This is a genomic window from Nonomuraea sp. NPDC049152, assembly GCF_040648355.1.
Classification (GTDB): Bacteria; Actinomycetota; Actinomycetes; order Streptosporangiales; family Streptosporangiaceae; genus Nonomuraea.
The window spans coordinates 115,344-168,468 of the sequence record NZ_JBEZDO010000025.1; the positions used below are offsets into that span (position 1 = coordinate 115,344).

45 protein-coding genes and 1 pseudogene (1 of these 46 running past the window's edge) are annotated in these 53,125 nt (G+C 70.4%); 24 read left to right on the forward strand and 22 right to left on the reverse strand.

All coding sequences use genetic code 11. From position 1 onward, the window contains the following. The 8 genes from AB0B45_RS36150 to AB0B45_RS36185 form a co-directional block, all read right to left on the reverse strand. Positions 1–957: the 5' portion of a carboxylesterase family protein gene (locus AB0B45_RS36150; protein ID WP_358140067.1), read on the reverse strand. Its footprint begins 492 nt before the window's first position; the window shows 957 of its 1,449 coding nt (coding positions 1–957); it begins with the start codon at positions 955–957; the stop codon falls past the left edge of the window. 148 nt (positions 958–1,105) lie between these two features. After that, positions 1,106–2,386 (reverse strand): bifunctional GNAT family N-acetyltransferase/ATP-binding protein, encoded by a 1,281-nt coding sequence (locus AB0B45_RS36155; protein ID WP_358140070.1) that lies wholly within the window; start codon positions 2,384–2,386, stop codon positions 1,106–1,108. Positions 2,387–2,598: 212 nt separating this feature from the next. Continuing rightward, positions 2,599–3,570, reverse strand: a complete 972-nt coding sequence (locus AB0B45_RS36160; RefSeq protein WP_358140073.1) for a hypothetical protein — start codon at positions 3,568–3,570, stop codon at positions 2,599–2,601. A gap of 57 nt (positions 3,571–3,627) precedes the next feature. Further along, positions 3,628–4,197: a Pr6Pr family membrane protein gene (locus AB0B45_RS36165; RefSeq protein WP_358140076.1), complete on the reverse strand. Its 570-nt coding sequence runs from the start codon at positions 4,195–4,197 to the stop codon at positions 3,628–3,630. Positions 4,198–4,242: 45 nt separating this feature from the next. Beyond that, complete coding sequence (locus AB0B45_RS36170) at positions 4,243–6,264, reverse strand: ABC transporter ATP-binding protein (RefSeq protein WP_358140079.1); 2,022 nt, start codon at positions 6,262–6,264, stop codon at positions 4,243–4,245. A gap of 13 nt (positions 6,265–6,277) precedes the next feature. After that, positions 6,278–7,189 carry an ABC transporter permease gene (locus AB0B45_RS36175; protein ID WP_358140082.1) on the reverse strand — a complete coding sequence of 304 codons (912 nt, stop codon included), beginning with the start codon at positions 7,187–7,189 and terminating at the stop codon, positions 6,278–6,280. Then, complete coding sequence (locus AB0B45_RS36180) at positions 7,186–8,145, reverse strand: ABC transporter permease (RefSeq protein ID WP_358140085.1); 960 nt, start codon at positions 8,143–8,145, stop codon at positions 7,186–7,188. The genes AB0B45_RS36175 and AB0B45_RS36180 overlap by 4 nt, the downstream gene beginning before the upstream one ends. A 72-nt stretch (positions 8,146–8,217) precedes the next feature. Further along, a complete protein-coding gene (locus AB0B45_RS36185) occupies positions 8,218–10,032 on the reverse strand; it encodes a peptide ABC transporter substrate-binding protein (protein WP_358140088.1) in 1,815 nt (604 codons plus the stop codon). Positions 10,033–10,246: 214 nt separating this feature from the next. Between AB0B45_RS36185 and AB0B45_RS36190 the strand changes: the two genes are divergently transcribed. Together AB0B45_RS36190 and AB0B45_RS36195 are read left to right on the forward strand one after the other, a co-directional pair. Next, positions 10,247–11,395 carry an ROK family transcriptional regulator gene (locus AB0B45_RS36190; RefSeq protein WP_358140090.1) on the forward strand — a complete coding sequence of 383 codons (1,149 nt, stop codon included), beginning with the start codon at positions 10,247–10,249 and terminating at the stop codon, positions 11,393–11,395. A gap of 12 nt (positions 11,396–11,407) precedes the next feature. Next, entirely contained in the window at positions 11,408–12,877 is a 1,470-nt protein-coding gene (locus tag AB0B45_RS36195) for a M81 family metallopeptidase (protein ID WP_358140093.1), read from the forward strand. 6 nt (positions 12,878–12,883) lie between these two features. Here the strand turns inward: AB0B45_RS36195 and AB0B45_RS36200 are convergent, their stop codons facing one another. Next, entirely contained in the window at positions 12,884–13,096 is a 213-nt protein-coding gene (locus AB0B45_RS36200; RefSeq protein ID WP_358140197.1) for an AraC family transcriptional regulator, read from the reverse strand. A 167-nt stretch (positions 13,097–13,263) separates the two neighbouring features. Here AB0B45_RS36200 and AB0B45_RS36205 point away from each other — a divergent pair, with 167 nt between their 5' ends. Continuing rightward, a complete protein-coding gene (locus tag AB0B45_RS36205) occupies positions 13,264–13,506 on the forward strand; it encodes a hypothetical protein (RefSeq protein ID WP_358140096.1) in 243 nt (80 codons plus the stop codon). Positions 13,507–13,518: 12 nt separating this feature from the next. Here the strand turns inward: AB0B45_RS36205 and AB0B45_RS36210 are convergent, their stop codons facing one another. Both AB0B45_RS36210 and AB0B45_RS36215 read right to left on the reverse strand, forming a co-directional pair. Next, positions 13,519–14,199, reverse strand: a complete 681-nt coding sequence (locus AB0B45_RS36210; RefSeq protein WP_358140098.1) for a GntR family transcriptional regulator — start codon at positions 14,197–14,199, stop codon at positions 13,519–13,521. A gap of 357 nt (positions 14,200–14,556) precedes the next feature. Further along, on the reverse strand, positions 14,557–15,450 hold the full coding sequence (locus AB0B45_RS36215; protein WP_358140101.1) for an endonuclease/exonuclease/phosphatase family protein: 894 nt from the start codon (positions 15,448–15,450) through the stop codon (positions 14,557–14,559). A 352-nt stretch (positions 15,451–15,802) separates the two neighbouring features. On the opposite strand from AB0B45_RS36215, the gene AB0B45_RS36220 reads away from it, so the two are divergent. The 8 genes from AB0B45_RS36220 (at position 15,803) to AB0B45_RS36255 (ending at position 25,380) form a co-directional block, all read left to right on the forward strand. Then, positions 15,803–16,801 carry a LacI family DNA-binding transcriptional regulator gene (locus AB0B45_RS36220; RefSeq protein ID WP_358140104.1) on the forward strand — a complete coding sequence of 333 codons (999 nt, stop codon included), beginning with the start codon at positions 15,803–15,805 and terminating at the stop codon, positions 16,799–16,801. Then, positions 16,798–18,060, forward strand: a complete 1,263-nt coding sequence (locus AB0B45_RS36225) for an extracellular solute-binding protein (RefSeq protein WP_358140107.1) — start codon at positions 16,798–16,800, stop codon at positions 18,058–18,060. The genes AB0B45_RS36220 and AB0B45_RS36225 overlap by 4 nt, the downstream gene beginning before the upstream one ends. Before the next feature lie 3 nt (positions 18,061–18,063). Continuing rightward, positions 18,064–18,999: a sugar ABC transporter permease gene (locus AB0B45_RS36230; RefSeq protein ID WP_358140108.1), complete on the forward strand. Its 936-nt coding sequence runs from the start codon at positions 18,064–18,066 to the stop codon at positions 18,997–18,999. After that, on the forward strand, positions 18,996–19,817 hold the full coding sequence (locus tag AB0B45_RS36235) for a carbohydrate ABC transporter permease (protein ID WP_358140111.1): 822 nt from the start codon (positions 18,996–18,998) through the stop codon (positions 19,815–19,817). Before AB0B45_RS36230 ends, AB0B45_RS36235 begins: the two co-directional genes overlap by 4 nt. 16 nt (positions 19,818–19,833) lie before the next feature. Beyond that, on the forward strand, positions 19,834–21,390 hold the full coding sequence (locus AB0B45_RS36240) for a glucoamylase family protein (protein WP_358140114.1): 1,557 nt from the start codon (positions 19,834–19,836) through the stop codon (positions 21,388–21,390). Positions 21,391–21,394: 4 nt separating this feature from the next. Beyond that, positions 21,395–23,215, forward strand: a complete 1,821-nt coding sequence (locus AB0B45_RS36245) for a hypothetical protein (protein ID WP_358140117.1) — start codon at positions 21,395–21,397, stop codon at positions 23,213–23,215. Positions 23,216–23,520: 305 nt separating this feature from the next. Continuing rightward, positions 23,521–23,877 (forward strand): ArsC/Spx/MgsR family protein, encoded by a 357-nt coding sequence (locus AB0B45_RS36250; RefSeq protein WP_358140120.1) that lies wholly within the window; start codon positions 23,521–23,523, stop codon positions 23,875–23,877. 222 nt (positions 23,878–24,099) lie between these two features. Next, a complete protein-coding gene (locus tag AB0B45_RS36255; RefSeq protein ID WP_358140123.1) occupies positions 24,100–25,380 on the forward strand; it encodes a BtrH N-terminal domain-containing protein in 1,281 nt (426 codons plus the stop codon). Positions 25,381–25,394: 14 nt separating this feature from the next. Here the strand turns inward: AB0B45_RS36255 and AB0B45_RS36260 are convergent, their stop codons facing one another. After that, positions 25,395–26,306 carry a hypothetical protein gene (locus AB0B45_RS36260; protein WP_358140126.1) on the reverse strand — a complete coding sequence of 304 codons (912 nt, stop codon included), beginning with the start codon at positions 26,304–26,306 and terminating at the stop codon, positions 25,395–25,397. A gap of 116 nt (positions 26,307–26,422) precedes the next feature. Between AB0B45_RS36260 and AB0B45_RS36265 the strand changes: the two genes are divergently transcribed. Continuing rightward, positions 26,423–27,193: a (2Fe-2S)-binding protein gene (locus AB0B45_RS36265; protein WP_358140129.1), complete on the forward strand. Its 771-nt coding sequence runs from the start codon at positions 26,423–26,425 to the stop codon at positions 27,191–27,193. A gap of 51 nt (positions 27,194–27,244) precedes the next feature. Here AB0B45_RS36265 and cobF read toward each other — a convergent pair whose 3' ends face one another. The 3 genes from cobF to AB0B45_RS36280 form a co-directional block, all read right to left on the reverse strand. Continuing rightward, positions 27,245–28,003: a precorrin-6A synthase (deacetylating) gene (cobF, locus tag AB0B45_RS36270; protein ID WP_358140132.1), complete on the reverse strand. Its 759-nt coding sequence runs from the start codon at positions 28,001–28,003 to the stop codon at positions 27,245–27,247. A 417-nt stretch (positions 28,004–28,420) separates the two neighbouring features. Continuing rightward, positions 28,421–30,112 carry an alpha/beta fold hydrolase gene (locus AB0B45_RS36275; RefSeq protein WP_358140135.1) on the reverse strand — a complete coding sequence of 564 codons (1,692 nt, stop codon included), beginning with the start codon at positions 30,110–30,112 and terminating at the stop codon, positions 28,421–28,423. 116 nt (positions 30,113–30,228) lie between these two features. Then, a complete protein-coding gene (locus AB0B45_RS36280; RefSeq protein ID WP_358140137.1) occupies positions 30,229–30,786 on the reverse strand; it encodes a TetR/AcrR family transcriptional regulator in 558 nt (185 codons plus the stop codon). Positions 30,787–31,753: 967 nt separating this feature from the next. Here AB0B45_RS36280 and AB0B45_RS36285 point away from each other — a divergent pair. Next, positions 31,754–32,035, forward strand: a complete 282-nt coding sequence (locus tag AB0B45_RS36285; protein WP_358140140.1) for a hypothetical protein — start codon at positions 31,754–31,756, stop codon at positions 32,033–32,035. Between the two features lie 248 nt (positions 32,036–32,283). After that, positions 32,284–33,969, forward strand: a complete 1,686-nt coding sequence (locus tag AB0B45_RS36290; RefSeq protein WP_358140143.1) for a hypothetical protein — start codon at positions 32,284–32,286, stop codon at positions 33,967–33,969. 35 nt (positions 33,970–34,004) lie between these two features. Here AB0B45_RS36290 and AB0B45_RS36295 read toward each other — a convergent pair whose 3' ends face one another. Beyond that, a complete protein-coding gene (locus tag AB0B45_RS36295; RefSeq protein ID WP_358140145.1) occupies positions 34,005–35,123 on the reverse strand; it encodes an ROK family transcriptional regulator in 1,119 nt (372 codons plus the stop codon). A gap of 81 nt (positions 35,124–35,204) precedes the next feature. On the opposite strand from AB0B45_RS36295, the gene AB0B45_RS36300 reads away from it, so the two are divergent. From AB0B45_RS36300 to AB0B45_RS36310, 3 genes are read left to right on the forward strand one after another with little or no spacing between them, the layout of a single operon-like run. Further along, complete coding sequence (locus AB0B45_RS36300; protein WP_358140148.1) at positions 35,205–37,298, forward strand: alpha-galactosidase; 2,094 nt, start codon at positions 35,205–35,207, stop codon at positions 37,296–37,298. A gap of 8 nt (positions 37,299–37,306) precedes the next feature. Beyond that, positions 37,307–37,657, forward strand: coding sequence for a spore germination protein GerW family protein (locus tag AB0B45_RS36305; protein WP_358140151.1), 351 nt, complete (start codon positions 37,307–37,309; stop codon positions 37,655–37,657). A 47-nt stretch (positions 37,658–37,704) separates the two neighbouring features. Beyond that, on the forward strand, positions 37,705–38,370 hold the full coding sequence (locus AB0B45_RS36310) for a YoaK family protein (RefSeq protein ID WP_358140154.1): 666 nt from the start codon (positions 37,705–37,707) through the stop codon (positions 38,368–38,370). On the opposite strand, the gene AB0B45_RS36315 is transcribed toward AB0B45_RS36310, so the two are convergent. Next, entirely contained in the window at positions 38,295–38,990 is a 696-nt protein-coding gene (locus AB0B45_RS36315) for a hypothetical protein (RefSeq protein ID WP_358140157.1), read from the reverse strand. The two genes, AB0B45_RS36310 and AB0B45_RS36315, sit on opposite strands and share 76 nt — an antisense overlap. 292 nt (positions 38,991–39,282) lie before the next feature. Between AB0B45_RS36315 and AB0B45_RS36320 the strand changes: the two genes are divergently transcribed. After that, a complete protein-coding gene (locus AB0B45_RS36320; RefSeq protein ID WP_358140159.1) occupies positions 39,283–42,672 on the forward strand; it encodes a phosphodiester glycosidase family protein in 3,390 nt (1,129 codons plus the stop codon). Positions 42,673–42,758: 86 nt separating this feature from the next. Here AB0B45_RS36320 and AB0B45_RS36325 read toward each other — a convergent pair whose 3' ends face one another. Continuing rightward, positions 42,759–43,688 carry a carbohydrate kinase gene (locus AB0B45_RS36325; RefSeq protein WP_358140162.1) on the reverse strand — a complete coding sequence of 310 codons (930 nt, stop codon included), beginning with the start codon at positions 43,686–43,688 and terminating at the stop codon, positions 42,759–42,761. A 153-nt stretch (positions 43,689–43,841) separates the two neighbouring features. Here AB0B45_RS36325 and AB0B45_RS36330 point away from each other — a divergent pair, with 153 nt between their 5' ends. The 4 genes from AB0B45_RS36330 to AB0B45_RS36345 are packed head-to-tail and all read left to right on the forward strand — an operon-like array spanning position 43,842 to position 47,654. Further along, complete coding sequence (locus tag AB0B45_RS36330) at positions 43,842–44,825, forward strand: sugar ABC transporter substrate-binding protein (protein ID WP_358140165.1); 984 nt, start codon at positions 43,842–43,844, stop codon at positions 44,823–44,825. Position 44,826: 1 nt separating this feature from the next. Next, a complete protein-coding gene (locus AB0B45_RS36335; RefSeq protein ID WP_358140168.1) occupies positions 44,827–45,792 on the forward strand; it encodes an ABC transporter permease in 966 nt (321 codons plus the stop codon). Next, complete coding sequence (locus tag AB0B45_RS36340) at positions 45,789–46,601, forward strand: ATP-binding cassette domain-containing protein (protein ID WP_358140171.1); 813 nt, start codon at positions 45,789–45,791, stop codon at positions 46,599–46,601. The genes AB0B45_RS36335 and AB0B45_RS36340 overlap by 4 nt, the downstream gene beginning before the upstream one ends. A 36-nt stretch (positions 46,602–46,637) precedes the next feature. Further along, a complete protein-coding gene (locus tag AB0B45_RS36345; RefSeq protein ID WP_358140174.1) occupies positions 46,638–47,654 on the forward strand; it encodes a LacI family DNA-binding transcriptional regulator in 1,017 nt (338 codons plus the stop codon). A gap of 306 nt (positions 47,655–47,960) precedes the next feature. Here AB0B45_RS36345 and AB0B45_RS36350 read toward each other — a convergent pair. The 4 genes and pseudogenes from AB0B45_RS36350 to AB0B45_RS36365 form a co-directional block, all read right to left on the reverse strand. Then, a pseudogene (locus tag AB0B45_RS36350) lies at positions 47,961–48,193 on the reverse strand (sigma factor); the annotation flags it as partial. Then, entirely contained in the window at positions 48,157–49,098 is a 942-nt protein-coding gene (locus AB0B45_RS36355; RefSeq protein ID WP_358140177.1) for an NAD(P)-dependent oxidoreductase, read from the reverse strand. The pseudogene AB0B45_RS36350 and the gene AB0B45_RS36355, both read right to left, overlap by 37 nt. A gap of 81 nt (positions 49,099–49,179) precedes the next feature. After that, on the reverse strand, positions 49,180–50,121 hold the full coding sequence (sigJ, locus tag AB0B45_RS36360) for an RNA polymerase sigma factor SigJ (RefSeq protein WP_358140180.1): 942 nt from the start codon (positions 50,119–50,121) through the stop codon (positions 49,180–49,182). Positions 50,122–50,966: 845 nt separating this feature from the next. Continuing rightward, entirely contained in the window at positions 50,967–51,500 is a 534-nt protein-coding gene (locus AB0B45_RS36365) for a cupin domain-containing protein (RefSeq protein WP_358140183.1), read from the reverse strand. A 78-nt stretch (positions 51,501–51,578) separates the two neighbouring features. On the opposite strand from AB0B45_RS36365, the gene AB0B45_RS36370 reads away from it, so the two are divergent. Both AB0B45_RS36370 and AB0B45_RS36375 read left to right on the forward strand, forming a co-directional pair. Then, positions 51,579–52,109 carry an NAD(P)H-dependent oxidoreductase gene (locus AB0B45_RS36370; RefSeq protein ID WP_358140186.1) on the forward strand — a complete coding sequence of 177 codons (531 nt, stop codon included), beginning with the start codon at positions 51,579–51,581 and terminating at the stop codon, positions 52,107–52,109. Positions 52,110–52,378: 269 nt separating this feature from the next. After that, positions 52,379–52,807 carry a nuclear transport factor 2 family protein gene (locus tag AB0B45_RS36375; RefSeq protein WP_358140189.1) on the forward strand — a complete coding sequence of 143 codons (429 nt, stop codon included), beginning with the start codon at positions 52,379–52,381 and terminating at the stop codon, positions 52,805–52,807. The last annotated feature ends 318 nt before the right edge of the window (positions 52,808–53,125 follow it).

Genomic DNA, 53,125 nt, shown 5'->3' on the forward strand with positions numbered 1-53,125 from the left:
CCGTCCGCCGCCGAGCGCGTGGAAGAACCGGTACTCGTCCCTGGTGAAGCCGACGATCAGTTCGATGTCGCGCCCCGCCCCGCCCGCCAGGGCCCTCCATGGGGTGTCGGGCAGCACCTCGCCGTCGACCACCGGGGCGAACGGCATCCGCGAGAACGCCATCGGCCCCCACCGGCCCGGGTCGTCGCGCCCCTCCTCCGCCATGACCGCGACGGCTGCCGCGAGCAGATCCTCGGGCCCGCAGTCGTACGGCGAGGCGCCCCCGAGCCTGTCCACGATCGAGGCGGTGATGCCCGAGGCGACCTCGGGCGAAAGGAACACCCCCGGCACACTCTGCGCGATCGCGCGCCGGAACAGCCCGGCCGCCGCCGGCATCGCCATCAGGCACGCGATCGCGCCCGCCCCCGCCGACTCGCCGAAGACGGTGACGTCGCCGGGATCGCCCCCGAACGCCGCCGCGTTCTCCTGTACCCAGCGCAGCGCGGCGAGCTGGTCGAGCAGTGCCCTGTTGGCCGGAGCGCCCTCGACCTGACCGAAGCCCTCCATGCCGATCCTGTGGTTGAAGCTGACCACCACCACGCCTTCGCGGGCCAGGCGTGCCCCGTCGTACTCGGGGAAGTCGGACGAGCCCGTGATGTACGCGCCGCCGTAGATCCACACCATCACCGGAAGGGCCGAGCCGCCTGGGTCGGGCGACCAGACGTTCACCGTCAGGCAGTCGAGCCCGTCCGCGGGGCTCCACCCCGGCATGCCGGGCAGCATCGCGGGCTGGGGTGGGCGCGGACCGAAGCCGATCGCGTCGCGGATGCCGTCCCACGCGTCGGCCGGTACCGGCGCCGCCATGCGCAGCGCTCCGAACGGGCTTTTCGCGTACGGGATGCCCTTGAACGCCGCGACGCCGTCGTCGAGGACCCCGCGGACCCTGCCTGTCGTGGTCGTTGCCGTGATCGGCCGCATGGCTCGACCCCTCTCCTGCGAAGGGGGCGCGATACGCGCCCAAGATCGTTCCGTGGCTCGAACGTACCATGCGAGATCGTATGGTCCCGGAATCGGGGCGGCCCAAGCACGTGCTCCCGGCGGGTGCGGGGAGCACGGCCACTGCGGCTCAGAGGCGGGCGTGCGAGGTGATGTCGGCGGTGAACTCGTCGATCATCGCGGCGGTGACGGTCGGCCTGCACTGGCCGATCGCGGCCAGGTAGTCGGCCGTGTCGGCGCCCGCCGGGGTCTCCACGGACCGGCCGGCGTTGACGAGGTCGCGTTCGAACGCGGTCTGCGCCGCGGACCTGGCGGCGTGCTCGATGTCGGCGGGCGTGAACAGCTCGCTCGCGGCGACCAGCGTGTCCAGATCCACGTCGGGCCGGCCGCCGGAGTACCGCGACCAGATCGCCGAGCGAGCCGCCGCGTCGGGGGTGCCGATCGGCACCAGATAGTCGAACCGGCCGGGCCGCAGGAACGCGGGGTCCAGCGAGCGGATGGAGTTGGTCGCGCAGACCAGCAGCCGCTCGTCCCGCTCCCGGAAGCCGGGGATCAGCTTGAGCAGCTCGTTGGTGATGCCGTGGCTGCCCGCCTCCGGGCGTTCGGCGCGTACCGCGGCGATCTCCTCGACCTCGTCGATGAAGACCAGCACCCGCTCGAGCTCGGCGATCCGCGCGAACGCGGTGCGCAGCGCCTCCGCCAGGTTGCCGTCGCCGGCCAGGCGGGAGGGCAGCAGCTCGACGAACGGCCAGCCGAGCCTGGAGGCGATCGCGCGGGCGAAGGTGGTCTTGCCGGTGCCGGGCGGGCCGAACAGGGCGATGGCCCGCGGCGGCTGTACGCCATGCCTTGCGGCACGCTCCGGCTCGGCCAGCGGCAGCACGATGCGCCTCTCGATCAGGTCCTTCTCCACCTCCATCCCCGCCACCTTGTCCCACAGATCGCCGGGCAGGAGACGGCCGCCGAGCTCCGCCAGGAGGTTGGCGCCGAGGCCGACGCCAGGCTCGGTCTTCTCGAAGTAGGCCACCGCGGGCCGCCTGGCGTAGCCGGCGTTGACCAGTCCCTCGCCGATCAGCTCCTCCTCGGGCAGCACGTAGGCGATACGCCGTGCCCGCGCGTCGATCAGCCGCCGCTCCAGCTCCCTGAGCAGCGCGCTGGCCAGCCCGCGCCCGCGCCACGCGGAGGCGATCGCGATCCGCATCACCCAGGCCCGCTCGCCTGCCACGTGGGAGAGCGCCGCCCCGATGGGCACGCCCCGGTGGACGGCCACGACGGCCGGTTGGCGCGAGGTCAGGGCCCCGATGCACTCGGCGAGCGAGAACACCGACTCCTGGCCGAGACCGGCCGTGGTGTCGATCAAATGGACCACGGCGGCCAGATCGTCCTCGCGGTAGTCATGAATGTGCCAGTTCACCGGTGTCGCCTCCTCGGCTGGGGGCTACCGACGCTAAGGCAGTCCGGGGGGCCGGTCCCGCTCCGTGCTGGACAACATGACGGTGAAAAATGTACCTAGTGGAACATTGGCCGAAATTTCGGGACAAACTCCGTGATAGGGCTCACACCGAGCGCGCGGCGTGCGGTCACACGGTACGGCAGGGCAGCGCGCCCCGCGCCGCGCGCAGAGGATCAGGCGGCCTCGGCGGCGCGGAAGGTCTTGAGGGCCTGGTCGCCGAAGAAGGCGCCGTAGCTGGTGGTGGAGTTGCGCAGTGCGTGCGCGGAGATCTGGTAGCCGCTGCCGGTCAGCGAGTTGAAGCTCTGGAACCAGGGTCCGCCGCTGGAGCCGCCGCCCATGTCGCAGATGATGGCGTACGTCATGCCGTAGGCCGGGTTCACGCTCGGGCCCGTGCAGTACTGCAGCGTCTTGCCGGCGTTGCCGTTGCTCGGGTAGCCGAGCAGCACGTTCCTGGCGCCGTTGGGCGTGGCGTTGAACCTGATCCCCTGGCCGCCCACGACCTTCTGGATCTGCTTGCCGCCGACGGGCTTCACGACCAGCATGCCGAAGTCGAGGGTGGAGTCGTTGCCCTGGACGTCGGTGTAGCCGGACCAGATGAACATGGTCCTGGCCGCGAACTTCCCGTATGGCGCCTTGCCGTCCTTGTAGGCGGGCACGAACACCAGGTTCTTGCTCCACTGCTTGTCGTCGTTGATGAGCGCGTGCGCCACCGTGACGACGACGTCACCGTCCTTGCTGGTCACCACGTTGCCCGAGGCCACGAAGTCCCTGCCGTTGCCGCCGATGCCGAAGACCTTGCCCGCGGTCCTGGCGATCGCGCCGCCGCGGTTCCACGTCTTCTGCTGGGTGACGTTGTTGGGCAGCGGGGCGATCCACCGGCGGTCCGACGGTCCGGGCGTGGGCGCGATGTCCACCTGCTCACCCTGCGCGGCGGCCTGCCTGGGCGTGGGCCGCGACTCGGGGGCCGGCTCCTCGATCGGCTCGGCCGCCGCCATCCGCTCCGGTGTCCAGTAGTCCTCGGTCGCGGCGAACGAGCTGGGGACCTGATGCCCGACCGGGCCCTCGCCCTCGGGATCGGCGCTCGCCACCCCGGCGGTCAACGTGGCAGCGACCAAGGTGAGACAGGCGATGGTCAAGGGACGCATGTAAACCTCCGCAACATATGTGATTACGGAGGTTTACCACAAAAGTCGGATTTATGATCAGTTGGCCAGGGGGCGGGTGGCCAGCCGGTGGAGGCCGATCAGCGCATAGCCCGCCGCCACGAAGAGCGCGACGAAGGCGAGCGCCGCGAGCGCGTAGTCCGTCCAGACCAGGACGTCGTCATGCAGATACCTTCGAGCCATGCGGCGGGGCAGCGCGGGCGCCGCCACCAGCACCAGCACCGCGTAGGCGAGCGGGAAGGCCAGCCACTTCAACGGATCGGACCACCCCGGCCTCAGACTCCGGTCGAAGGCCACCCAGTCGACGATCGCCATCACGGGCGTGACGCAGTGCAGCAGGAGATTGCCCCAGTGCCTGGCTCCACCGCCGAGGTCGGGCAGCGGCAGCGCGAGGAACGCCACCGTCCCGGTGATCACGAGGTAGAGCGTCACCGCGCCCTTGACCGTGGCCGACGTCTCCCGGCCGAGCAGCCGCCACAGGTAGTAGAGCGTGAGCACGATGTTGCTCTGGACGGTGAAGGTCACCCACGGGTTCTGGAGCGCGATCGTCGCGCAGACGAGCCCGCCGACCGCGGCCGCCACCAGCAGGATCCGCCACATCGCTCGCATGGCCGACATCCTAGACAGCGAATCGATCAACGATCCGCTGTTCGCTCAGCCGCGGAGGGGGAAGTGACAGGCCACCTGGTGCGCGCCGCCCACCAGCGGCGGCTCGCTCTCGCAGATCTCCTCGGCCAGGGGACACCGCGTCCTGAAGCGGCACCCCGTGGGCGGGTTCACCGCGCTGGGCAGCTCGCCACGGATGGCGATGCTCTCGCGCGGCCTCACGCCGGGGTCGGCGGAGGGGACCGCGTCGATCAGCGCCTGAGTGTAGGGGTGCCTGGCGGCCCTGACGACGTCGTGGGCGGGACCGACCTCGACGAGCTTGCCCAGGTACATGACGCCGATCCGGTCCGACATGTAGTCGACGACCGACAGGTCGTGGCTGATGAACACGTACGCCAGTCCCAGCTCGCGCTGCAGGTCGCGCATGAGGTTGAGCACCTGCGCCTGGATCGACACGTCGAGCGCGCTCACCGGCTCGTCGCCGACGATCAGCCGCGGCCGCAGCGCCAGCGACCGGGCAAGACCGATGCGCTGCAGCTGGCCGCCGGAGAACTCGTGCGGGTAACGCTCGAGAACCCGTCGCGACAGGCCGACCTGGTCCAGCAGCGTCGCGATGCGGGAGCGGCGCGCGGCCGGGTCGTCCACCCGCTGGATCTCCAGCGGCTCGGCGAGGATGGCGTCGATCCGCATCCGGGGGTTCATCGCCGCGTAGCTGTCCTGGAACATCAGCTGGACCTGCCGGTGCATCCGGCGGCGCGCGCGCCGGTCCAGCGTGGCGATGTCGGCGCCGTCGACGACGATCTGCCCGCCCGTCGGCTCCTCCAGCCCGACGACCAGCCGGCCCACCGTGGACTTGCCGCACCCCGACTCGCCCACGAGCCCGAACGTCTCGCCGGGGCGGACGTCGAACGACACCCCGGCCACGGCGCTCACCCTGCCCGACGCCCTTCGCAGCCCACCGCCCGTGGCCTCGTAGTCCTTGACCAGCCCGCGGATCGACAGGATCGCCTCCGCCGCCGGTTCGGACGGCTCCGCGGCCGGCGCGGCGAGCGCGGGCCGGGGCGCGGGAGCGAGGGTCCGCTCGACCGGGTGCAGGCACGCGTGCTGATGCTCGCCGACCGACAGCGTCACATCGGTGGTACGGCACGCCTCCGAGGCGAACCGGCAGCGGGGCGCGAACCTGCACCCGGTCATGGGCCTGGACAGGTCGGGCGGCAGACCGGGAATGCTGTAGAGCCGCCCGCGCGAGTCGTTCTCGCGCGAGGCGGAACCGGGAAGCGCCTCCATGAGAGCCTCGGTGTAGCGGTGCCGCGGCGACCGGAACAGCTCCGCGGTCGTCGCCGACTCCACCACCCGGCCCGCGTACATGACCGCGACCCTGTCGGCACGGCTGGCGATCACGCCCAGGTCGTGGGTGACCAGGACCACCGCCATCTTGAACTCTTCGCGCAGGTCGTCGATCAGCTCGAGGATCTGGCGCTGCGTGGTCACGTCGAGCGCCGTCGTCGGCTCGTCGGCGATGAGCAGGCGGGGGGAGCAGACGAGCGCCATGGCGATGACGACCCGCTGGCGCATGCCCCCCGAGAGCTGGTGGGGGTAGGCGTCGACGATCTTGTCGGGGCGCGGCATCCCGACCCTGCGCAGGATCTCGACGGCCCGCTCCCGCGCCTCCGCCTTGCCGACCCCCTCGTGGACGCGCAGCGGCTCGGCGACCTGGGCTCCGATGCGCATCGTGGGGTTGAGCGAGGTGAGCGGGTCCTGGAACACCATGCCCATACGGACCCCGCGAATCCTGCGCACCTCCGCGGGCGGCAGGGACCGCAGGTCGCGGCCCTCGAAGAGGATCTCCCCTCCGACGACGTCGCCGCCCGGAGGGAGCAGGCCCATGACCGACAGCGCGGTCATCGTCTTGCCGCTGCCCGACTCTCCCACGATGCCGAGGGTCTCGCCTTGCCGTACCTCCAGGTTGACGTCGTCGAGGGCGTGGACGACGCCCCTGCGCAGCGCGATGTCGGTGCTGACATGACGCAGTCGCAGCAGGGGCTCGGTCGGGTCGATCGGTGCGCTCATGTTCGTGCTCCTGCTAGCGCCGCCGGAGGCGGACCTCGAAGACGTCCCTCAGCCCGTCGCCCATGAAGTTGAAGGCGAGGACGATGAGGATGATGGCGAATCCCGGCGGGTACAGCAGCCACCAGTGGCCGCTGTAGGTGTCGGCGAGACCGTCGGAGAGCATCCCGCCCCAGTTCGCGGCGGGAGGCGGGACGCCGAGGCCGAGGAATGACAGATAGGCGACGTAGAGGATGGCGTCGGCGACCTGGAAGGTCGCGTTGACGATCACGGTCCCGATGGCGTTCGGGATGATGTGCCGGCGTACGGCGCGGCCGCCGGTGCCGCCCATGGACCGCATCGCCTGGACGTACTCGCGCGAGCGCAGGCTCAGGGCCTCGCCGCGCACGAGCCTGGCGGGACCCAGCCACGCGAAGGCCCCGATGATGAGGATGAGCATCGGCACGCTCGGCGTGACGATGGTCGCCATGAGCATGAAGAGGAACAGCGACGGGATCGACATCATCGCGTCGACGACGCGCATCATGGCCGCGTCCACCCATCCGCCGGCGAATCCGGCGATGGCCCCCCACACGGTGCCCATGAAGGTCGCGAGGATGCCCGCCGCCAGGCCGACGACGATGGACGTCTGACCGCCGAGCATGAGGCGTCCCAGCTGGTCGTAGCCGACGCCGTCGGTCCCCAGCGGGTGGCCGGCCGTACCGGGAGGCAGATGGACCGCGGCGAGATCGGTGTGCACCTGGTCGGTGTGGTAGAAGAGCGGCCCGAGGAAGCAGACCGCGCCCAGCAACACGAACAGGGCCAGCCCCACCAGGGCCAGGCGGTTCTCGCCGAACACCTCCACCCCTTGGCGCCACAGGCCGCGGACCGGGGCCTCGTCGTCGAGGGGGGCGCCCTGCGCGCCGGTCGTCTGCGTCGAGGTGGTCATGCTCGGCCCGCCCTGAGCCGTACCCTGGGGTCGACGGCGGCGTAGAGCAGATCGGCGAGCAGCGCGCCGAGCACGGTCGCGACCGCGACGATCAGGGTGACGCCGAACAGGATCGGGAAGTCGCGCTTCAGCGCCGCCTGCCAGAACAGCTGGCCCATGCCGGGGAAGTTGAACAGCGACTCCACGACCAGGGCGCCGCTGAACAGCGCGGGCAGATACATCCCGAGCAGCGTGATGACGGGGAACAGCCCGTTGCGCAGGGTGTGCAGGCCGACCACCCGTCCCTCCGACAGCCCCTTGCTTCGGGCGGTGCGCACGTAGTTCTCGTTGAGGTTGTCGACCATCGAGGATCGGACGTAGCGCGAGTACACCGCGATGGTCACGATGGCGAGCGTGACGGTGGGCAGGACGAGCCCCGCGGGGTCGGCGAGCACCTCGCCGAGAGTGAATCCCTGGGGAGCCTCCGGCGGCAGCACCGGCCAGACCTGCGAGAAAAGAATGATCATCATGAGGCCCATGAAGAAGATCGGGGTGGCGTAGGCCAGCAGCGACAGCGCGGTGATGGCGTAGTCGGGCCATCGGTTGCGGCGCACCGCCTGGACGACGCCGAGCGGGATGGCCACGACGACGGCGAGCAGGGTCGACAGCAGCGACAGCACCATGGTCTTGGGCAGCCGCTGGCCGATGGCCTCGGTGACCGACTGGTTGAGCTGGAAGGAGTAGCCGAGGTCACCGCGAAGCAGGCGCTCGACGTACATGACGTACTGCTGTGCCCAGGGCCGGTCATAGCCCATGTCGCGGTTGAACGCCGCCAGTTGCTCCAGCGTCGCCTCCTTGCCCAGGGTGGCCCGCGCCACGCCTCCCGGCAGGAGGTGCAGGATGACAAACGTGATCATCGTGACGAGCACGACGATGACCAGGGCCTGGCCCAGGCGCGTGATCAGATACCGGGCCACGGAGGCCCCTCCTTGTTCCGGGGACTCCGATGGCCCGCTCAGGCGCCACCGGAGTCAGGGACGGTCCGTGTCTCAGCTCTTCCAGGACCAGTCCTGGAAGAACATGCCGTTCATCGGGTCCTGCGGGTCGACGCCCTGCAGATCCGACCTGAACGCCGAGATCTGGTACACGGGATTCGGCATCCACAGCACCGGCAGGTCCTTGGCCAGGTGGTCGTTGTAGGCCTTGAGCGTGGCCTCGTCGGCGGAGAACTGCGTCGCCTCGATGAGCTTGTCGGCCTCAGGGTCGCTGTAGCTGCCCAGGTTGACCGGCGCGTCGGTGGCGAAGAGCCGCTCGCCGCTGGCGAAGGCCGGGTAGTACCAGCTGCCCTGCGAGCCGAAGAAGGACATGTCCCACGAGCAGCTCGCCTCCGACGGCTTGCAGACCGGGGTGACCGCGACCGAGTCGGGCACCTCCTTGATGGTCAGCTCGACACCGACCTTGGCCATCTGCGACTTGATCTCGGCGAACATCTTCGTCGTCGCGGCGAAGCCGGTCTGGCTGGTGACGGTGAAGGCCAGCGGCGTGCCCGAGGCGATGCCGTCGCCGCACTGGTCAGGCCCGGCGCCGGGCTTCTGGCAGGTCGTCTGCCCGTCAGGGGTCACCTTCCAGCCGTGGCTCTCCAGCAACTGCTTGGCCTTGGCGGGGTCGAAGGAGTAGACGCAGCCTTCGCTCGACCCGTTGGTGCCCGGCTTGAGGGGGACGGGACCGCACGTCGGCGAGGCCATGCCGGACCAGATGACCTTGCTGATCGTCGGCTGGTCGATGAGCATCTGCATCGCCTGACGCAGGTACAGCTGCTTGAACAGGGGCCCCGACTTGGGGTTGTTGTAGTTCAGCTGCAGGTAGGTGATGGACCAGCCGTACCAGGGCGAGACCTTGTAGCCCTTGGACTCGAGGTACTTCTGCTGGGACAGGTTGGCGGGCGGCAGGTAGCCGTAGTCGATGTCGCCGGCGCGCAGCACGTTGAACTCCGCGTCGTCGCCGGTGAACGGCCTCAGCACCACCTTGGCCAGCTTCGGCTTGTCGGCGCCGGAGTAGTTCTCGCGCGCGGCGAGGACGACCTCGCCGTTCGGCACGTACTTCTCCAGCTTCCACGGGCCGCTGTTGACCTGCCACAGCTCGTTGGTCGCGTAGGTCTTGGGATCCTTCGACGCGGCGGTGAGGAAGTCGAAGACCTTCTTGGCGCCGTCGGCGGTGGTGTCGAGGTCGCCTGCCTTCGCCGTGGCCGAGTCCTTGTCCCAGACGTGCTGGGGGAGGGGCACGATGCGGTTGAGCTGGTTCCCGACGAACCACGCGGTGTTGTACACCTTCTTCGTCGTGAGCGAGAAGGTCTTCTCGTCCTTGACGGCGAAGTCGGCGATGTTGTCCGGGAAGCCCCCGGCCCGGTAGGACGCCCACTTGTCCTTGTTCGCGGTGACGAGGTTGTACCAGAACTGCACGTCGCGGGTGGTCACGGGCTTGCCGTCCGACCACGTGTTGTCCTTCAGCGTGATCGTCAGGGTCTTGCCGCCGTCGCTCACCTCGGGCGGCTCGGCCATCGAGCGCTCGGGGTCGATGTTGTACTTCGCCGAGCCGTCCAGCCGGTACTCGTACAGGTGGCGGTACTGCGCGGCGCCGAAGATGGCGTTCTCGCCCTGGGTGAAGCCGGGCGCCGAGATGGGCAGGATCCAGTTCGGGGTCCTGAGGGCGACGGTCACGCTGTCCTTGCCCTGGCCCCCGCTCTGGGCGCCTTTCGGCGAACTGCCGCCGGAGCCGCTGCACGCGGCCAGGCCCAGCCCGATGGCCATCACGCCCACTAAGGCGGCGGCGCCGCGGAGTCCGCGCCTGTGGAATCTGCTCCCCATGGGATCTCCTCGATTGACGTGCACGTGCCCTGCGCTTTCGGGGGCCTAGGTGCGCTCAATGCGGAGAATGTATAGACGGCTATGTACGAAGTCAACGGAAATAATGCACTTTGTTTCGCTGACTTCTTTCGGGTTAGAGTCTAAGTGGCGCGTGGTCCATGATGGGGCTCTGTGCGACGGCTGGGCCGGGAGACCGGCCGTAGGGAGGAGCTGCATGTCGGACCCCTCGAGTCCCGCCAACCTGCGTGAGCAGGCACTGAGCCTGCTGGCGAGTGGCGAGGCCACGTCCCGCGCCGACCTCGTCGAGACCCTGCAGGTCGCGCCCTCGACCGTCTCCAGCGTGGTGCGACGCCTGTTGGAGGAGGGCGCCATCCTGGAGGAGGGCGTGGGCAGGTCCACCGGAGGGCGACGGCCGCGCATCCTGCGCCTGCGCGACGTGGGGGGCGTCTTGGCCGTCTCCGAGCTGGGCGCCCAGCACGCCCGCATCGGCCTGTGCTCACCCGACGGTCGGCTGCTCGGGACCGAGGAAGTGGCCATCGACATCGCCGCGGGTCCCGCGGAGGTCTTCGACGTGGTCGAGCGGGCGTTCGGGCGGGCCAGGGCGGCGACCGCGCCAGGGCAGGCGATGCTCGGGATCGGCATGGCGCTGCCCGGCCCCGTCGAGTTCCCGCACGGACGGCTGATCGGCCCGGCCCGGATGCCCGGCTGGAGCGGCTTCGACGCCCAGTCCGACCTCAGGGAACGCTTCGACGTGCCCGTGGTCGTCGACAACGACGCCAAGGCCGCCGCGGTCGGCGAGCACGTCACCCGCGGCAGGGACACCGGAGACATGATCTACGTCAAGGCCGGCACCGGCATCGGCGGCTGCCTGGTCAGCGGTGGCCAGATCTACCGCGGGGGCCGCGGGCTCAGCGGCGACGTCACCCACGTCCGCGTGGCCGACAGCGGCGAGCGCGAGTGCTCCTGTGGCAGCCGCGGCTGCCTGGAGACCGTCGCCAGCGGCGCCGCCCTGGCCCATCAGCTGGAGGAGCGGGGCCTGCCGGTGAAGACGACCCGTGACGTCATCGCCGCGACCGTCAACGCGGAGCCGTCCGTCGTGACGACCGTGCGCCACGCCGGCGGACTGCTCGGGGTCGCCCTGTCCGGCCTGGTCAACTTCCTCAACCCCGACGCCGTCGTCATCGGCGGGGCGCTGTCCAGCCTCGACGTCTACGTCGCCGCGGCCAGGAGCATGCTCTACGAGCGCTGCCTGCCGTCCATGACCCAGTCCCTGTCCATCGAGGCCAGCATCGCGGGCCCGGATGCGGCCCTGGTCGGCCTCGGGCATCTGGTGCGCGCGTCGGCCGACGTCCGACCCTCCTGAGGAGCCCCGCCCGTGTCCCGTCCCCTCCGCGTCGCCATCGGCGGCGTGCACATCGAGTCCAGCACGTTCTCCCCGCACCTCAGCACCGCCGACGACTTCGAGGTCACCCGCGGCGACGGTCTTCTGGCCCGGTACGGCTGGCTCTCGCCCGCCGAGCCGTGGGCCGCCGACATCGAGTGGGTGCCTCTCGTGCACGCACGAGCCCTTCCAGGCGGCGCGGTCACCCAGGCCACCTACGACGCGTGGCACGCCGAGATCCTCGAAGGGCTGGCCGCGGCGGGCCCCCTCGACGGGATCCTGCTCGACATCCACGGCGCGATGAGCGTCGTCGGGCGCGACGACGCCGAGGGCGAACTCGTCACCGCCATCAGGTCGGTCGTCGGTCCCGAACCGTTCATCTCCGCGGCCATGGACCTGCACGGCAACGTCTCGCACGCCCTGTTCGACGGATGCGACCTGCTCACCTGCTATCGCACCGCGCCCCACGTCGATGTCTGGGAGACCCGCGAGCGCGCGGCGCGCAACCTCGTCGACGCGCTCCGCCGCGGGCGGCGCCCGCACAAGGCCCTCGTCCACGTGCCGATCCTCCTGCCCGGCGAGATGACCAGCACCCGGCTCGACCCGGCCAAGGGGCTGTACGCCCGCATCCCCGAGATCGAGGCCAGGCAGGGAGTCATCGACGCCGCCGTCTGGATCGGTTTCGCCTGGGCCGACGAGCCCCGCTGCCGCGGCGCCGTCGTCGCCACGGGCACCGACGCGGCCGTCACGGCCGAGGCGGCGCGCGAGCTCGGCGAGCACTTCTGGGCCGCGCGCGACGACTTCTCCTTCGTCGCGCCGACCGGCTCCATGGACGAATGCCTCGACGAGGCCCTGGTGGCGATCAAGGACCCCGCCCGGCGCCCGTTCTTCGTCAGCGACTCCGGCGACAACCCGGGCGCGGGCGGCGCCGACGACGTCACCTTCGCGCTCGAGCGGATGCTGGCTCGCCCGGAGATCGCCGACGGCTCGGTCCGGGCGGTGTACGCCTCGCTGGTCGACCCCGAGGCCGTCGCGCGGGTCGCGGGCCAGCCGCTCGGCTCACCGGTCAGCGTGCGGGTCGGGGGCCGCATCGACTCACGCGAGCCGGGTCCGCTCCCGCTCGAAGGCGTCCTGGAGGCCGTCGCCGACGACCCCGACGGCGGGCGGTGCGTGAGCGTGCGAGTGGGCGGGCTCAGCGTGTTCGTCACCTCACGGCGGATGCAGTACCGCGAACTGGCCTCCTACACCCGCCTGGGGGTCGAGGTGGGCACGGTGGACCTCGTGGCCGTCAAGATCGGCTATCTCGAACCCGAGCTGTTCGACGCGGCGGGCGACTGGTTGCTGGCGCTGACGCCGGGCGGCGTCGACCAGGACCTGCGGCGGCTGCCGTACGAGCGGCTGCTGCGGCCGGTGTTCCCCCTGGACCGCGACTTCGCCGCGGACCTCACCGTGGTGGCGCGGTGATCGTGATCACGCGGCAGGACCGCGGCGCAGGGTGCTGGGGGCGGTGCCGCGGACGCGCTTGAAGGCGGCGCTGAAGGTGAACGGGTCCCGGTATCCGACCCGGCGGGCCACGGAGGCGATCGTGGTGGCCGGCACGTCGACCCGGCCGTGTTCGCCGCGTCTCTGACGGTGCGCGGCGTCCCCGCCTATCTGGCGGACATCCTGGGGCAGCTGCTGCAGGCGATCGGTCGTGGTTCCTTCCGACTACGTCAGCGACGGTGTCCAGCGGGTGCTCGGCAGTGAGCCGCGCGCCTTCGGCGACTACGTGAAAGCGGCCGCGGCCGACGGCGCCTGGGCGTGACCGTCGAGGGCTTGGCGGCGGTACCTGCCCGGCGCGATGCCGTGCCGTGCGCGACGCCGTACGCCTGATCGTCTCCAACGACGGCGCGACCGCTTCTCCCCTGCGGGAGGGCACCGGCCTCGCCAACCTCACCCGGCGCCTGGAGGAGGCGGGCGGGCGCCTCGCCGTGGAGCGGGACGAAGACCGGTTCACCCTGACCGCCGAGATCCCGTGCTCAGAGCCGGCCGGCCTCCGTGGCGATGCGGATGGCGTCCACCCGGTTACGCACGTCGAGCTTGGTCACCACTGACGCGAGGCACCCTCAGGTGCGCGGACCGTAGCGGCCGCCATCGCGCAGGGTCACGTACGGAAGGCGTTCGAGGACACGCTCCGCCCCGCTGTCCCAGTTGGCGCACAGCGATGCGACCGCCCCCGCCACGTCGCCGCGCAGAAGGTGCTCGGCGATCCGCTCGTGCTCCTCCGCCATGCGCTCGAGCACGTCGACGTCGCTCACGACGAGCCGCGCGTACCTGCGCATGCCCAGCTTCAGACTGGCGATCAGCTCGATCAGCCGCTCATTGGGGCAGCAGCCGAGCAACAGATCATGCCATTCGTCGTCATACCGCTCGGTGACGCCGTCCTCGGCGCCAAGCGTGGGGAAGTCACGCGCCTTCTCCAGCAGCGCGGGCGCGATCCTGCCCAGGTCTGCGGGGTCGGACAGCCGCAGCGCCAGCGCCTCCAGCCCCGACAACACCTGCGCGAGCTCGCTGAACTCCTTCGGGCTCAACGGCGCGAACCTGAACCCCCTGCCCTGCTCGCTGCGGATCACCCCCTCGATCTCCAGCGCGATGAGGGCCTCGCGCAGCGGTGTGCGGCTGACGCCCATCGAGGCCGCGATCTGCCCCTCGTTCAGCGACTCCTCGGGATCGAACTCGCCCCGCTCCAGCCGCCTCAGTAACTCGCCCTTGATCTGCTCACGCAGCGGTCGGCGCTCGATCCGCATGGCCTCTTCTCTCTCTCCCCGTGATGATCAATTAGTACCAGGGCGCGCCCGCGCCCTCGACCAGATCGCTGCCACAGGCGATCGTCCACGCGCCGTCAATTCGCCTGTCGGCCCCACTCGCTTCGTGCGGGATCAGCCGTGGCCTGCGGCACGAGTGCTCGTTGATCTACGTGTGGCGAGGACGGCCAGGCGTTCGATCGTGGTGAACAACAGGCGGGTCACCGGATTGCCAGTGGACGTGCCGGCGGAGTCGGTGGCCAGGATCGGGCTGATCCGGGACGCCCAGCGGCGGGCCGAGTCACCGGCCGGAACCGGCCCAATCCGGCAGGAGAAAGCCGGCGGCAGGCGGAACGAGCTCTACAGGGTCACCCGGACGAGCAGCGGCTTGTGATCGGAGGAGGCGGCCTGCTGCTCGACGATGCACTGCGTCACGCTCCCCTTCGGCGCGAAGAGGTAGTCGAGCTTCACCTCGGTGACGCCTCCGTCATCACGCACATGCGTCTCGGTCCACCTGCCGGTGCGGCCGGCGCCCTGGTCGCACTCGCTGTAGGCCGCGTAGGCGGGCAGCAGGACCTTTCGCTCGGCGGGCTTGCCCTGGCCGCTGTCCGGCGGCACGGCGTTGAGGTCGCCGCCGAAGATCGCGCGATAGCCCGGCTTGGCCGCAGCCGCCATCAGCTCCTTGACCTGCTTGGTCCGGAAGGGCGCGCCCGGCTGCCGGTCGTCGAACGGCAGGCCGGCGCTGAGGTGGGTGCCGCAGACATTGACCTTGCTGGCCGGGATGGCCGCACAGAGCGCGGTGCGCTTCTGGTACCACGACGGTGAGGTCAGCGGGTGGGCCTGGAAGGTGGCCGCGTTGTCGGCGACCGCGACGGCGACGCTGAGGTAACCTCGCGCGCGGCCCTTCTGATCGGCCACGCACGACTTCGGCGTGCCGTCTGCCGACATGACGATCGACGAGCGCGCGGTCCAGCTCCGCCCGGTCTTCTTCTCCAGCCACTGCTCCAGCGTCGCCGTGCCGCCGGAACAGAACTCCTGCAGCAGGATCACGTCGGGCTTGATCGGCAGGTTGACCGCGTACCAGCCGACCTTCCAGGCCACTTCCTCGGTGCTCTTGCCGTAGAAGAAGCACTCGGGGTTGTGACTGGCGCAGACGTTCCAGGTCATCACCGAGACGGCGGAGGCTTCAGCTTTGGCAGGGAGGGCCGTCGCCGCCACCACAGCCATCGCGGCACTCATCACTCGTGCGATCATGATCGGATATAACCATATGTCTGGCCCAAGCCAGGCCGGGTGAACGCCCCACGGGCTGCCTACGCTGCCACTTGAGAGATGTTCGCCAGTGGCCCTGCCCTGAGGGATCGAGGGACAGTTGATCGGTTCCCGTGATCGTCTCCCAGGTGGGATGAATCGTGCCCGCGGACCGACGGCCGATCCCCATCGCGTAGTAGCTCAACCAGGTGAAACGGTGCGGTGGCAGATCACTTGCCGCTGCTCCTGAAAGTGCCCGGCTCTTTACGTGCGGCCATCCGTCTGTAACACTGCGAATTCTGTAAGCGCTTACACCCATGGGAGTGTAAGCGCTTACAGAAGGAGGAGTCAGTCGATGGAAGTGACCATCTACGAGGTCGCCCAGCGGGCGGGCGTCTCGATCGCCACCGTGTCGCGCACGCTGCGCGGGACCGGCCCGGTGGCCGACAAGACCCGGCAGAAGGTCCTGAAGGCGGTCGAGGAGCTGAGCTTCACCCCCAGCAGGCTGGGCGTCAGCCTGGCCGAGGGCAGGCACGCCGCCAACGGCATCGTCTTCCCCAACCTCGCGGGTCCGTACTACACCGAGGTGCTGCTGGGCTACGAGGAGGTCGCCTCCGAGCTGGGCCGCTCGGTCCTCATCCTGTCGACGAAAGGCCGAGGGCAGGTCCGCGACCTGGTCAAGGACCTGGCCGGCCGGGTGGACGGCATGGTCGTCTTCGGCCAGACCGTCCCCGAGGACCTGGTGACCGAGCTGATCGCCGCCGACCTGCCGCTCGTCTTCCTCTCCCGCGAGCCCATCCCGGGCGCGGCCACGCTGCGCAGCGAGAACTCGGCCGCCGCGAGGCAGCTGGCCGGGCACCTGCGCGGTCACGGCTACGACTCCTACGCCTTCCTCGGCGCGCCCTACGCGGTCGGCGACGACGTCTCCGAGCGCTGGGCCGGCGTCTCGGCCGTGCTGGGCTCCGCGATCGAGCCCGTGCTGACGACCGAGTACACCGTCGAGAGCGGCTACGCGGCCGCGCTGAAGCTGCTGCGATCCCGGCACAGGCCCCGGGTCCTCATCTGCTCGGACGACGAAGTGGCGCTCGGCGCGCTGCTGGCCGCCGAGGAGCTGGGCCTGGCCGTACCCGATGACCTGGCGGTGACCGGCTGGGACGACATCATGGCCGCCCGCCACGCCCGCCCCGCGCTGACCACGATCCGCCAGCCCATGCGCGAGCTGGGCGCCAGGGCCGCCAGGACGCTGGACGAGCTGATCACCGGCGGGCGGGCCGCCTCGAGCCACCACATTCTCTCCACCGAGCTGGTCGTGCGATCCAGCTGCGGCGTACACCCCCTGGAGGAATCCCCATGAACACCCACCCCCGGCGTTCCGCGGCCGGTCTGCTCGCCGTCGCGCTCGTGCTGACCGGCTGCGGCCGTGAGGCGAACAAGGCCCCGGAGCAGGCGAAGGACGTCACCACCGGCAAGATCGCCGGAGAGGTGACGGTCTGGGCGATCGGCGAGGAGGGCAAGGCGCTCGACGCCTTCGCCGACGACTTCGAGCGGGCCAACCCCGGGATGAAGGTCACCGTCACGCCCATGGGCTGGGACGTGGCGCACGACAAGATCACTTCGGCGATCGCCGGTGGCGCCACGCCGGACGTCACCATGATCGGCTCGACCTGGGCGGGGGAGCTGTCCAAGACCGGAGCCCTCGACCCGACCCCCGCCAACCTCTTCGACCAGGCGGCGTTCTTCCCCGGCGCGTGGCAGACCGTGAACGTCAACGGGACCGCGTACGGCGTGCCCTGGTACGTCGAGACCCGCGTCCTGTACTACCGCAAGGACGTGGCCGAGAAGGCGGGCGTGAAGGCGCCGGCCACCTGGGCCGAGTTCACCGCCTTCGTCAAGGCCATCAAGGACAAGGGCGGGGCGGACAAGGGCTTCAACCAGGGCTACCGCGCGGGCTCGTGGCAGGAGCTCCTGCCGCTGATCTGGCAGGCGGGCGGCGACATCGTCAAGGACGGCGCCTACACCTTCGACACCCCCGAGGCCGTCACCGCGCTCAAGCACTACGCCTCGCTGTTCGAGCAGAAACTCGCCCCCAACGACCTGCCCGTCGGCGCCTTCCCGCAGACCTTCATCAAGGGCGAGGTCGGCGCCTTCTACTCGGGGCCGTGGATGGCGGGCGTGCTCGGCACCGACGGCGGCGAGGGATTCAAGGACAAGTTCGACGTGGCGGTCTACCCCAAGGGCCCGGTCACGGGCACCAGCTTCGTCGGCGGCGCCGACATGGTGGTGTTCAAGAAGGCCGAGAACCGCGACGCGGCGTGGAAGTTCCTGCAGTGGCTGACCGACCCCAAGGTGCAGGCCACCTGGTACACCCAGGTCAAGGCGCTGCCCAGCGTGCGGTCGGCCTGGCAGGAGGAGGCGCTGACCGCCGACCCGCAGCTCACGGTCTTCGGCGAGCAGCTCAAGGACGCCAAGACCCCGCCGCCGTTCCCGACGTGGGAGCAGGTCGCCAGGGTGATGGAGACCGAGCTGGAGAAGCTGGCCCTCGGCAGGTCCACCGCTGAGAAGACGGCCAAGGCCATCCAGGCGCAGGCCGACACCATCGGCACCGGCCTGTAAGCGATGGCCGTCCTCAGCGGGAACCGGGAGGCGGCCGGGGCGCCCGCCCGCGTCAGGATCAGGAGCCCCCTCCGCCAGGCAGGCGTCGGCTGGATCTTCGCGCTGCCGTTCGTCGTGCTGTTCGCCGTCTTCTACCTCGGGCCGCTCCTGGTCGGCGTGGGCATGAGCTTCACCGACATGCGCAGCACGGACGTGACCGACCCTCTCGGCGTCGACCTCGTCGGCGTGGACAACTACCTGCGGCTGGCCGGCGACGAGGCGATGCGCAAGGCCGCGGTCAACACGGTGGTCTTCGTGGTCACCGCGCTGCCACTGACCATCGGACTGGGCCTGGCCGCGGCGGTGGCGCTCAACTCCGGCATCGGACGGCTGCCCGCCGTGTTCTTCAGGCTCGGCTACTACCTGCCCAACATCACCAGCATCATCGGGGTGGCCGTCGCGTGGAAGTTCCTCCTCGAACCGGAGGCGGGGCTGGTCAACCGGCTGCTGGAGCTGGTCGGTGTGCACGGCCCCGCATGGCTGGAGAACGAGTCCACGGCGCTTCCGTCGATCATCGTGATGACGGCATGGCGCAGCTTCGGCTTCAACATGGTCGTTCTGCTGGCCGCGCTGCAGGCCATCCCCAAGGAGCTGTACGAGGCGGCGGAGACGGACGGCGCCGGCCGGTGGGAGAAGTTCCGGTCGGTGACGGTGCCCGCGCTGCGGCCCGTGCTGCTCTTCTGCACGGTCTACAGCTCGGTCGGCTTCATGCAGTTCATGGAGGAGCCGCTGATCATGACGCAGGGCGGGCCTCTCGACTCGACGCTGTCCGCGTCGCTCGCGATCTTCAAGCAGTTCGGCGTCGGCAACTACGGCTACGCGGGAGCGGCCTCGACGGCGCTGTTCACCGTCATCGTGGCGCTCGCCGTACTCCAGCTGCGGTTGGGGAGGAGACGATGAAGCGCACCGGACGCCAGCACGCGGTGATCCTGACGGGTCTGGGCGCCGGCCTGCTCCTGGTGATCGGGCCGTTCCTGTGGACCGCGCTGAGCTCGGTCAAGCCCGAGGCGGAGATCCGGCGCGACCCGCCGGCGTTCTGGCCGGAGACGTTCACGCTCGGCAACTACGCCGAGCTGTTCGACAGGGTGGACATGGGCCGGGCCTTCTTCAACAGCATGCTGGTCGCGCTCGTGCTGGTCGCGACCAACCTGCTGTTCTGCTCGATGCTCGGCTACGCGCTGGCCAAGCTCCGCTTCCCCGGCAAGAACGTGGTGTTCGCCCTGGTGCTGGTGCAGCTCGCCATCCCCGGGATCGTGCTGATGATCCCGCAGTTCGTGCTGATCGCGAAGCTGGGCATGGTCAACACCTTCGTCGGCATCATCCTGCCCACGATGGTCACCCCGCTGGGCGTGTTCATGATGCGGCAGTTCATCGCCGACCTGCCCGACGAGCTGATCGACGCGGCCAGGGTGGACGGCGCGAAGGAGATCCGCATCTTCCTCAGGATGATCCTGCCGCTGTGCGGGCCGCCGCTGGCCACACTCGGGCTCATCACCTTCCTCGGCGCCTGGAACAACTTCCTGTGGCCCGCGGTGGTGGCCCAGTCGCAGGAGATGTACACCCTGCCCGTGGCGCTGAACATCCTCAACGGCCACGAGGGAACCCACTACAACCTGCTGGTCGCCGGCTCGGTCGTCGTCATCGCGCCGATCCTGCTCCTGTTCGTCTTCCTGCAGCGCTTCTTCGTCCAAGGCATCGCCACCACCGGCATCAAGTAGCTACCAAGGAGCCCCCATGCGCAAGGCGGTCCTCTCCTGCGTGCTCTCCACCGCTCTGGTCGCCACCCCCGCGGCCCACGCCGGTACGGCCGAGCGGCACGGCGACCGGTTCTCCTCCGCCGATCTGAACACCATGCGCCGCTACGCGGCCGACACGTGGCGTTCGATGCGGGCGATGGTCGACCCCGCCACCGGCGTCCCCTCCGACAAGGTCACCGGCGACCTGCGGACCCGCGCCCGCGTCACCTCGCCCACCAACATCGCCACCTACGTCTGGAGCACACTCGTCGCTCGCGACCTGCGCCTCATCGGCCGCTCCGAGGCCGGCCTGCGGGTCGGCAGGGTGCTCACGGCACTGGAGAAGATGACGCGCGACACCCCCACAGGGCAGTACTACAACTGGTACGACCCGGCCACCCTGGAACTGGTCCGCGTCTGGCCGGACAACGGCGACCAGGTCAAGCCGTTCGCCTCCAGCGTCGACAACGCCTGGCTGGCCGCGGCGCTCATGATGCTGCGCGACGCCATGCCCGCCCACGCGGCCAGAGCCGACCGGCTGGCGCGGAGCATGAACTTCGCCGCCTACTACGATCCCGCCGCCCGCCCCGACGCGGGGACGGGCCTGCTGCGCGGCGGCTTCTGGCCGGACAGGCCCGACGGCTGTTCGATCGAGACCGACTACGCGGGAACCGGTGTGAAGGTCTACTCCACCTGCCACACCTACGGCGCCCCCGCCGAGACCCGCATCGCCACCTACGTCGGCATCGCGCTGGGCCGGCTCCCGCGCGAGCACTACTTCGGCATCTACCGCACCTTCCCCGACAACGGCTGCGACTGGGCATGGCAGGAGCAGAAGCCGGTCGGCTCGTGGAAGCGGTACCTGGGCGTCAACGTCTGGCAGGGCACCTACGGCTACCGCGGCATGCGCTACGTCCCCAACTGGGGCGGCTCGATGTTCGAGGAGCTCATGCCCGACCTGGTCGTGCCAGAAGCGGCGTGGGCGCCCAAGAGCTGGGGCCGCAACCACCCGGTCTTCGTGCGCGCGCAGATCGAGCACGGCCTGGCCGAGGCGAAGTACGGGTACTGGGGCTTCTCGCCGTCCAACGACCCGCACGGCGGCTACCGGGAGTACGGCGTCGACCCGCTCGGCATGGACGCCGCGGGCTACACCTCCGACGCGGAGCGCACCGGAACCGATCCCGGCTACGCCGGCTGCCGCCCCGCCCAGCCCGAGCCCGCCTCCTACGGCGACGGCGTCGTCACTCCGCACGCCAGCTTCCTCGCGCTGCCGTACGCGGGAGCCGAAGCGCTGGACAACCTGGCCGCGCTGAAGAAGAACTTCGACTCCTACGGCAGGGGCGGCTTCTACGACGCCGTCGCCGTCCGCTCGGGAGTCGTGTCCAAGCACTACCTCGCGCTGGACCAGGGCATGGTGATGGCCGCCCTGGGCAACGTGCTGACCGGCGGCGACCTGCGGCGCTACTTCGGCGGCGCGGGCGTCGAGGCCAGGCTCCGTCCGGTGATGGAGCTTGAGGAATGGGACGTCGTCAACAACACCACAGATCGGGGTTGACCGGATGAGCAAGGCTGAGGCCGCGCGCCGCGACTGGCGGGAGCGCGTCTACCAGGCCTCGGGCGAGGTGGCGCCGGCGTCGAGGATCGAGCTGGCCGCCCCCACGGGGCTGCGGGCGGTCCCCGGCGTCGGGCACGTGACGCTGACCTGGGACCCGGTGCCCGGCGCGATTGGGTACCTGGTGCACAGGGACGGCATCCCGGTGACGCAGCCCGACGTCGACGTCGCCGCGGTGCCCGCCTGCCGGTACGTCGACACGGGGCGGCCCGGAGCCGCCTACGCGGTGGCCGCCGTCTCCGCGATGGAGTCCACAGGGCCGCTCTCGGACACGGTCCACGCGAAGCCGCTGGAGACCGGCGGGGCCCGGGTGACCGTGGAGGTCGACACGGCGACGGTCACGCGGACGCTGCCCAGACCGTGGCGGCCCATGATCGGCTCCGAGCACCTGTCCCACCTGCTCAGCACCGAGCGCACCGGCGGCAGGCCCATCGGCGCCGAGCTGGCGGAGGCGCTGCGGACCATGCGCGAGGAGCTCGGGGTGGAGGCGGTGCGGGCGCACGCGATCCTCTGCGACGACCTCGGGGTCTACCGCGAGGTCGACGGCGTGCCCGTCCACCACTTCGGCAAGGTCGACGAGGTCTACGACACGATCACCGGCATCGGCCTGCGGCCGGTCGTCGAGCTGTCCTTCATGCCGCGCGACCTGGCCGCCGACCCCTCCAGGACGGTCTTCGGCTACCAGGCGATCATCTCCCCGCCGAAGGACTACGACAGATGGGCCGACCTGGTCAGGGCGCTGACCGCGCATCTGGTCGAGCGGTACGGCGAGCGGGAGGTCGTCGACCACTGGGCCTTCGAGGTGTGGAACGAAGCCAACCTGGAGGTCTTCTGGTCCGGCACCCCCGAGGAGTTCTTCCGCCTCTACGACGTCACCGCGGCCGCCGTGAAGTCCGTCCACCCGGGACTGCGGGTAGGCGGCCCCGCCTCGGCGGCCAACGGCTGGGTGGAGGAGCTGCTCGGCCACGTCGACGTTTCGGGCGCCGCGCTGGACTTCGTCTCCACCCACACCTACGGCAACGCGCCGCTCGACTGGCGCGCCGCGCTGGCCGCACACGGCCGCGAGGGCACCCCGATCTGGTGGACCGAGTGGGGCCCCACCCCGACCCACTTCCACGGCATCGGCGACGGCCCGTTCGGGGCGACGTTCCTGCTGCACGGCATGAAGTCGGCGGCGGGCAGGGTCGAGTCGCTGGCGCACTGGGTGGCCTCCGACCACTTCGAGGAGCTCGGCCGCCCGCCGCGGCTGCTCCACGGCGGCTTCGGCCTGCTGACCGTCGGCAACCTGCGCAAGCCCCGGTTCTTCGCCCTGGCCCTGGCCGAGCGGCTCGGCCAGGAGGAGCTCGCCGTGGACGTCGGAGGGGACACGGCGGGGGTCGAGGCGTGGGCGGCCAGGCGCGGGGACGGCACCGTCGGCGTGCTGGTGTGGAACGGCACGCTCAACCAGGGCCAGGCCGCCGGTTCCGCCGAGCTGTCCAGGACGGTGGTGCTCGACCTCGCGGGGCTGGCCGCCGAGCCGTACGAGCTGCGGCATCTGCGCATCGACGAGGATCACAGCAACATCGGCGCCGTCTGGCGGGCGATGGGCGGCGCGGACTGGCCCGGCCAGGGCCAGTGGGAGCGACTGCGCGAGGCGAACGTGCTGCAGGACTACGAGCCCGTCCGCGTCGTCGAGCCACCGGTCCGGGTCACCTTCGACCTGCCGATGCCGGGGGTGTCGTTCCTGGAGTTGCGCCGGCTCCAGGGCCCGCCTCAGCGGGTTCGGTAGCGAAGCAGGACGATGCCCGAGCCGAACGCTCGGTTCTCGAGCACGGTGGTGTTCTGCCAGGCGGGGTCGCCGAGCGTGCGGGAGGGAGCGCCTCCTCGGCGTCGGACTGGTCGGCGCCGTCCTGTCCCGCGGGGCCGAACCAGCCCCCTGTCGTGTCGATGAGCCCGTCGAGCGTGATGTTCTCGGTGACGACCAGATCCCGCGTGTTCAGCCTTCCGTCGACGTCGCCCTTCGGTCAGCCGGCCACCGGCCGGCACATTTCATAGATTGGGTCAGCCCACCACGCCATCGGAAGGCATCGAGTCATGGAAATCTGGATCAACCCTGAGTGCTCCAAGTGTCAGTCCGCGCTGTCCGTCCTGGACGCCGAGGCGGCCGACTACACCGTGCGCCGCTACCTGGAGGACCCGCCGAAGGAGCACGAGATCCGCGACGTGCTCGCCAAACTCGGCCTCGAGCCTTGGGACATCACCAGGACGGGTGAGGCGCGTGCGGCCGACCTCGGCCTGAACGACTGGCCGCGCGACGCCCGCGGCCGTGACCGGTGGATCAGGGCGCTGGCCGAGAACCCGACCCTGATCCAGCGCCCGATCATCACGGCCGACGACGGGTCGGCCGTGGTCGGAAGGACCGAGCAGGCCGTGCGGTCGATGCTCGGCTAGCGGTATGGTGCCGCGAACCGCGGGTGGGCTATAGTCCGCTGTCGTGGCGGCTCTCTCCCGCCCAACCTCCTGAGCGGGTCCCCACGCGACCCGCCGACCGCGGAGGCAAAGGGGACGCACGAGCCTCGGGAGTGGCAGTCGGACCGGCTTCGCGACACTTCGCGGCCGCCGAGGGCCGCGGGCGTGGGCCAGGCCCTGGCGATGGCCGCGCGGAGAGCCGTCATGACCAGCAAGAAGCAGCTCAAGGCCCGTATCCGCCAGCGGATGGCCAAGACGGGCGAAAGTTACACCGCGGCCCGCACGCACTTCGTGGGGCAGGCCGGACCGCACTCCGACGGCGGCTGGAGGTTCGTCGGCGGGCACCACCCCTCCAGCGCGGCGATCACCGCGATCCTGGTCAACCAGGGCGTCGCCGTCAGCGAGCCGCTGGTGTTCCTGGCGGGCGGCGGCATCGGCGCCGGGTACATCCTGTGGGAGTTCAAGCACGACCAGAGCCGACACGTGGTCCTGGGCTTTCGCAACCAGTGGCAGTACCACAACCGCTGGATGGACAAGACGCTCACCCGCCTGGGCGTGCCGTACGAGGAGCACACCACCGGCGGCGCCCGCGGCGCGAGCGACAGGCTCGCCGAGGAGCTGGACGCGGGACGGCCATGCGTGATCCTCCCCGACCGGTACCACCTCGGCTACTGGCGGCTGCCCGCCACACTCGACGGGTACGGCGGGCACCCCGTGGTCGCCTACCGGCGTGACGAGACCGGGGTCTACCTCGACGACAGGGGCCAGGCGACGCTGCTCGTCCCGCGGGAGCGCGTCGACGCCGCGCGTGCCAGGGTCGGTTCGTACAAGAACGTGACGCACGTCCTCGGTGACGCCGTCCTGGACGAGGCGGCGCTGGCGGCCGCGGCGCGCGAGGGGTTGCGTGACTGCGCAGGCCACCTGTCCGCGGCGTCCGACTCGTTCTCCCTGCCCGCTTGGCGCAAGTGGGCGCGGCTGCTGAACGACACCAGGAACGCCAAGTCCTGGGCGAAGGTCTTCGCCGACGGTCGTGGCCTGGCAGGGGCGCTGCTGTCGGTCTGGGAAGGGATCGAGCCGATCGGCATGGACGGCGGGAACCTGCGCGACCTGTTCGCCGACTCGCTGGACGAGGCCGGGGGCCTGCTGGGCGAGCCCCGTCTGACGGGGCTGGCGGGGCGGTTCAGGGAGATCCACGGGATGTGGCACGAACTCGCGGAGGCCGCGCTTCCCGTTGCGGTGCCGGAGTTCGCCCGGCTGCGCGAGCTGACCGCGGTGATCAGGGAGAGCGTCCTGGCCGAAGGAAGCGCGGGCGGCGCCCACGCGGCCGAGGCCGCGGAGGAGCTGTGGAAGGTCCGGGCGCAGGTCGATCGGTCCGCCCCCGCCGGTGACATGGCCCAGCTCTTCGCCGACCTCAGCGGGCGGGTGGGCGCGATCTACGAGGCCGAGTCGGCGGCGATCACGGACCTGGCGGCCTGGCGTACGTAGGCGCGTCGGCGACCTCAGCGCCTGACCCGAGTGGCGACGACCTGCATGGCCAGCTCCCGCTCGTCCTGCGAGGGCTGCCTGGTCCAGGTCGTGCCCGGCGTCTGCTCGGCGAGCATCAGGCTCAGGGCGACACCGAGCACGTCCGCGGGCTTGGCGCCCGGCATCTGCGCCCGGGTCGCGGGGTAACGGTCGAGCACCCTGGCGTAGTCGACGAGCAGCGTGTTCGTGTAGCGGCTCTTCTCGCCGTCGGCCCGGTCGAGCGCCTCCACGTATTCGGGCTCGGGCTCCTCGAGGACCGCCTTGACGACGTCGAGGCGGTTGCGGATCGGTTCGCTCGTGGACAGGCCGCTCGCCTCGTCGTACATGGCACGGACCGACTCCGGCGTGCCGCCCGCGAGCACCACGACCATGCCGTAGCCGCTGTCCTCCTCGCCGTACCCGCCTTCCACGCCGTCGACGCCGGGTGCCATGAGGACGTCGCACATGGCGTCGCGGAAGCCGTACCTGTCCAGGCCGTCGATCTGGCCGGGCAGCCAGTTCTCTCGCAGGTGCAGCACCCCCGCGCCCTCACGGGCGGCGGCCTGTCCGAACAGGTGGCGTACGGCGCCCGCGGGATCGCCCATCGCCGCACGTCCCATCGCGCGGAAGCGGTCGGCCATGAGGTGCATGGAGACCAGCATCGGCGGGTGGTAGACGCTCAGCACACCGTGCTCGCCGTGGATGAAGAACGAGCCCACTTCGTCGTCGTAGGCCTTCAGGCCCGCCATGAACGCGATCTCCTCCTCCTCGCTCAGCCGCAGCTCCCACCCCCATTGGCGCTTGACCTCGAACTGGTCGAGGTCCTCACCCCTGAGCGGGTCGCGGAAGCGCCACCACAGCGCGACTCCGACGACCAACGCGGCCACGACCCCGAGAGCGATCCACATGGCGCGAGCGCCTTCCTGTTCGGTTGCACAGGCGCAGGACCCTAACATGATCTTCACTGGCTTATGGGGTGGTTTGTCAGAGTCCGAGTCGAATCGGTGATCGTGGGTGTGCGAGCATGGTCGTCGTGCCGTACGGGCCTGCCTCATCGCCGACGGTCGCCGGCGCGATCGCCGACGTGTCCACGATCGGCGGCTACTTCGAGCTCGGCATCGGCCCGATCGAGCCGGGCTGGCGGCCGCTGACCGACCTGCCCGTGGGACAGAGGATCGACGACGCCGCCGCACGCCTGGGAACCGGCGAGACCAGGGTGGCGGCCTCCATCCTGTTCCAGGGTCTGGCCGCGCGCCTGTGGTCGCCCGTCGTCGGTGTCGCAGTGGCGCACGACCTGCTCGTCGACCTCGCTCCCGCCCAGGTGCACTGGTCTGCCGCGCCGAGCGGCCCGCTGCCGCTGCGGGCCGAGCGCCTGACCGGACGGCGGGTCCTGGACGCCGCCGATCTCGCCGGGCCCGTGTACCGCACCGTGGTGTCCGGCCTGCTGGAGCCGCTCGCGCAGGCCGTACAGGAGATCGTGAGGATCGCGCCAGGACTGCTGTGGGGCAACGCCGCCTCCTCCCTCGCCGGCACCGTCCGCGCCCTCGCCTGCGAGCGCCCCGCGCTCGCGGGGCGGGCCACGGCGCTCGGGCGCCAACTGCTCGCGCTGGGAGTGCTGCGCGGCAGCGGCGACCTGGTCGAGCCCGCCCCAGGCCAGCCGTTCTTCGTCCGGCGCAGTTGCTGCCTCTACTACCGGATACCCGGAGGCGGCAAGTGCGGGGACTGCGTCCTGATCGATGCCGACACGCGCCGCGAGCAGTGGGCCCTGACGATGCGCCGGAGCAGGGGATCCTGACGGGTCACCCGCTCTCTGCGCCTTCACCCCGCCCCTGCCGGCCGCCGTCCGTCAGGACGGTGAGACGCGCCGCAGCAGATAGGTGTCCATGATCCAGCCCTTGCGCTCGCGGGCCTCCGCGCGGAGCTCACGGATACGGTCGGCCACCTCGGGCACCGGCCCCGACACCAGGATCTCGTCCGGCGTGCCGAGGTAGGCGCCCCAGTAGATGTGGAACTCCTCGCCCAGGCCGGCGAAGGCGCAGTGCGCGTCGAGCATCACGATGATGTCGTCGGCCGCGACGGGGCCCTCCTGGGCGAGGCGGCGGCCCGTGGTGATGTGCACGGGCCTGGCCACCCTGGTCAGGCTGGTGCGGTGCTGGGCCGTCAGCGCGGAGACGCTGGTGATGCCCGCGATGACCTGGTACTCGAACGCGACCTCGCCCCGCTCGACGACCTCCTCGATGCCGGCCAGCGTGCTGTCGTAAAGACCGGGGTCGCCCCAGACGAGGATCGCGCCGGTCTCGTCGTCGCCGAGCTCGTCGCGGACGAACGCCTCGTACAGGTCGGCGCGCCGCGAGCGCCACTCCTCGACGGCGGCGGCGTAGGCGGGCGTGGTCCTGTCCCGCTCGGGGTCGCGAGCCTCCACCAGCCGGTACGGCTCGCGCGCGTGCGCCTTGATCATGTCCTGGCGGAGCCCGACCAGGTCGTGCTTGGCCTCGCCCTTGTCGAGGATGAGGAAGGCGTCGGTCCGGCCGATGGCCTTGATCGCCTGGAGGGTCAGATGGTCGGGGTCGCCGGCGCCGATGCCGATGATGAGGATTCGCTTCACGCGGGAAAGTCTGCCGTCTCGGCGGAGGGCCCGGTTCGCTCGGGTGGGGTCGCAGCCGGGTGGACCTCAGGATCACTCCCTGTGGTCACGACCTGACGGCGGCGCGGATCTGGGGGACATCCGCCGCCCTTGTCACCCCGGCGAGCCTCACCGTCGCCGCTCGCGAGGTCTACGCCGAAGCGGCAGGTCGAGGGCCCACACCGGGTCCTCGAGTGGCGCGCATCCCTGCACCGAGCCCGAAGGCGACGAAGACCGGGTGGCCGGCGCGCCCTGCCATACGGGCCGGCGTTCATCCGGGCTCCTGCTGCTCGCCGCAGGGAGCGCTCGGTCGTAGCACGTCAGGGACCTGGATGCGCTGCAGTGCTCGCGGCGGCGACCGTGCCCGGTGCGCAGAGGCTGAGAACCCCCTCGGGGCCGTCAGGGCGTGCGCACGGCAGGCGAGTGTGCCGACAGGCGGTGGGCGACCTCGGCCGGGTGGGTGAGCTGCGGGTAGTGTCCCGCTCCCGCGATCTCCGTCACGGGATGGTCGACGGCGGACACCAGCGGGTCGTGGGCTCCCACGACGATCTCCAAGGGGATCGTGACCTTGGCGAGCAGCCGCCGCGACTCCTCGCGTTGGGCGAAAGCCGTACGAAGCGCGGTGATCACCCGCCCCGCCACCCCGGGGCGGCGCAGATCGGCGGCGGCGCTCGCCACAGCGGGCCCCTCGGGAAGACCGAGCGTCCCGGCGAGCCGGGCGGCGGACATCCGGCGCAGCATCGGGACGGCCATCCCCGACCGCGTGAGCCTCGAACCAGGCGCCTGCAGGAACGCCGGGGACACGAGCACGAGCTTGCTGATCCGTTCGGGATGCTCGACGGCGAAGCGGAGCGCGGGGCCGCACGCCAGCGAGTGCGCGACCAGCACCGGCCGCGTCAGGACCGGGCCCATCAGGTCGGCCAGCCAGGTGTTGATCGTCGCGTTCCGTGGCAGGGGCGCCGAGCGGCCCAGGCCGGGCAGGTCGGGGGCCAGGACACCGGCGGGAAGGTGGGCGGCGAGGGGAGCCCAGAGGTCGGCGTTCATGGGCAGCCCGTGGAGCAGGACGTGGGTGGGCTGGTGCCGGTCGCCCATCAGCCAGGTGCGGCTGCCTGCCACCGAGTGGAAGCCGTATGGCCGCAGCCATGGCTCGGCGGCGCCGAAGCGGGCCGCCACCAGGTCGTCGGCCCATCGGCGGAGGGCGTCGGCGACCGGCGGCATCTCCAGTCCCGCGGCGGCGGCGAAGGCGCGGGCGGAGGCCGTCGGGTAGCGGTCGGCCGACAGGAACGACAGCGTCTCGGGGTCGGCGCCGGTCAGCCTGCGCGGCAGCCGTCGTACCAGGCTTACGGGGACGGTACGGCGCGGCGCGCTGACACCCGTGTGGTCGGCGATCGCCCGGACCAGCTCTGGCAGGTGGGGAGTGGCGTCGTCGAGCACCCAGTACTCGCCCGCCGCTCCGGTGGGCAGCTTCGCCAGGAAGCGGGCGAAGTAGTCGATCGTGACGACGGGCAGGAAGACGTCGGGGCCGCCGGGGAGCGCGGGCAGCCGTCCCTTCCACAGGTCCTCGACGATACCGGCCAGGCCGATGTACTGCCCGGGGCCTATCACGGTGCTGGGGTTGGCGACGGTCAGCGGGACCCCCAGCTCCCTGGCTCTGGCGCGGACGGCGAGGTCGCCCTCGAACTTGGACGCCTCGTAGGCGCCCAGCCTGCGGTAGTCGGGACGGCCATCGGAGGCGCTCACCCGGTAGCCGCTGATGTGCACCAGCCGCCGCAGGCCGGGCAGGGTGGCGGCCCATTCGATCACGTTCAGCGCCCCGGTGACGTTGGTCGCCCGCGCCTCGGCCACGTCGAGGCCGAACGCGAAGCGTGCGGCTGCGTTGTAGACGTCGCGGACGTCCGGCAGTCCGGTCAGCGGGCGGGTGATGTCGGCGCTGACGACGGTCAGCCCGCTGGTGTCGATCCCTCGGGCACTCAGCCAGGGGGTGAGGGTGTCGGTTCGTACGGCTGCCGCCACGCGCTGGTTCTCGTTGAGCAGCTCGGCGACCAGCGAGCGGCCGATGAAGCCGGTCGCCCCGAAGACGATCGCGTCCATGCATGTGCTCCTAATAGATCGGTCTACATATTTTCTTGGCCGGAAGAAGGCCCGCCGTCTCGGGCGGGCCTGTCGGGAGGTAGGCGAGGGGCTCTGGGAAAGGTGGGACGGAACGCTCAGCGCAGCAGTGCGGCGATCTGGCGGCCGACGCGCCGTAGCGGCTCCCTGCTGCGGTGCGCTCTGGCCAGCAGTAGTGCCCCCTCGGCTAGGGCCAGGATCGTGACCGCGAGGTCGTCGGCATCCTCGCGGCCGGTGAGCAGCTCGCGCAGCGCCGACTCCCAGCCGGTGTAGACCTCCGAGCAGATCTCCTGCAGGGGATCGCTGGTGGCGGCCGTCTCCAACGCCACAGTGGCCACCGGGCAGCCCTTGCGCCAGCCCGACTGCTCCAGCCGGTCGCCCAGCCAGTCCAGCACCCCCGCGACGAACTCCTCCACGCTCGAGGTGGCTTCGGCCAGCTCGCCCATGGTCGCGCCGATCTCCTGGCCCGCCCTGCGCACGGACTCGCCGACCAGCTCTTCCTTGCCGCCGGGGAAGTGGAAGTAGAGCGAGCCCCTGGGTGCGCCGCTGGCCGCGATCACCTGGTTGAGCCCGGCGCCGAAGTATCCGCCGCCCTCGATCAGCTCCTGTGTCGCGTCCAGCAACCTGGCCCGTGTCTCGGCGCCCTTCAGTCCCATGAGCAAAAAATAGACCGGTCTTCATATTTTTGCAAGCCGGCGGCCTGGGCGGCCCCTCCTGTCGCCGGCCCAGGGATACGCCGGTCGGCCGACCCGCGCAGATAATCAATCGGCACGAAATATCCAAAAGGGTGAAAAAGGGAATTTTCTCGGGGAAATCCGATATAGCCGTATATCTGTGGTTTTTCGCCCTTGAGATCTTTTTGCTTCCCGATAGTGCGATCGACGGGTTCTCCATCAATTTTCGGGGGTATTTCCGTGCGTGCCGTCGCTGTCGCAGCACGGCCGAGAGGAAGGTTCTTTTAGAACCGCGAAGTCACTTGGAAGTCAGATGTCCCTTAGTGGTATTAAGCGGGCACCAAGCCTGCGTTTTGGCGGTCGGTCATTGGCGTGGACCGCCACGGCGGCGACGATCGTCCTCGCTGCTTCATTTCCGGGAACGGGGAGCGCCTACGGCGCCACGGCCGAGTTCAACCAGGTCGGCGATGTATGGTCCGCCGGCCCCCAGTACATGTGGCCGGAATACGCCGGACTGCTCGCGCTCCCACTCCCGGATCCGTGCCAGGACGGGAGTTGGCGTTGCAATCCCCGTTGTGACTGCCATCACGATGACTGCAACAAATGCCCGTCCAAGCCGGGCCCCACAGGTCCTACGGGTCCTACTGGTCCGAAGGGGCGTCAGGGGGCCACGGGTCCGACCGGGCCGACCGGGCCGACCGGTCCGACGGGTCCGTCGGGCGACAGGGGTTCGACCGGGCCGACCGGTCCGACTGGTCCGACGGGTCCGTCGGGCGACAGGGGTTCGACCGGGCCGACCGGGCCGACCGGGCCGACCGGGCCGACCGGTCCGACCGGTCCGACCGGGCCGACCGGGCCGACCGGTCCGACCGGGCCGACCGGGCCGACGGGTCCCACGGGTCCGAACAAGAGCATCGACAGTGCTCAGCGCGGAAACGACTACTTCACCGTGCTCGTGCCGTCCACCGGAAGCCTGTTCGTCCGGGATTCGAGCAAGACGCCGACGTGGCAGAACCTCACGTCGATCATCCCCGCTGGCGAAACGGTGGTCGCCGCGACAATCGTCGACCAGGGCCAACCACCCAGCAACGACGTTCACATCTCCATCCTCACCGCGGATGGGCAGGTCTTCCAGACGGCCTGCGTCGTCACCGGCACGTACACGTGGCCCGGTAACTGCGGGCCCTTCGTGGACAACACGCCCCCGAACCTGCGAGTGGCGCAAGAGTGAATTGACGGGCGCCGCGTTCGGAGCATTCCGGGCGCGGCGCCCGCACCTCATTACCACTTGAATGCATAACCCATGTGTGGAGGTGGTGTTCCCCGCTCTTGGCGGGTAAACGCCCACAGATATGGTGTGGCCACATCAGCGTCATTTCTGTCGTTTCAGGGGCAACCGTGGGACCAACGTCCACCACCATTTCGCCGACCCATGCCATTTCGCGCGCCGAACCGCCGCCCACTCGTCATAGGTTCTGGATGTGGACGCTCCTGGCCGGCTGGCTGGCCCAAGCCGTCGTCCGCGTCGTTCTCGGAACACAGCACGCCAGGCCACTGCTCATCCCCGATGAGTCCGGTTACCTCCTGGCCGCGCGGCTCCTGTCCGGCGGCGAGCCGAGCGACCTGTCCTGGCGGACGTTCTACCAGGGCGGCTACGGGCTGCTCATCGCCCCGGCGTACTGGATCAGCAGCGACCCCGAGACCATCTACCGCGTGGTGATGGTCATCAACGCGGTGATCGGCGCGGGCCTCCTGCTCCTGGCCTACCTCGCGTTCCGCCGCCTGCACGTGACGAGAGGCAGGGCGTACGTCCTCGCCCACGTCACCGCGCTCATCCCCTCCGCGGTGTACTACTCGCAGTTCGCGCTCACCGACGCGGTCCTGCCGGTGATCGTCCTCGGCTGGCTGCTCCTGCTGCACTCCTGGCTCAGGGGCGACGGCAGGCGGTACGGCGTCGCCGCCAGCGCGACGATCGCCTTCGCCTACAGCATGCACGCCCGCGGCCTCATCCTCCTGATCGTGCACGTGTGCCTGCTCGCCCTCGTCCTCCTGCGGCAGCGCCGTACCCACGGACGTGACGTCTGGGCGCTGGCCGCCGTCGCGGCGATCGGAGCGGGCGCAGGATGGGCGCTGAACGGCTGGGTGCGGGACCAGATCTATCCCAGCGGTGTCGCGCCGCTCGGCGAGTGGCTCACCACCCGGCTGAGCAGCATGGACGGCGTGGCGTGGACGCTGGCCGTATCGACCGGCCAGGTCTGGCACGGGATCGTCGCCACCTGGGGGCTGGCGGGCGTCGGCCTGCTGGCGCTGGCCGCGATCACGCTGCGCCGCGGCAGCCCGTCGGCCGACCGGCTGGTGGCGGGCACCACGCTGGCCGCCGTCGCCTGGATCGCCCTGGCCACATCGGCGGCGCTGCCGAGTGAGGGCACCGTCGCCAACCTCGCCTACGGCAGGTACCTCGCGTGCCTGACGCCCGTGCTCCTCATCGCCGGACTGGGCGTGCTGGCCCGCGCCAGGCGCGCGGTGGCGAGCCGGGCGGTCCTGGCGGCCGTGGCGCTCACCCTGATCGCGACGGCGATCGTCCGGCTGCACGCCGGCGACCGGCTGACCGGTGACTTCTTCGGCATGTTCGACTTCCCGGAGATCTGCTTCCTCACCTGGAACTGGGACTCCCTGAGCCTCGGCCACGCCACGCTGGCCGCGGTCGCCTCGCTCACCGTCGCGATGCTGGTGATGACACTCGTGCGCCGCACGACCGGGCTGGCCGTCATCGCCGCCGCCTGCATCGTCGCGGAACTGGCGATCGCCGGGGTGACCGTGGCCAAGGTCACCGCGCCGTGGGGGCGCATCCTGACGTTCGCCACGGACCTGACCCCCGCGGGGCTGCGGCCCGGGGATCGGGTGGGCGTCTACTACGCGGGCCTGCACTGGCGGCTCTGGGTCTCGCAGGCATACCAGGTGCCGACCAAGCTCGTTCCCATCGACCCGGACCATCCCGAGTGGCTCCCGCCGGACGTGAGCCTCGTCGTGGTCCCATGGCCCGCGGGGACGGACATCAAGCGCAGCTGGCCCGCCGCCCCCTCCGGCTGGTGGCCGATCATCGGCAATCGGAACCGGACGGGCGACTGGGTGGCCTGGCGCCGCCCGGACACGACCCACACCTGAGGCACGGCGAGCGCGAAGCGCGCCCGGCGAAGGTCCTATGGGACGCCGAGGTCGTGGCGGAGGGCGACCACCGCCGCGCCTCGAGCCCACTCCGTGAACGCGAACGGCTGCACCCGCACCTCCACCGGTTCGCTCGTCCAGTGGGTGTGCTCGGCCAGCGCCGCCTCGAACGCCGCCTCGCACACCGCGTGCATGTGCACCGTCTCCCCGGACAGCACCACCACCTCGGGCCCGATCAGGTTCGCGATCGTCGCCACGATCCGCCCCAGCGCCAGCCCGGCCTCGTCGAAGATCCGCCGTGCCACCGGATCGCCCGACCGTGCCAGGTCCAGAGCCTGGTCGAAGGTCAGCCGGGGCCGGTCCAGCGCCGCCCTGGCCGAGCGTCTGATGGACGGCGCGGCCACGTAGGCGCGGGCGCAGCCGCGGTGCCCGCGCTCGCAGATCGGTCCCCTGCCGTCGATGGCCAGGTGCCCGATCTGCCCGCTCACCCCGGCGGTCCCCGCCACCAGCCGGTCGTCGACGACGATCCCGCAGCCGAGCCCTTCTCCCACGGTGACCAGCGCGAACGTCCGATGCCCAGCCGCCGCGCCGAACCAGTGGACGGCGGCCGTCAGCGCCCGCACGTCGTTCTCCAGTACGGCGGGCAGCCCCGTCGCCGCGCTGACAAGGGCGGCCAGTGGGACGTCGTGCCAGCCGAGGAACGGGGAGTGGTGGACGACCGCGTCGGTTCGCGACGCCGTACCGGCCAGACTGACGCCCACCGCGGCGGGCGGGTCACCGGCGGACACGAAGGCCACCGCGGCGGCGATCCGGTCGACCACCCGCGCCACGTCGTGCCCGTCGAGCGGCATCCGCACCTCGGCGGTGACCGTCGCGCCCAGGTCGGTGCGCACCGCGAACAGCTCGCTGTCGGTCAGCTTGATCCCCGCGTAGGCACGGCGCGAGTGGTCCACCCGCAGCGGCACGGAAGGCCGGCCGGGGACGCCGGCGGGCCCAGGCTCCTCCACCAGGTACCCGGACTGGAGCAGGGGCCTGGTCAGCTTGGTCAGCACCGAGGGCGACAAGTCGAGCCGTCTGGCCACCTCGGCCCTGGACAGCGGCCCGTGCAGGAGCAACTCGACGAAGACCGCACGCGCAGCGGGCGAGAGATTCATGGAGTGAACAAACTTCCCCTCTGGCGATGGAGGAGGCGATCTGGTGTCATGGGGTTTGTGTCAAGTGTGAATATACTCTCGGTGGGCGACAGCGCCTGGGCAGCTGTCACGAAGACCTCCGCTTTCGTCTTCGGCGTCGAGGCGGCAGGCGAGGACACCCGCGTCGTGCAGTGGTACTGGGGGCCGCGACTGCCGCAGGAGGCGCTGGCCGAGGTCGTCGGGCAGGCGCCGAAGCGGACGGGCTCGGGCTTCCACGACCCCCGCGACGTGGACGAGTTGCTGCCCGTCGAGGGCGGACGCCGATGGGGGGTGCCGTCGCTGCAGGCCACCTACGCCGGCGGGGTCCGCTCGGTCGAGCTGTCGTTCGCCGAGGCCGTGCTGTCGGACACGGAGATCGAGCTGGTGCTGCGCGACCCGCTGGGTCTGCGGGTGGGCCTGCACGTGAAAGTGGTGTCCGAGGTCGTCGAGCGGTGGGTCAGCCTCACCAACGAGGGCCCGCACGCCGTACGGCTCGGCAGGGTCGACTCGGGCAGCTGGGCGATCCCCGAGCAGGCGGGCTACCGCTACACCGGCGTCGCGGGCGCCTGGGCACTGGAGACGCAGCTGCACAGGGCCGAGCTGGCCGTCGGCGAGACCACGTTCACCAGCAGGACGGGCACGACCTCGCACCGCGCCAACCCGTGGATCATGATCGACGCGGGCGACGCGACCGAGGAGACCGGAGAGGTGTGGACGGTCGCGCTGGCGTGGAGCGGCTCGTGGCGGCTCACCGCGCAGCGCCGTCCCGAAGGCGACGTCGCCGTCACCGCGGGCTTCGGCCACGAAGGTCCCTCGTGGCTCCTGGACCCGGGCGAGACGCTGGTCACGCCGCCGGCCCTCGGTCTCTACAGCGACGGAGGGTACGGCGCGGCCAGCAGGGCGTGGCACGACTACGCCCGCCACCACGTCCTGCCGACGCCGTTCGAGGAGCGGCCTGTCCTCTACAACTCGTGGGAGGCCACCTGGTTCGACGTGCACGAGGAGGGCCAGATCGACCTCGCCCGCAGGGCCGCCGACCTGGGCGTTGAGCTGTTCGTGGTCGACGACGGCTGGTTCGGCTCCCGCACCGACGACAGGCGCGGCCTCGGCGACTGGTGGCCGAACCCCGACCGCTTCCCGCACGGCCTGTCCAAGCTGTTCGACACCGTCCGCGAGCTCGGCATGCGGGCGGGGCTGTGGGTCGAGCCTGAGATGGTCAACCCCGACAGCGACCTCTACCGCGAACACCCCGACTGGGTGCTGCACTACCCCGACCGCCGTCGCGACACGCTGCGCAACCAGCTCGTGCTCAACTACGGCAGGGCCGACGTGCGGGAGTGGGCGATCGGCTGGCTGTCGGGCCTGGTGTCGGAGTACGGGCTCGACTACTTCAAGTGGGACATGAACCGCAGCTTCACCCAGGCGGGCTGGGCCGAGGCGGGGGAGCGGGCCGACCTGCTGTGGATCGAGCACACCCACGGCGTCTACGCGGTCATGGACACCCTGCGCGAGCGCCATCCCCAGCTGCGCATCGAGTCGTGCTCGGGCGGCGGCGGCCGGATCGACTTCGGCATCCTGCGCCGCACCGACGAGGTGTGGACCTCCGACAACACCGACGCCCGCGACCGCCAGGCCATCCAGGACGGCTACTCCTACCTCTACCCGGCAAGCGCGATGTCGGCGTGGGTCACCGACAGCCCCAACCCGCACACCAGGCGGGAGGTGCCGCTGGCCTACCGCTTCCACGTGGCCATGGCCGGCGCGCTCGGCGTCGGCGGCAACCTCACCAGGTGGTCCCCGGCCGAGCTCGAGCAGGCCCGCGAGCTGATCGCCGCCTACAAGGCGGTGCGGCCCGTCATCCAGCACGGCCGCCTGCACCGCCTGGCGGGGACGCCCGGCGTGACGGCCTCGGCCGTGCAGTACGTCCACGAGGACACCGTCGTCGTGCTCGCCTACAACCCGTTCTCGCTGTCCAAGCACCCCCCTCGCAGGGTACGGCTGGCGGGCCTCGCCCCCGAGGCCGTCTACCAGGACGACGCGGGCAGGCGCTGGCACGGGCAGACGCTCATGTCCCATGGCCTGGCCCTGCCCACGTGGTTCATGGAAGGAAGCGACTACCGCAGCGAAATGGTGGTCCTTCGCCGTGTCGGGATATAGATGACCGTATGGACATCATGACCCTGATAGAGAAGACGAAGGACGGCGCCGGCGTCCAGCGCGTCTTCGGCGAACCCGTCACCCAAGGCGACGTGACCGTCATTCCCGTGGCCAGGATCGCCCAGGGCGGCGGAGGCGGCGGCGGCAAGCAGGAAGGCGAGCGCCCGAGCCAGGGCTCGGGCGGCGGCTACGGCCTCGGCGCCACCCCCGCCGGCGTGTTCGTCATCAAGAACGGCGAGGTCAAGTGGCAGCCCGCGGTCGACGTGAACCGCATCGTGATCGGCGGCCAGATCGTGGCCGTCGTGCTGCTTCTCACGATCAGGTCCATCGTCAAGCGCTGGCGCAAGGGGCGGCGTTGACCATCCTCGGTGTGCGGCCGGCCACCTCGAGCAGGCCGTAGGCTCCCGTGCTCAGACGCGTCGCGGGATGGCTCCTGCCGGGAGACACCAACAAGCACAGGCACCTGCCGGCCCTGCTCATCCCGCTGACGTTGGTCACCGGCCTCGTCGACGCCGTCAGCTTCCTGGGGCTGAACAGGGTCTTCGTCGCCAACATGACGGGCAACGTGGTCTTCGTCGGCTTCGCGCTGGCGGGAGATCAGGAGCTGTCGCTGTGGTCGTCGCTGCTGGCGATCACCACCTTCATGGCCGGCGCGTGGACGGCGGCGCGGCTGATCGCGCGCTCGGACGTGGAAAGGGCTTTCACCCCCGTCACGGCCGTCCACGCGACGCTCGTCGCCACGGCGCTGGTGGTCGCGTCGGCCTTCGGTCATCGGAACACCGGCGCGCAGATCGCGCTCATCTCGCTGCTCGCCTGCGGCATGGGCATGCAGAACGCGGTCGTCCGCAAGCTGGGTGTCCCCGACATGACGACCACGGTCCTCACGATCGCCATAACGGGGCTGGCCAGCGACTCCCCTGGAGTCGCCGGCAGGCGCCGGCTCGCGTCAGTGCTCGGGATGTGCGCCGGTGCGCTGTGCGGCGCCCTCCTTCACTTTCACCTGGGCCCGCCCGCCGCGCTGGCGCTCGCGCTGGTGCTGCTGCTCGCCGTCGTGCTACTCGCCCGCGGTTGAGCGTGCCGGATCATCGCGTCGCATTCGGCGATCGCGGTGACCAGGAGCTCGCGAAGGAGCGCGTCCGGTTCCCTCACGCAGGCCTGGGCGATGCCCACCACGGACAGCTGCACCGCGTTCGGCGCCGCGTACCTGCGGAAACCCTTGTCGGTGATCTTCGCGGCCCGGCTGAAGCGCCTGGCCGAGTCGGCGGCGTGCGGCGCCTGGGCGAACGCCCACCTGCTGCGCTCCTCCAGCTCCACCGGACGGCCGTCCAGCCTGGCCAGCATCTCCTCGGCGGCCAGCACCGAGACGGCCAGCGCGAGCTGCCGCTCGGCGGCGGCGATCGGCAACGCGGTGGTCGCGGCGCGCAGGGCCAGCCTGGCGTCGATCCGCAGGTCGTCACCGGTCAGCCCGATGATGGAGGGTACGAGCGGGACGAGCCTGCTCCTGCCCTCGTCGGTGGTGTGGTCGTTGACCAGGCGGGCCAGGCCCGCGAGCAGCGGGTGTGTGCACGCGGGATGGTCGCTCCACCGTTCGCCCGCCAGATAGGAGGCCAGCTCCATGAAGCAGGCGCCCTTGCGCGGGTTGCGGTGCCTGCCTCGCGACAGGATCGGCATGTGATCGTACAGAGTGTCCACGGCTGCTCCCCGCGTTCTGCGCTGATCTGCCCTTTCAGTCTGCGTTCACGGCTACCCGAAAGCCAGTGGTTGAAGCCCGCCCCTCAGAGATCGGATGTCTGCTGAAAGGTTCTCATGCCGACCTCACCAGGTGATGTGAAGGGCCTCGGGCGATGGTGTCGACAAGGTACGGGTCACGTAGAACGCGTAGGGGTCCACGCGTGCCATCGTCCAAGCCCGGTGGAGGGCGGACAGGATCTGAAATTATCTTTTAGTTCATGACGAAGACTTGAAACTTGTCACCATTGCGCGATTGAGTTCGGTCGTGCAGACCCTCCGCTACGTGGCATCCGCCGCGCTCGCCTTAGCCTTCGTCGCCGCCCCGGCGCAGGCGGATCCCCCCGCCCCCGCAGAGGACGCGCCCCCCGCGTCGTCCTACAGCTCCGACTCCACCCTCCTGCTCAACGCCCCCGCGGGACGGTCGCTGGAGACGGCCAAGAAGACCCGGCCCGTCGCCCCGGGCATCACGCTCACCTCCTTCGACCGCTTCGACGCGGCGGGCTGGCTGCGCGCCGACGCGCTCTCGGCCGACCTGTCAGGCGGCGTCACCGCCGGATACCTCAACTCCGGCGAGGTGTCGAAGACCGAGCCGCTGTCCGGGCCCGCCAAGCGGGCGCGCGCGGTGGCCGCCGTCAACGGCGACTACTTCGACATCAACCGCTCCGGCGCGGCCCTCGGCATCGGCGTGAAGGACGGCGAGCTCATCCAGTCGCCCGTCCAGGGCTGGAACAACGCCGTCGCCCTCAACGAAGGCGTGGGCCGCGTCCTCCAGATGCACTTCGAGGGCACCGCCACCCCCGCGGGCGGCGCGCCGATCACTCTCACCCAGTTCAACCAGCTCGTCCAGACCGGCGGCGTCGGCCTGTTCACCCAGCTGTGGGGCTCCTACCGGCGCTCCGACGCCACCAAGGTCACCGAAGTGGTGCTCGTGAACGGAGCCGTCACCGAGGTGCGGACCGCCGCGGGCCAGGGCCCCATCCCCGCGGGGACCACGATCCTGGTCGGCAGGGAGGCGGGCGCCGACGCGCTGGCCGCGCTCAAGGTGGGCGACCGCGTCGAGGTGAAGTACCAGCCCAAGCCTTCGGACGGCGGCGCCGTACAGACCGCGGTCGGCGGCAGGAACGTCCTGGTCAAGGACGGCAAGGCGCAACCCTTCACCGACACCGACAGCCACCCGCGCACCTCGGTCGGCTTTTCCGCCGACGGCAAGAAGATGTACCTGCTCACCGTGGACGGCCGCCAGGCCGACAGTCGCGGGCTCACGCTGCGCGAGATGGCCGCGCTCATGGTCGAGCTCGGCGCCCACAACGCGCTCGAACTCGACGGCGGCGGCTCCTCCACCATGCTCGCCCGCGAGCCCGGCGCCGCCGACGTCCAGGTCGAGAACAGCCCGTCCGACGGCGGCGAGCGCCACGTTCCCAACGGCCTGGCCCTCTACGCCCCGCAGGGCAGCGGCAAGCTGAAGGGCTTCTGGCTCGAGACCGCCGGCGACCCCGCGAGGGCGCCCGGCGTGGGACCGGTCGCCGGTGGCCGTCCCGACCGCGTCTTCCCCGGGCTCACCAGGCGGCTGACCGCCGCAGGATACGACGAGACGTACGGCCCCGCCGAGGGCGCACCGTCGTGGCACACCTCGACCTCCGTGCACGGCCGCGTCACCAAGGAAGGCGTCTTCCACGCCTGGGTCCCTGGGCAGACCACGGTCAAGGCGTCGCGCGGCGAGGCCAAGGGCAGCATCGACCTGACCGTGCTCCAGCCTCTGGCCCGCGTCGGCGCGACCACCGACAGGGTGGGCCTGGCCGCCGCCGACGCCACGGGCTCCTTCGGCGTCGTCGGCTACGACCGCAACGGCAACTCCGCGCCCATCGAGCCGGAGGACCTGAAGCTCGACTACGACACGTCGCTGCTCGAGGTGAAGCCCTCCCAGCACGGCTTCTTCACCGTCAAGGCGCTCAAGGGCACCGGGTCCGGCCTGATCAACGTCCGTGTCGGCGCGGCGACGACCGCCGTGCCCGTGACCGTCGGGTTCGAGGACGTCGCGGTCGCCGACTTCGAGAACGCCGCCGCGTGGACGTTCGCCGCCGCCCGCGCCACCGGCTCGCTCGGCGCGGTCCAGGGGCAGAGCGGCGGCGGGCTCAAGCTCGCCTACGACTTCACCCAGTCGACCGCCACCCGGGCCGCCTACGCCTCGCCGCCGCAGCAGATCGTGGTCCCTGGACAGCCGCAGGCGTTCGGGCTGTGGATCAACTCCACCGGCAAGGGGGAGTGGCCCAGCCTGGAGTTCTACGACGCCCAGGGGCAGTCGCAGATCCTGCGCGGGCCTTACCTCACCTGGAGCGGCTGGAAGTACGTCGAGTTCGCGGTGCCGCCGGGCGTGAGCTACCCGCTCAAGCTGCGCCGCTTCTACGTGGCCGAGACCAGGGCCGACGCCACGTACACCAACGAGATCGCCATCGACGGGCTGGTGGCCAGGGTGCCCCCGTCCGTCCAGGCGCCGGCCGCCGCCAAGGTGAGCGACCCGGTGGTGAAGGAGTCGGTGGACAGGATGCCGTGGCGGTTCGCGGTGATGTCCGACGCCCAGTTCGTCGCCAGGCAGCCCGACAGCGACATCGTCAAGAACGCGCGCAGGACGCTGCGCGAGCTGAAGGCCGCCAAGCCCGACTTCCTGCTGATCAACGGTGACCTGGTGGACGAGGCCTCGCCCGAGGACTTCGCGCTGGCCAAGCGGATCCTGGACGAGGAGCTCGGCGGCACGCTGCCCTACCACTACGTGCCGGGCAATCACGAGGTGATGGGCGGCAAGATCGACAACTTCAAGGCGGTGTTCGGCGACACGTACCAGGTCTTCGACCACAAGGGGACCAGGTTCATCACGCTCGACACCTCCAGGCTCAACCTGCGTGGCGGCGGCTTCGACCAGATCGCGCTGCTGCGCGACCAGCTCACCGCGGCGGCAGGCGACCAGTCCGTGGGATCGGTGGTGGTGCTCTTCCACGTGCCGCCGCGCGACCCGACACCCGGCAAGGGCAGCCAGCTCGGCGACAGGAAGGAGGCCGCGCTCGTCGAAGGATGGCTGGCCGACTTCCAGCGGACGACGGGCAAGGGAGCCGCCTACGTGGGGGCGCACGTCGGCACGTTCAACGCCTCGCACGTGGACGCGGTGCCGTACTTCATCAACGGCAACTCGGGCAAGAACCCTGCCACGGCCGCGGACGACGGCGGGTTCACCGGCTGGTCGCTGTGGGGCGTCGACCCGGTGACGCCGCAGGAGGCCGAGCACGTCAGGCGCAACTGGTTCGTCGACGCGCCCGACTGGATCGGCACGCAGGTGCGGCCGCACGTGGACACCCTGACGCTGACGGCGCCCTCGTCGGTCTCCGTGGGGTCGCCTGCGACGGTGAAGGCGTCGCTGACCCAGGGCGACAGGACGGTTCCCGTGGCCTACCCGGTCTCGGCCGAGTGGTCCGGGTCGCCGAACCTGCACATCGGGCCGCTGTCGAAGGCCAAGCCGTGGCACGTCGCGGCGCTCGACTCCGCGACGGGGACGCTGACGGCGCTGCGGCGCGGGCAGGTCCTGGTCGCGGTGACGGTGAACGGGTTCAAGAAGGAGGCCACGGTCGCCACCGCGTCCAGAGCCGCCGCCTGACCCTCGCACCTCGGGGCGCCCGCTTTCCCATCGGGAGGCGGGCGCCTTCGCGTCGCCATGGCGCGCCGAGGGCGAGTGAGCGCGGGTCAGGGGGTGGGCTGGGAGGTGAGCTGGTCGGCCCAGGGTGGGTCGGCGCCCGCCACCGCGCAGGTCAGCGCCGCCACCTTGGCCCCGAAGGCGGCGGCCTCGGCGGCCGAGGCGAGGTCCAGCCCGTCGAGCCGCCCGCCCAGCAGCCCCCTGGACTCGAGCCGGTGCAGCAGCCCCGCGGTGAAGGAGTCTCCCGCGCCGACCGTGTCCACCACCTCCACCGGCTCCGCCGGCACCGTCACCACGGCCCCGTCCAGCGAGACCAGCGCCCCCGCGGCCCCCATCGTCACCACGATCAGCCGCGCCCCCGCCGCGTGCCAGAGCTCGCACGCCCGGGCCATCGAGACGTCCGGCATCAGGAACGCCAGGTCGTCGGCGCTGAGCTTCAGGATGTCGGCCAGCGCGCACCACTGCGGCATCCGCGACAGGTAGTCCTCTCGCGAGGCCAGGCTGGGCCGTACGTTGGGATCGATGGAGACGGTCGCCTCGGCCCGCCCTGCGAACTCGGCCACCGCGCCGGCTCCGGGCTCCCTGACCAGTGCCAGCGACCCCGTGTGCAGGCAGGACGCGCCGCCGAGCCGGTCAGCCGACAGCTCTGCGGCGCTCCATCCCCAGTCGGCCGTGCCCTCGGCGTGGAAGGAGTAGCGGGCCTGCCCCTCGCCGTCCAGGGTGGCGACGGCCAGCGTGCTCGGCTCGCGGGCCCGCACGCACGCCGACAGGTCGACCCCGGAGGCGGCCATGCGCTCGCGGAACAGCTCGCCGAACACGTCGTCCGACAGGCGCCCGAGGAATCTGGCGGGGGTGCCGAGGCGGGCCAGGGCGACCGCGGTGTTGCTGGGCCCCCCGCCTGGCAGTACCCGCATCGCCAGCTCTCCCGGGCGCCTGTCGGCGAAGGCGTCGGCGACGCACTCACCAAGGACGGCGATCATCTGCCTCCCTTTCCGCTGTTGCCGTTTTGTTACGGGCCTAGGGCATTGACGTTTCCCGAAACGGAGTTCATCATCGCAGCACAGCGGATGTCAACGTTGACATATGTCAACGATGACACCGAGTCTGTCCAGCTCATGTGAGGAACACCCGCCATGAAACGACTCATCGCAGGCCTCGGGGCCGCAGCGCTTATGGCCGCCGGATGCGGCGGCGGCACCCCGTCCGGCTCAGGTTCGAACACCGTCAAGGTCGGCCTCATCACGAAAACAGAGACCAACCCGTTCTTCGTGAAGATGAAGGAGGGCGCGACCGCCGCCGCCAAGGCGCAGGGCGCCGAGCTCATGAGCGCGGCGGGCAAGTTCGACGGCGACAACGCCAGCCAGATCACCGCCATCGAGAACATGGTCGCCGCGGGAGTGAAGGGCATCCTGATCACGCCGAGCGACACCAAGGCCATCGTGCCCGCCATCAAGAAGGCCAGGGACGCGGGCGTGCTGGTGATCGCCCTGGACACCCCGACGGAACCGCAGGACGCCACCGACGCGCTGTTCGCGACCGACAACTTCAAAGCGGGCGAGCTGATCGGCCAGTACGCCAAGGCCGCGATGGCCGGCAAGCCCGCCAAGATCGCCACCCTGGACCTGGCTCCCGGCATCACCGTCGGCAAGCTCCGCCACGACGGCTTCCTCAAGGGCTTCGGCGTCGCAGAGGGCGACCCGTCGATCGTGTGCTCGCAGGACACGCAGGGCGACCAGTCCAAGGGCCAGACCGCCATGGAGAACTGCCTGCAGAAGGCGCCCGACATCAACCTCGTCTACACCATCAACGAGCCGGCCGCCCTCGGCGCCCACACCGCGCTGAAGGCCAAGGGCATCGACAAGGACGTGCTCGTGGTCTCCGTCGACGGCGGCTGCACCGGCACCAAGGCCGTCAAGAGCGGCGAGATCGCCGCCACCTCCCAGCAGTACCCGCTGAAGATGGCGGAGAGCGGCGTCAAGGCCGTCACCGACTTCGCCAAGGGCGGCAAGAAGGCCACCGGGTACACCGACACCGGGGTCACGCTCATCACCGACAAGCCCGTCGCAGGAGTGGCCGCCAAGGACACCGCCTTCGGCCTGGCCAACTGCTGGGGCTGACATGGCTGTCATCGAAGCGACCCTGCCGCGCAGGATCCTGACCACGCCGACGGCCGGCCCACTGGCCGCGCTGGTGATCGCCTGCGCGTTCTTCGCGCTGAACAGCCCGCAGTTCCTGACCGGTGGCAACTTCTCCCTCATCATCCAGCAGGTCATGGTCGTCGGCACGCTCGCAATCGGCCAGACGCTGATCATCCTGACGGGCGGCATCGACCTGTCGAACGGCGCGATCATGGCCTTCGGCGGCATCGTGATGGCCAAGCTGGCCCTGTCCATGCCGCCACTGCTCGCGATCGCCGCCGGCCTGGCGGTGTGCGCGCTGTTCGGTCTGATCAACGGGATGCTGGTGACGCGGATCTCGCTGCCGCCGTTCATCGTCACGCTGGGCATGCTGAACGTGGTCTTCGCCCTCACCCACATCTACTCCCAGGACCAGACGGTCACGGGCCTGCCCGACGAGCTGACCTTCCTCGGCCAGACCTTCCAGCTCGGGGGCACCCGCGTCACCTACGGCTCCGTGCTCACGATCGCGCTCTTCCTGCTGTTCGCCTACCTGCTCGGCCAGACCGCGTGGGGCAGGCACGTCTACGCCCTCGGCAACAGCCCCGAGGTCGCCAGGCTCACCGGCATCCGCACCTCGCGGCTGACCGTCGGCGTCTACACCCTGGCCGGCCTGGTGTACGGCATCGCCGCCCTCCTGCTGGTCTCCCGTACCGGCGTGGGCGACCCGCAGGCGGGCCAGACCGACAACCTCGACAGCATCACCGCCGTCGTGCTCGGCGGAACGAGCCTGTTCGGCGGGCGCGGCCTGGTCATGGGCACGCTCATCGGCGCGCTCATCGTGGGCGTGTTCCGCAACGGCCTGCAGCTGATGGGCGTCCCGTCGATCTACCAGACGCTCATCACCGGAATCCTGGTGATCCTCGCGGTCACCGTCGACCAGCTCTCCCGCAGGAGGACCCGATGACCACGCCAGTTCTCCAGGCGCGGGGCCTGGTCAAGCGCTACGGACACGTCACCGCCCTCGACGGCGCCGACTTCGACCTGCTGCCCGGCGAGGTGCTCGCCGTCATCGGCGACAACGGCGCCGGCAAGACCACCCTGATCAAGGCGCTCACCGGCGCCATCCAGGCCGACTCTGGCGAGATCCTGCTCGACGGGAAACGGGTGCGCTTCGGCGACCCGCTGGAGGCGCGCAGGGCCGGGATCGAGACGGTCTACCAGGACCTGGCGATCGCCGCCTCGCTCGACATCGCCACCAACATGTTCCTCGGCAGGGAGCTGCGCAAGCCCGGACTGCTCGGCAAGGTGTTCAGGATGCTGGACAAGCACCGCATGCGGGCGGAGTCCGCCGAGCACATGGCCGCGCTGAAGATCGGGTTGCGCTCGCTCGCCGTACCCGTGGAGTCGCTGTCGGGCGGGCAACGGCAGGGCGTCGCCGTCGCCAGGGCGGTGGCGTGGGCCTCCCACGTGGTCGTCATGGACGAGCCCACGGCCGCGCTCGGGGTGAAGGAGTCGGGGCAGGTGCTCGACCTGATCCGCAGGGTCCGCGACCGGGGCCTGCCCGTGGTGCTGATCAGCCACAACATGCCGCACGTCTTCGAGATCGCCGACCGGATCCACGTCCAGCGGCTGGGCCGAAGGGTCGCGCAGATCAAGCCGGGCGACCACAGCATGGCCGAAGTGGTGGCGATCATGACGGGCGCCATGAACGTGGCGGACGGCAAGGCCGTCATCGCCGACAAGGGCGCCGCGGAGGCGATCGGCCTCTCCTGATCCCGCTACCCTGTTCCCGACAAACGGGGAGGTTCGATGGCGAGCGCGCGGCGCCCGACGATGACCGACGTCGCCCGTGAGGTCGGCGTCACCGCCAAGACCGTCTCCAGGGTCCTCAACGAGGAGGGCCCCGTCGCCCCCGAGACCAGGGCGCGCGTCATGGAGGTCGTGCGCAGGCTCGGCTACCGACCCAACCTGATGGCCCGCAACATGCGGGTCGGCGCGAGGGACGCGGCGATCGGCCTGGTCATCCCCGACATGGGCAACCCCTTCTTCGGCACCGTCGCCGGCGGCATCGAGAGCGCGGTGCGCGAGCGCGGCCTGACCGTGATCGTGGGCTCCTCCAGCGAGACGAAGGAGCTCGAACGCTCCCTGGTCGCCACGTTCCTCGCGCGCCGCGTGAGCGCGCTGCTCGTGGTGCCGTCGGCCACGGGCGACCACCGCTACCTGCGCGCCGAACGCGAGGCAGGGCTGCCCATCGTCTTCCTCGACCGGCCCGCGATGGGGCTGGCGGCCGACTGCGTGGTCAGCTCCAACCGGGAGGGGGCGCGCGAAGGCACCGCGCACCTCATCGCGCACGGCCATCGCAGGATCGGCTTCATCGGCGACCTGCCCGCGACGCTCTACACCAGGCGCGAACGCTTCCAGGGCTACCGGGACGCGCTGGCGCAGGCGGGCCTGCCGTTCGACAAGGGACTGGTGGAGACCGGCCACTCCGCCGAGGCCGCCGCCGCGGCGGCCGAGCGGCTGCTGGAGCTGCCGGACCCGCCGACCGCGCTGTTCGCCGCCAACAACTTCGCCGCGACAGGCGCGGTGGTCGGGCTGGCCAAGGCGGGGCGCAAGGACGTCGCCCTCGTCGGGTACGACGACCTGCCGCTGGCCGAGGTCCTCGACCCGCCGCTGACCGTGGTCGCCCAGGACCCGGCGGGGATCGGGGCGGCGGCGGCGGCGCTGGTGCTGTCCCGTCTGGACGGCGACCGTTCGCGCGTAACGAAGACGCTGGTGCCGACCCGGCTGATCCCCCGAGGCTCGGGCGAACTTCGCCCGCGCTGAGCCCCCCATCCAGTCCGGCCGCGCTGAGTCTCCCCGTCAGGTACGGCCCGCGTTGTGCCCTGTCCTGTACGGCACGCCCCGCCCGGCCGCCACCCCGGGCGCGGGGCCGGGCACTGTCCAGGGAAAGCCGTCGTGGTGAGCTGATCAGGCGGTTGACCTGGTGTTTCATACCAGTACTAGGCTCTCGTCGGCCCTTTGGCCCGTGGGTGGCCCGTTCAGGGAAGGTGCTGGCGAGTGGCTCGTTGGGGTTGGCTTGCCGGGCGAATGCCGCCTCGATCAGGGCGTTGGCCCGGTCCTCTCCATTTGAACGGCGAGTTCGCGCCCCCGCCGCGACGCCTCGGCGCGGGCGGCGTCGAGGAACTTGCGCCATGCGGCCGCGACGAGCCATGCCTTCGGATCGCGCGGTGGATCGTCCGGCCAGGTGTCCAGTGCCCGGATCAGGGCTTCCTGCACAGATCCTCGGCCGACGCGAAGTCGGCTCCGCGCCGGACGAGGACACCGATCACCGCAGTTGTGACACCTGGAGGCCTTGGCGCCAGGTGGGATGTGCCGGGTGCCAGCCCAGTTCGCGCTTGGCCTTGGCGTTGGATGCGCCGCGCAGTTCGGTCATGAGCACGACGCCGGCCTGTCCGGCGGCCAGCCGTCCGATGAACCGCGGCACGCGCATCGGTTTCTTGGCGCCCAGCATCGCCGCCAGTTCCGGCAGCCATTCGGCGACCGGGGCGGGGTCGTCATCGACGATGTTGTAGACACCGCGGCCGCCGTTCTCCACGGCTGCGACCGTGGCCTCGGCGGCGTCGGCGATGTGGACGAACGACCACACCCCACCGCCGTCGCCGACGACCGGGAACTTGCGTTTGCGGATCATCTCGAACTGCTCGGAGCCTGGCGCCATGGAGGTGCCGGGTCCGTAGAACGCGCCGTAGCGCAGCACGATCCCTTCGGTCCAGGCGGCGCCCAGCACTGCCTTCTCCAAGTGCTCGATCGCGGCGATCATCGGGGCCATCTGGCTGACCGGTGAGCGATCCAGGGGGTCTTGTTCGTTCTTGACCGGCCCGCCGGTCCGGGTGTAGGTGAACGCGCCGTTGCTCTGGGCGACGAACCGTCGTACTCCTGCGGCGCGTGCGGCCGCGAGCAGGTTGTCGGTGCCCTCGATCCGCAGCCGGTCGGTGGCGGCGAAGCTACGTTCGAAATGGCGGGTGTCGATGTGCCCGATGGCGGTCAGCTGGTGAACGATCACCTCCGGCGCCGCCTGGCGCACGGCCGCCTCGACCTGGGCGCGATCGAGCGCATCGGCGATGACCGGTACCGCGCCCAGCTGTGATGCCCTGGCCTTGTGCGACTCGCTGCGGGTCATGGCGAACACCTCGTGTCCCGCATCGACCAGACGCGGCACCAGTTGCGTACCCATCGCTCCAGTCGCTCCTGCAACCAGCACTCTCATCGTCAGCTCCTGTCCGGTTCGGATTTGTCACTTGAACCGGATGGCCCGCCGTTTCCTGACAGGAACCATAGGTGATACACGTCACATCACGAGCAGGGGCTCCCCGTGGTCGGCGGCCGCCCATTGCTCGGTCGCGCGTTCGAGCTTGTCGGGGTTTGCCTGGGTACGGCAGGCAGTGATGCCCTCGGCGGTGACCTCCAGGCACATGATGGCGACGACCCGGCCTTCCACGACGGCCACAACGGCGGGTTCGCCATTGGCGGTCCAGGCGTATATCTCGGGCGAGCCGCCGACGATGGCGCGCTTGGCCTCGGCGGGCTTGAACATGCCCCACACGAACTTCGCGACCGCGAGGGCTCCCTCGAACGCCTTGGTGCGTGCCGGAACCTTCCCTCCGCCGTCGCCGATGGAGATGGCGTCCTTGGTGAGCAGGCGTACGAGCTCATCGGTCTGGCCACTGGTGGCGGCCGCGAGGAACTCCTCGACGATCCGCTGGGCGGCGGCCTCGTCGATTTCGGTGCGGGCTTTGCCGTACGCGACATGCTTCTTGGCACGGTGAAAGATCTGCTGGCTGGCGGCCTCGGTGATGTCGAGGATTTCGGCGATCTCCCGGTGCGGGTAGTCGAAGGCCTCCCGCAACACGTACACGGCCCGTTCGTTGGGGGACAGGCGCTCCATGAGGGTGAGGACCGCGTACGAGACCGCTTCGCGCTGCTCAGCGGTGTCGGCCGGGCCGAGCATCGGGTCCCCGGCGAGCAGCGGCTCGGGGAGCCATCGGCCCACGTAGGTCTCGCGGCGTGCCCGCGCGGAGGTGAGCTGGTTGAGGCACAGGTTGGTGAGTACCTTCGTCAGCCAAGCCTCGGGGACCTCGACGCGGTCGACGTCGGCGGCCTGCCAGCGCAGGAACGTCTCCTGCACGAGGTCCTGTGCCTCGTCCGCGGAGCCGAGGAGACGGTAGGCGATGGCCTCCAGGCGCGGCCTCGATAGCTCGAACCGGTCGACGTCGTCCACCGTCAAAGGCATGACCTGATCATATCTCCCGCATGCCTCCAGCTGGTCACGGCCCTTCTTGTGGGGATCGAGGCCATCCGCGTACGAAGACGTCGTCGACGCGATGGACGACTGGCCAGCCTCGTCAGGCTAAGCCGCCTCAGCACGGCGGACAGCGACCACGCTGCCCCTCCTCACGAGGATTGGCGCATCCCGCCAACTGAGGTGGTGAGTCACAGTTGCAGTCTTCGGCGCCGTCTGCGCGGTTCGGGCTCCCAGGGTTGGAGTTCGGCGATGTCGAGGGCCGGTTCGGTGTCAGCGGCGCAGCGTGCGGCGTCGTTGAAAGCGTGCAGGCGCGGACGTAGTTCGGGGAGAACTCTTGCTTGCGGAAGTGCCGGTAGGCCGTCGGGTGCTGCTTCGCGGCGACGCGGGCCAGGGGCTGGATCCGATCGCGGAGCTGGGTGGGTGCCTGGTCGTGTGCCTGCTCGCTGCTGCACGCCCCCGGCGTGCAGGCCAGGCGTCCCACCATCTCCCCCAACAGTCTCGGCGCGGCCGACGAGCGAACGGAACGTGGTCCAGGCGATGTTCCCCCGGACAAGCAAAGCCTGGTTGACCTCGAACGGCAGCGGCGCTCGCCGCCCCGTCACCGGCGCCTGCTCGCGGCGGCGATCCAGGCGCGGCCATAGGCTTGTGAAACAGACCGATCGGTGTCGACCGCCCAGCGCGTCTACGGGCGAGAACTCATCCGTGGAACCAGGCCTGGTCATCGTGCGGGCGTGCGCGGTTCGGTGGCGGGGAGAGGCGGGGTGTCTCACACGGTGCGGGGTCGCTCGCACAGGGGCCCGCCAGGTGAGGCACTTGCCGGAGCCACGCGTGGTTCACGGTGCGACGTACTGGTCGTGCTTGGCATACAGCTCAGTCCATTCCTCGTCGGTGAGCCGGCGGCCGGTGGCGACGATTTCGGCGAGCTCCCGGAAGTACGCCTCCCGGGGCGCCCCCGGCGTGAACAGCACCAGCATGGAAGCAGGTGCATCGGAATCGTTACTGAAGGCGTGGACTCCGCCTGGCGGCACGTACAGGAAGTCGCCCGGTGTAGCGTCCAGCCATCGCTCGCCGTTGTACAGCGAGACGGTGCCCTCCAGGACGAAGAACGACTCGGAAATGGCCCTGTGAAAGTGAGCGCCGGGGCCGTTCGGGATCGCGGCCATGTCCCAGCGGTAGAGACCGAATTGGCCATCGGTGCTCGCACCGGTCGCCAGATAGCCGACCCGGGACTTGACTCCGATCGTGAGGTCCGGCGGTGCGTCGGCCGACCGGTAGGTTGCGCCGGCGATCCCGTGATCCTTCAAGTATCGCGCCGGTGGATAGGACATCGTCATTCGCTCCAAGCGGTGGATCGTTCTGAGCGGCATGACCCTACGTGACGAAGTGGCCCCGTCGGGAGATCCAATTCCTGCCTGTTCGATTGAGCCAATATCCGGGGTGCTCCGGTGCGGCCGAAGTCCAAGATCGAGCTGTATGCGGCGATCCGCCGCCTCCGGGCCGTGGAGGCGGCGATCCGGGACAGCTTGCGCCCGCCGACCGCGGCCAAGGCGCGTCAGGCGGTCGGCGCCGGGGCGACCGGGCCGTGGCGCTGCACCCGATCGCCGCCACGGACACCTACCTCACTGGAGGCGATCAGCGCCAATCCGGCCTGGGCCCAGCACCGCCAGGACACCGCCGACGTCGCCGAGGCCTGCCACGACGATCTGGCCTGGGCCGACGCGGTGCTGTTCGGCACTCCCACCCGCTTCGGCAACCCGGCCTGCCAGCTCAGGCAGTTCATCGACACCACCGGTCCCCAGTGGTACCAAGGCAAGCTCGCGGACAAAGTGTACTCGGCTTTCACCGCCTCCAACACCGCCCACGGGGGACAGGAATCCACCCTTCTGGCACTGGGGAACACCTTCTACCACTGGGGCGGCATCATCGTGCCCCCCGGCTACACCGACCCCATCCAATTTCAGTCAGGCAATCCCTAAGGCACCTCCCACGTGACCGGCGATGGCCCACCCAGCGAGGTGACCTTGCAGGCGGCCCGTCACCAGGTCCGTCGCGTCGTCGACACCGCGGCCGCACTCAAGGTCGGCCGCGCCGCCTGATCCAGCACGGAACACCGACGGGCTGGTACGGCAGGTCCGTCAGCTTGTGAAACCTCACATTCCAGTGGGCTGCGTCGTCGGACTACTGAGACCACAGGGGCCGTCGCCAGGTGAGCTGGTTGCGGTCCGATTCTTGAACGGAGGATGCGATGACTTCGAACGATTCCGAGGTTAGGGCGCTCTTGGAGAGTCGAGTCGATGCCTGCCAGGCAAAGGACATTGATCGACTCATGTCACATTATTCTTCCGACATCGTTTATTACGATGTTGTTCCCCCTCTCCAGTTCGCGGGATTCGATGAAGTCCGCGGCAACTTTGTGCGGTGGTTTGATGAATACGATGGCTCCATCGGCCTGGAAACGCACGACCTGACCATCGCGGCGAGTGCAGATGTCGCGTTCGCGCACATGCTTCACCTGGACAGCGGAACGCGCAAGAACGGGCTCCAGAGCGCGATATGGGTACGGTCGACCGTTTGTTGCCGACGGTCAGGCGACAAGTGGCTGATCACGCACGAACATATCTCAGTGCCGATCAACCCTCAGAACCTTCAAGCCTGGTTTCCGCCGGGGGTGTGAGCCGGCCTGATCGTTTGTCTGAGAAAGCAAGAACGCCGGTGACCGTTCCGATGATGCGCATCCGGTAATCGTGATCTCCCAGGCTCGCGTCGAGGTGCCGCGCCGGGCGTCGATGGCGTCGACGCAGCCGATACGGTCGTGCCGACTTCGACTCCCTGTGGAAGATCATCCTCTGCGGCTGCTGACGAGGACGGCATCACGTCGGTCACAACAGCACACACTTTGCGCCAGAGCCACGCGCAGCACCTACGGGCGCCGTGCGGTGCGCGACGGTGGGGATGCCACCTGGGCGGCGATACAGGCGACCAAACCGATCAC

Excerpts from the sequence above, each read along its gene's own strand:
- AB0B45_RS36160 (WP_358140073.1), bottom strand. The coding sequence starts at position 3,570 with ATGCGTCCCTTGACCATCGCCTGTCTCACCTTGGTCGCTGCCACGTTG.
- AB0B45_RS36165 (WP_358140076.1), bottom strand. The coding sequence starts at position 4,197 with ATGCGAGCGATGTGGCGGATCCTGCTGGTGGCGGCCGCGGTCGGCGGG.
- AB0B45_RS36170 (WP_358140079.1), bottom strand. The coding sequence starts at position 6,264 with ATGAGCGCACCGATCGACCCGACCGAGCCCCTGCTGCGACTGCGTCAT.
- AB0B45_RS36175 (WP_358140082.1), bottom strand. The coding sequence starts at position 7,189 with ATGACCACCTCGACGCAGACGACCGGCGCGCAGGGCGCCCCCCTCGAC.
- AB0B45_RS36185 (WP_358140088.1), bottom strand. The coding sequence starts at position 10,032 with ATGGGGAGCAGATTCCACAGGCGCGGACTCCGCGGCGCCGCCGCCTTA.
- AB0B45_RS36190 (WP_358140090.1), top strand. The coding sequence starts at position 10,247 with ATGTCGGACCCCTCGAGTCCCGCCAACCTGCGTGAGCAGGCACTGAGC.
- AB0B45_RS36210 (WP_358140098.1), bottom strand. The coding sequence starts at position 14,199 with ATGCGGATCGAGCGCCGACCGCTGCGTGAGCAGATCAAGGGCGAGTTA.
- AB0B45_RS36215 (WP_358140101.1), bottom strand. The coding sequence starts at position 15,450 with ATGATCGCACGAGTGATGAGTGCCGCGATGGCTGTGGTGGCGGCGACG.
- AB0B45_RS36220 (WP_358140104.1), top strand. The coding sequence starts at position 15,803 with ATGGAAGTGACCATCTACGAGGTCGCCCAGCGGGCGGGCGTCTCGATC.
- AB0B45_RS36225 (WP_358140107.1), top strand. The coding sequence starts at position 16,798 with ATGAACACCCACCCCCGGCGTTCCGCGGCCGGTCTGCTCGCCGTCGCG.
- AB0B45_RS36230 (WP_358140108.1), top strand. The coding sequence starts at position 18,064 with ATGGCCGTCCTCAGCGGGAACCGGGAGGCGGCCGGGGCGCCCGCCCGC.
- AB0B45_RS36235 (WP_358140111.1), top strand. The coding sequence starts at position 18,996 with ATGAAGCGCACCGGACGCCAGCACGCGGTGATCCTGACGGGTCTGGGC.
- AB0B45_RS36240 (WP_358140114.1), top strand. The coding sequence starts at position 19,834 with ATGCGCAAGGCGGTCCTCTCCTGCGTGCTCTCCACCGCTCTGGTCGCC.
- AB0B45_RS36245 (WP_358140117.1), top strand. The coding sequence starts at position 21,395 with ATGAGCAAGGCTGAGGCCGCGCGCCGCGACTGGCGGGAGCGCGTCTAC.
- AB0B45_RS36250 (WP_358140120.1), top strand. The coding sequence starts at position 23,521 with ATGGAAATCTGGATCAACCCTGAGTGCTCCAAGTGTCAGTCCGCGCTG.
- AB0B45_RS36255 (WP_358140123.1), top strand. The coding sequence starts at position 24,100 with ATGACCAGCAAGAAGCAGCTCAAGGCCCGTATCCGCCAGCGGATGGCC.
- AB0B45_RS36260 (WP_358140126.1), bottom strand. The coding sequence starts at position 26,306 with ATGTGGATCGCTCTCGGGGTCGTGGCCGCGTTGGTCGTCGGAGTCGCG.
- AB0B45_RS36265 (WP_358140129.1), top strand. The coding sequence starts at position 26,423 with ATGGTCGTCGTGCCGTACGGGCCTGCCTCATCGCCGACGGTCGCCGGC.
- AB0B45_RS36275 (WP_358140135.1), bottom strand. The coding sequence starts at position 30,112 with ATGGACGCGATCGTCTTCGGGGCGACCGGCTTCATCGGCCGCTCGCTG.
- AB0B45_RS36280 (WP_358140137.1), bottom strand. The coding sequence starts at position 30,786 with ATGGGACTGAAGGGCGCCGAGACACGGGCCAGGTTGCTGGACGCGACA.
- AB0B45_RS36290 (WP_358140143.1), top strand. The coding sequence starts at position 32,284 with ATGTGGACGCTCCTGGCCGGCTGGCTGGCCCAAGCCGTCGTCCGCGTC.
- AB0B45_RS36295 (WP_358140145.1), bottom strand. The coding sequence starts at position 35,123 with ATGAATCTCTCGCCCGCTGCGCGTGCGGTCTTCGTCGAGTTGCTCCTG.
- AB0B45_RS36305 (WP_358140151.1), top strand. The coding sequence starts at position 37,307 with ATGGACATCATGACCCTGATAGAGAAGACGAAGGACGGCGCCGGCGTC.
- AB0B45_RS36325 (WP_358140162.1), bottom strand. The coding sequence starts at position 43,688 with ATGATCGCCGTCCTTGGTGAGTGCGTCGCCGACGCCTTCGCCGACAGG.
- AB0B45_RS36330 (WP_358140165.1), top strand. The coding sequence starts at position 43,842 with ATGAAACGACTCATCGCAGGCCTCGGGGCCGCAGCGCTTATGGCCGCC.
- AB0B45_RS36335 (WP_358140168.1), top strand. The coding sequence starts at position 44,827 with ATGGCTGTCATCGAAGCGACCCTGCCGCGCAGGATCCTGACCACGCCG.
- AB0B45_RS36340 (WP_358140171.1), top strand. The coding sequence starts at position 45,789 with ATGACCACGCCAGTTCTCCAGGCGCGGGGCCTGGTCAAGCGCTACGGA.
- AB0B45_RS36345 (WP_358140174.1), top strand. The coding sequence starts at position 46,638 with ATGGCGAGCGCGCGGCGCCCGACGATGACCGACGTCGCCCGTGAGGTC.
- AB0B45_RS36355 (WP_358140177.1), bottom strand. The coding sequence starts at position 49,098 with ATGAGAGTGCTGGTTGCAGGAGCGACTGGAGCGATGGGTACGCAACTG.
- sigJ (WP_358140180.1), bottom strand. The coding sequence starts at position 50,121 with ATGCCTTTGACGGTGGACGACGTCGACCGGTTCGAGCTATCGAGGCCG.
- AB0B45_RS36365 (WP_358140183.1), bottom strand. The coding sequence starts at position 51,500 with ATGCCGCTCAGAACGATCCACCGCTTGGAGCGAATGACGATGTCCTAT.
- AB0B45_RS36375 (WP_358140189.1), top strand. The coding sequence starts at position 52,379 with ATGACTTCGAACGATTCCGAGGTTAGGGCGCTCTTGGAGAGTCGAGTC.